52 protein-coding genes and 1 riboswitch (1 of these 53 only partly in view) are annotated in these 56,244 nt (G+C 68.5%); of the genes, 28 read left to right on the top strand and 24 right to left on the bottom strand.

The features are described 5' to 3' along the window. The 11 genes from AC1DMQ_RS24015 to AC1DMQ_RS23965 form a co-directional block, all read left to right on the top strand. A protein-coding gene (locus AC1DMQ_RS24015; RefSeq protein WP_477036052.1) for an aldehyde dehydrogenase (NADP(+)) crosses the window boundary here: on the top strand, positions 1-134 show its final stretch. 1,393 nt of this gene lie to the left of the window's left edge; only the last 134 of its 1,527 coding nucleotides appear in the window; its start codon lies beyond the left edge, outside the window; its stop codon occupies positions 132-134. Positions 135-445: 311 nt separating this feature from the next. Beyond that, positions 446-1,552, top strand: coding sequence for an ABC transporter ATP-binding protein (locus AC1DMQ_RS24010; protein ID WP_477036051.1), 1,107 nt, complete (start codon positions 446-448; stop codon positions 1,550-1,552). Beyond that, complete coding sequence (locus tag AC1DMQ_RS24005; RefSeq protein ID WP_477036050.1) at positions 1,549-2,430, top strand: carbohydrate ABC transporter permease; 882 nt, start codon at positions 1,549-1,551, stop codon at positions 2,428-2,430. Before AC1DMQ_RS24010 ends, AC1DMQ_RS24005 begins: the two co-directional genes overlap by 4 nt. Further along, a complete protein-coding gene (locus AC1DMQ_RS24000) occupies positions 2,427-3,275 on the top strand; it encodes a carbohydrate ABC transporter permease (RefSeq protein ID WP_477036049.1) in 849 nt (282 codons plus the stop codon). Before AC1DMQ_RS24005 ends, AC1DMQ_RS24000 begins: the two co-directional genes overlap by 4 nt. Further along, positions 3,272-4,582 carry an extracellular solute-binding protein gene (locus AC1DMQ_RS23995; protein WP_477036048.1) on the top strand — a complete coding sequence of 437 codons (1,311 nt, stop codon included), beginning with the start codon at positions 3,272-3,274 and terminating at the stop codon, positions 4,580-4,582. Before AC1DMQ_RS24000 ends, AC1DMQ_RS23995 begins: the two co-directional genes overlap by 4 nt. Positions 4,583-4,597: 15 nt before the next feature. Next, positions 4,598-6,109, top strand: a complete 1,512-nt coding sequence (gene arfA, locus AC1DMQ_RS23990) for an arabinosylfuranosidase ArfA (RefSeq protein WP_477036047.1) — start codon at positions 4,598-4,600, stop codon at positions 6,107-6,109. Between the two features lie 421 nt (positions 6,110-6,530). Beyond that, positions 6,531-9,254: a TonB-dependent receptor gene (locus AC1DMQ_RS23985; RefSeq protein WP_477036046.1), complete on the top strand. Its 2,724-nt coding sequence runs from the start codon at positions 6,531-6,533 to the stop codon at positions 9,252-9,254. Between the two features lie 61 nt (positions 9,255-9,315). Beyond that, a complete protein-coding gene (locus tag AC1DMQ_RS23980) occupies positions 9,316-10,332 on the top strand; it encodes an arabinan endo-1,5-alpha-L-arabinosidase (RefSeq protein ID WP_477036045.1) in 1,017 nt (338 codons plus the stop codon). Positions 10,333-10,495: 163 nt separating this feature from the next. Beyond that, positions 10,496-11,650, top strand: coding sequence for an aldose epimerase family protein (locus AC1DMQ_RS23975; RefSeq protein ID WP_477036044.1), 1,155 nt, complete (start codon positions 10,496-10,498; stop codon positions 11,648-11,650). Positions 11,651-11,721: 71 nt separating this feature from the next. Next, positions 11,722-12,201 (top strand): GNAT family N-acetyltransferase, encoded by a 480-nt coding sequence (locus tag AC1DMQ_RS23970; RefSeq protein ID WP_477036043.1) that lies wholly within the window; start codon positions 11,722-11,724, stop codon positions 12,199-12,201. 77 nt (positions 12,202-12,278) lie between these two features. After that, positions 12,279-13,517: an acetyl-CoA C-acetyltransferase gene (locus AC1DMQ_RS23965; RefSeq protein ID WP_477036042.1), complete on the top strand. Its 1,239-nt coding sequence runs from the start codon at positions 12,279-12,281 to the stop codon at positions 13,515-13,517. A gap of 6 nt (positions 13,518-13,523) precedes the next feature. On the opposite strand, the gene AC1DMQ_RS23960 is transcribed toward AC1DMQ_RS23965, so the two are convergent. Continuing rightward, on the bottom strand, positions 13,524-13,991 hold the full coding sequence (locus tag AC1DMQ_RS23960; protein WP_477036041.1) for a MarR family winged helix-turn-helix transcriptional regulator: 468 nt from the start codon (positions 13,989-13,991) through the stop codon (positions 13,524-13,526). A gap of 147 nt (positions 13,992-14,138) precedes the next feature. Between AC1DMQ_RS23960 and AC1DMQ_RS23955 the strand changes: the two genes are divergently transcribed. Further along, positions 14,139-14,531, top strand: coding sequence for an Ohr family peroxiredoxin (locus tag AC1DMQ_RS23955; protein ID WP_477036040.1), 393 nt, complete (start codon positions 14,139-14,141; stop codon positions 14,529-14,531). A 147-nt stretch (positions 14,532-14,678) separates the two neighbouring features. Here the strand turns inward: AC1DMQ_RS23955 and AC1DMQ_RS23950 are convergent, their stop codons facing one another. The 7 genes from AC1DMQ_RS23950 to AC1DMQ_RS23920 all read right to left on the bottom strand — a co-directional run bounded on the left by AC1DMQ_RS23950 (position 14,679) and on the right by AC1DMQ_RS23920 (position 21,468). Beyond that, on the bottom strand, positions 14,679-15,092 hold the full coding sequence (locus tag AC1DMQ_RS23950; protein WP_477036039.1) for a DUF1801 domain-containing protein: 414 nt from the start codon (positions 15,090-15,092) through the stop codon (positions 14,679-14,681). Between the two features lie 25 nt (positions 15,093-15,117). Then, positions 15,118-15,525, bottom strand: a complete 408-nt coding sequence (locus AC1DMQ_RS23945; RefSeq protein ID WP_477036038.1) for a DUF1801 domain-containing protein — start codon at positions 15,523-15,525, stop codon at positions 15,118-15,120. A 10-nt stretch (positions 15,526-15,535) separates the two neighbouring features. Next, positions 15,536-15,751 carry a hypothetical protein gene (locus AC1DMQ_RS23940; RefSeq protein ID WP_477036037.1) on the bottom strand — a complete coding sequence of 72 codons (216 nt, stop codon included), beginning with the start codon at positions 15,749-15,751 and terminating at the stop codon, positions 15,536-15,538. Positions 15,752-15,796: 45 nt separating this feature from the next. After that, positions 15,797-16,228, bottom strand: coding sequence for an SRPBCC family protein (locus AC1DMQ_RS23935; protein ID WP_477036036.1), 432 nt, complete (start codon positions 16,226-16,228; stop codon positions 15,797-15,799). Beyond that, on the bottom strand, positions 16,225-16,548 hold the full coding sequence (locus AC1DMQ_RS23930; RefSeq protein WP_477036035.1) for an ArsR/SmtB family transcription factor: 324 nt from the start codon (positions 16,546-16,548) through the stop codon (positions 16,225-16,227). The genes AC1DMQ_RS23935 and AC1DMQ_RS23930 overlap by 4 nt, the downstream gene beginning before the upstream one ends. 686 nt (positions 16,549-17,234) lie before the next feature. Further along, the gene (locus AC1DMQ_RS23925) at positions 17,235-18,776 is read right to left on the bottom strand and encodes a tryptophan halogenase family protein (RefSeq protein ID WP_477036034.1); all 1,542 of its coding nucleotides are present in this window, start codon (positions 18,774-18,776) and stop codon (positions 17,235-17,237) included. Positions 18,777-19,059: 283 nt separating this feature from the next. Further along, positions 19,060-21,468: a TonB-dependent receptor gene (locus tag AC1DMQ_RS23920; protein WP_477036033.1), complete on the bottom strand. Its 2,409-nt coding sequence runs from the start codon at positions 21,466-21,468 to the stop codon at positions 19,060-19,062. Positions 21,469-21,680: 212 nt separating this feature from the next. Between AC1DMQ_RS23920 and AC1DMQ_RS23915 the strand changes: the two genes are divergently transcribed. Continuing rightward, a complete protein-coding gene (locus AC1DMQ_RS23915; protein ID WP_477036032.1) occupies positions 21,681-23,930 on the top strand; it encodes a beta-glucosidase in 2,250 nt (749 codons plus the stop codon). A gap of 39 nt (positions 23,931-23,969) precedes the next feature. Here AC1DMQ_RS23915 and AC1DMQ_RS23910 read toward each other — a convergent pair whose 3' ends face one another. Then, positions 23,970-25,022, bottom strand: a complete 1,053-nt coding sequence (locus AC1DMQ_RS23910; RefSeq protein WP_477036031.1) for a LacI family DNA-binding transcriptional regulator — start codon at positions 25,020-25,022, stop codon at positions 23,970-23,972. Between the two features lie 152 nt (positions 25,023-25,174). Here AC1DMQ_RS23910 and AC1DMQ_RS23905 point away from each other — a divergent pair, with 152 nt between their 5' ends. Further along, the gene (locus tag AC1DMQ_RS23905) at positions 25,175-26,752 is read left to right on the top strand and encodes an aldehyde dehydrogenase (NADP(+)) (protein WP_477036030.1); all 1,578 of its coding nucleotides are present in this window, start codon (positions 25,175-25,177) and stop codon (positions 26,750-26,752) included. Between the two features lie 153 nt (positions 26,753-26,905). Here the strand turns inward: AC1DMQ_RS23905 and AC1DMQ_RS23900 are convergent, their stop codons facing one another. The 5 genes from AC1DMQ_RS23900 to AC1DMQ_RS23880 all read right to left on the bottom strand — a co-directional run bounded on the left by AC1DMQ_RS23900 (position 26,906) and on the right by AC1DMQ_RS23880 (position 34,026). Continuing rightward, on the bottom strand, positions 26,906-30,484 hold the full coding sequence (locus AC1DMQ_RS23900) for a hydantoinase B/oxoprolinase family protein (protein ID WP_477036029.1): 3,579 nt from the start codon (positions 30,482-30,484) through the stop codon (positions 26,906-26,908). Between the two features lie 165 nt (positions 30,485-30,649). Continuing rightward, positions 30,650-31,276 carry a hypothetical protein gene (locus tag AC1DMQ_RS23895; protein ID WP_477036028.1) on the bottom strand — a complete coding sequence of 209 codons (627 nt, stop codon included), beginning with the start codon at positions 31,274-31,276 and terminating at the stop codon, positions 30,650-30,652. A 59-nt stretch (positions 31,277-31,335) separates the two neighbouring features. Then, positions 31,336-31,905: a TMEM165/GDT1 family protein gene (locus tag AC1DMQ_RS23890; protein ID WP_477036027.1), complete on the bottom strand. Its 570-nt coding sequence runs from the start codon at positions 31,903-31,905 to the stop codon at positions 31,336-31,338. Positions 31,906-31,968: 63 nt separating this feature from the next. Then, positions 31,969-32,103, bottom strand: a riboswitch (yybP-ykoY riboswitch). A gap of 86 nt (positions 32,104-32,189) precedes the next feature. Then, entirely contained in the window at positions 32,190-32,927 is a 738-nt protein-coding gene (locus AC1DMQ_RS23885) for a DUF2793 domain-containing protein (protein ID WP_477036026.1), read from the bottom strand. A 91-nt stretch (positions 32,928-33,018) separates the two neighbouring features. Next, positions 33,019-34,026 (bottom strand): NAD(P)H-dependent flavin oxidoreductase, encoded by a 1,008-nt coding sequence (locus AC1DMQ_RS23880; protein ID WP_477036025.1) that lies wholly within the window; start codon positions 34,024-34,026, stop codon positions 33,019-33,021. Positions 34,027-34,246: 220 nt separating this feature from the next. Here AC1DMQ_RS23880 and AC1DMQ_RS23875 point away from each other — a divergent pair, with 220 nt between their 5' ends. The 4 genes from AC1DMQ_RS23875 (at position 34,247) to AC1DMQ_RS23860 (ending at position 40,717) form a co-directional block, all read left to right on the top strand. Next, positions 34,247-35,644, top strand: a complete 1,398-nt coding sequence (locus AC1DMQ_RS23875; RefSeq protein WP_477036057.1) for a methylmalonyl-CoA mutase family protein — start codon at positions 34,247-34,249, stop codon at positions 35,642-35,644. Continuing rightward, a complete protein-coding gene (gene scpA, locus AC1DMQ_RS23870) occupies positions 35,641-37,794 on the top strand; it encodes a methylmalonyl-CoA mutase (protein ID WP_477036024.1) in 2,154 nt (717 codons plus the stop codon). Before AC1DMQ_RS23875 ends, scpA begins: the two co-directional genes overlap by 4 nt. Before the next feature lie 1,319 nt (positions 37,795-39,113). Next, complete coding sequence (locus AC1DMQ_RS23865; protein ID WP_477036023.1) at positions 39,114-40,049, top strand: DUF4238 domain-containing protein; 936 nt, start codon at positions 39,114-39,116, stop codon at positions 40,047-40,049. 212 nt (positions 40,050-40,261) lie between these two features. After that, entirely contained in the window at positions 40,262-40,717 is a 456-nt protein-coding gene (locus tag AC1DMQ_RS23860) for a hypothetical protein (RefSeq protein ID WP_477036022.1), read from the top strand. A 116-nt stretch (positions 40,718-40,833) separates the two neighbouring features. On the opposite strand, the gene AC1DMQ_RS23855 is transcribed toward AC1DMQ_RS23860, so the two are convergent. After that, the gene (locus tag AC1DMQ_RS23855; protein WP_477036021.1) at positions 40,834-41,832 is read right to left on the bottom strand and encodes an alpha/beta fold hydrolase; all 999 of its coding nucleotides are present in this window, start codon (positions 41,830-41,832) and stop codon (positions 40,834-40,836) included. Between the two features lie 110 nt (positions 41,833-41,942). Between AC1DMQ_RS23855 and AC1DMQ_RS23850 the strand changes: the two genes are divergently transcribed. Next, positions 41,943-42,482 carry a TetR/AcrR family transcriptional regulator gene (locus AC1DMQ_RS23850; protein ID WP_477036020.1) on the top strand — a complete coding sequence of 180 codons (540 nt, stop codon included), beginning with the start codon at positions 41,943-41,945 and terminating at the stop codon, positions 42,480-42,482. Here the strand turns inward: AC1DMQ_RS23850 and AC1DMQ_RS23845 are convergent. Together AC1DMQ_RS23845 and AC1DMQ_RS23840 are read right to left on the bottom strand one after the other, a co-directional pair. Beyond that, positions 42,479-42,943, bottom strand: coding sequence for a DUF4112 domain-containing protein (locus AC1DMQ_RS23845; protein WP_477036019.1), 465 nt, complete (start codon positions 42,941-42,943; stop codon positions 42,479-42,481). The two genes, AC1DMQ_RS23850 and AC1DMQ_RS23845, sit on opposite strands and share 4 nt — an antisense overlap. A 34-nt stretch (positions 42,944-42,977) precedes the next feature. Continuing rightward, complete coding sequence (locus AC1DMQ_RS23840; protein ID WP_477036018.1) at positions 42,978-43,484, bottom strand: DUF4112 domain-containing protein; 507 nt, start codon at positions 43,482-43,484, stop codon at positions 42,978-42,980. 160 nt (positions 43,485-43,644) lie between these two features. Between AC1DMQ_RS23840 and AC1DMQ_RS23835 the strand changes: the two genes are divergently transcribed. Together AC1DMQ_RS23835 and meaB are read left to right on the top strand one after the other, a co-directional pair. Beyond that, positions 43,645-43,962, top strand: a complete 318-nt coding sequence (locus AC1DMQ_RS23835; RefSeq protein ID WP_477036017.1) for a heavy metal-binding domain-containing protein — start codon at positions 43,645-43,647, stop codon at positions 43,960-43,962. A 9-nt stretch (positions 43,963-43,971) separates the two neighbouring features. Further along, the gene (gene meaB / locus AC1DMQ_RS23830; protein ID WP_477036016.1) at positions 43,972-44,955 is read left to right on the top strand and encodes a methylmalonyl Co-A mutase-associated GTPase MeaB; all 984 of its coding nucleotides are present in this window, start codon (positions 43,972-43,974) and stop codon (positions 44,953-44,955) included. Here the strand turns inward: meaB and AC1DMQ_RS23825 are convergent, their stop codons facing one another. From AC1DMQ_RS23825 to rlmJ, 3 genes are all read right to left on the bottom strand, one after another. After that, the gene (locus tag AC1DMQ_RS23825; protein WP_477036015.1) at positions 44,956-45,621 is read right to left on the bottom strand and encodes a hypothetical protein; all 666 of its coding nucleotides are present in this window, start codon (positions 45,619-45,621) and stop codon (positions 44,956-44,958) included. Positions 45,622-45,705: 84 nt separating this feature from the next. Further along, positions 45,706-46,983 (bottom strand): chromate efflux transporter, encoded by a 1,278-nt coding sequence (gene chrA / locus AC1DMQ_RS23820; protein WP_477036014.1) that lies wholly within the window; start codon positions 46,981-46,983, stop codon positions 45,706-45,708. Continuing rightward, positions 46,980-47,801 (bottom strand): 23S rRNA (adenine(2030)-N(6))-methyltransferase RlmJ, encoded by an 822-nt coding sequence (gene rlmJ / locus AC1DMQ_RS23815; protein ID WP_477036013.1) that lies wholly within the window; start codon positions 47,799-47,801, stop codon positions 46,980-46,982. The genes chrA and rlmJ overlap by 4 nt, the downstream gene beginning before the upstream one ends. A 142-nt stretch (positions 47,802-47,943) precedes the next feature. Between rlmJ and AC1DMQ_RS23810 the strand changes: the two genes are divergently transcribed. Together AC1DMQ_RS23810 and AC1DMQ_RS23805 are read left to right on the top strand one after the other, a co-directional pair. Beyond that, positions 47,944-48,954: a DNA topoisomerase IB gene (locus AC1DMQ_RS23810; RefSeq protein WP_477036012.1), complete on the top strand. Its 1,011-nt coding sequence runs from the start codon at positions 47,944-47,946 to the stop codon at positions 48,952-48,954. Positions 48,955-49,008: 54 nt separating this feature from the next. Next, on the top strand, positions 49,009-49,866 hold the full coding sequence (locus tag AC1DMQ_RS23805) for a hypothetical protein (protein ID WP_477036011.1): 858 nt from the start codon (positions 49,009-49,011) through the stop codon (positions 49,864-49,866). Positions 49,867-49,876: 10 nt separating this feature from the next. On the opposite strand, the gene AC1DMQ_RS23800 is transcribed toward AC1DMQ_RS23805, so the two are convergent. Together AC1DMQ_RS23800 and AC1DMQ_RS23795 are read right to left on the bottom strand one after the other, a co-directional pair. Next, entirely contained in the window at positions 49,877-51,130 is a 1,254-nt protein-coding gene (locus tag AC1DMQ_RS23800) for an RNA polymerase sigma factor (protein ID WP_477036010.1), read from the bottom strand. After that, positions 51,127-51,528, bottom strand: a complete 402-nt coding sequence (locus AC1DMQ_RS23795; RefSeq protein ID WP_477036009.1) for a YciI family protein — start codon at positions 51,526-51,528, stop codon at positions 51,127-51,129. The genes AC1DMQ_RS23800 and AC1DMQ_RS23795 overlap by 4 nt, the downstream gene beginning before the upstream one ends. 181 nt (positions 51,529-51,709) lie before the next feature. Between AC1DMQ_RS23795 and AC1DMQ_RS23790 the strand changes: the two genes are divergently transcribed. From AC1DMQ_RS23790 to AC1DMQ_RS23780, 3 genes are read left to right on the top strand one after another with little or no spacing between them, the layout of a single operon-like run. Beyond that, positions 51,710-52,309, top strand: a complete 600-nt coding sequence (locus AC1DMQ_RS23790; RefSeq protein WP_477036008.1) for a DUF2975 domain-containing protein — start codon at positions 51,710-51,712, stop codon at positions 52,307-52,309. Then, entirely contained in the window at positions 52,309-52,569 is a 261-nt protein-coding gene (locus AC1DMQ_RS23785) for a helix-turn-helix domain-containing protein (RefSeq protein WP_477036007.1), read from the top strand. Before AC1DMQ_RS23790 ends, AC1DMQ_RS23785 begins: the two co-directional genes overlap by 1 nt. Before the next feature lie 24 nt (positions 52,570-52,593). Continuing rightward, entirely contained in the window at positions 52,594-53,445 is an 852-nt protein-coding gene (locus AC1DMQ_RS23780; protein WP_477036006.1) for an alpha/beta fold hydrolase, read from the top strand. Between the two features lie 3 nt (positions 53,446-53,448). On the opposite strand, the gene AC1DMQ_RS23775 is transcribed toward AC1DMQ_RS23780, so the two are convergent. Both AC1DMQ_RS23775 and AC1DMQ_RS23770 read right to left on the bottom strand, forming a co-directional pair. Beyond that, positions 53,449-53,763, bottom strand: a complete 315-nt coding sequence (locus AC1DMQ_RS23775; RefSeq protein WP_477036005.1) for a hypothetical protein — start codon at positions 53,761-53,763, stop codon at positions 53,449-53,451. A gap of 1 nt (position 53,764) precedes the next feature. Then, on the bottom strand, positions 53,765-54,748 hold the full coding sequence (locus AC1DMQ_RS23770) for a helix-turn-helix transcriptional regulator (RefSeq protein WP_477036004.1): 984 nt from the start codon (positions 54,746-54,748) through the stop codon (positions 53,765-53,767). Between the two features lie 93 nt (positions 54,749-54,841). Here AC1DMQ_RS23770 and AC1DMQ_RS23765 point away from each other — a divergent pair, with 93 nt between their 5' ends. Both AC1DMQ_RS23765 and AC1DMQ_RS23760 read left to right on the top strand, forming a co-directional pair. Further along, positions 54,842-55,204, top strand: a complete 363-nt coding sequence (locus AC1DMQ_RS23765; RefSeq protein ID WP_477036003.1) for a hypothetical protein — start codon at positions 54,842-54,844, stop codon at positions 55,202-55,204. Positions 55,205-55,489: 285 nt separating this feature from the next. Further along, positions 55,490-56,244 (top strand): flagellin (locus AC1DMQ_RS23760; protein WP_477036002.1); only part of this gene is annotated, 755 nt, incomplete at its 3' end.

Here is a 56,244-nt window from a genome sequence, read left to right as displayed (position 1 = left end):
CGGTCGGCACCCGCGCCATGGAGCGCTTCCTGCGCCCGGTCTGCTACCAGGACATCCCCGACACCCTGCTGCCGCCGGCCCTGAAGGCGGACAATCCGCTGGGCGTGCGTCGCGCCGTGGACGGCGTGCTGTAAGGAACGGCCCCAAGCTCGTCATCCCCCGCCCCGCCGGGGGATGACGGCTTTATAGTCCGACAATTACAGCTTCCCTTCCGTAACCTCTCCACCGCGGAACCGGGCGTGCGGCCAATCATCATACTTTTGATCTTGCGCCCTCCAGGATTCATCGTTATCCCGCTTTTGTCTGAGTAAATAACTCAGACAATAACCAGCCCCCAATCAAAGGCGGGCGGAAGCAAGAGCGCTCTGGCGCCGTGACCGGGAGGAGACGACGGCTTCACGCCACCCTTCCGTCACGCGTCGCGAGCCGACTGGGGAGTGGATGCGTGGCGCGTGTGCGGCTTGACCATCTGAGCAAGAGCTTCGGTTCCGTCGCCGTGCTCGACGACATTTGCCTCGACATCGCCTCCGGCGAGTTCATCGCCTTCCTCGGTCCGTCGGGCTGCGGCAAGTCCACCCTGCTGCGGATGATCGCTGGGTTGGAGACGGTGGAGACCGGCGAGATCCACATCGGCGAACGCCGGGTCGACGCCCTGGCGCCGGGCGACCGCGGCGTGGCGATGGTGTTCCAGCACTACGCCCTCTACCCGCACATGACGATCTTCGAGAACATGGCGTTCGGCCTGCGTAACGCGAAGGTCCCGAAAGCCGAGATCGAGACCCGCGTGGCCGAGGCGGCGCGCATCCTGGAGATCGAGCGCTTCCTGCAGTCCAAGCCCGGCCAGCTGTCGGGCGGCCAGCGCCAGCGCGTCGCCATCGGCCGGGCCATCGTCAAGAAACCCGACCTGTTCCTGTTCGACGAGCCGCTCTCGAACCTCGACGCGGCCCTTCGCATGCGCACCCGGCTGGAGCTGGCCCAGCTGCGCCGCCGGGTCGAGGCGACGATGATCCTGGTCACCCACGACCAGGTCGAAGCCATGACCCTGGCCGACCGCATCGTCGTCATGAGCGACCGCAGGATCCAGCAGGTCGGCACGCCGATGGAGATCTACGCCCGGCCCGCCAACCGCTTCGTGGCCACCTTCGTCGGCGCGCCGCCGATGAGCTTCCTGGACGTGACGCTGGGCGAAGGCGCCGGCGGCGTGGCCCGCGCCACCCTGCCGGGCGGCGCGACCGTCGACACCGAAGTCCCGCTCGCCGCCCTGCCCGCCAGCGCCGCCTGGCGCCTGGGCGTGCGCGCCGAGGCCGTGAAGGTGGTCGCGCCGGGCGCGGGCCTGGTCGACGCCAAGGTCGAGTTCGTCGAGCGCCTGGGCGACCGCACCCTGGTCTATCTGCGCCTGGCCGACGGGGCGGCGATCACCGCGGAGGACGCCGGGACCAGCCGCGCGGCCATGGGCGACGCGGTCGGCCTGGCCCTGGACGGCGCCGTGCACCTGTTCGACGCCGACGACCGCGCCCACTACGCCCCCCCGCCCATTGGGGCTGTCGCATGACCGCCGCCTCGCCTCGCAAGGGCACCTGGGTCAACAGCCTGTTCGTGACGCCGTACCTGCTGGTCTATCTCACGCTGCTGCTCTACCCGCTGCTGGCCGGGGTGTGGCTGAGCCTGCACAAGGCCGACCTGTTCGGCGGCGAGGCGTTCGTCGGGCTCGAGAACTTCGGCCGGCTGCTGCGCGACGGCGTCTTCCTGCAGGCGGTGCGCAACACCTTCTGGTTCGTGCTGCTGACCGTGCCGCCGCTGGCGGTGATCGCCCTGGCCCTGGCCATCGCCCTGAACCGTCCCACCCGGGCGGCGGCCTTCTTCCGGGGCGTGTTCTTCAGTTCCTCGGTGCTGTCGGTGACCATCGTCACCCTGATCTGGCGGCTGGTGCTGATCCCCGATGGCGGACTGATCGCCAACATCCTGCACGCGGTCGGTCAGCCGCCGATCCCGCTGCTCAGCCATCCCGACCTGGTGCTGCCGGCCATCGCCCTGACCACCGTCTGGTGGTGCCTGGGCCTGCCGATGATGCTGTACCTGGCCGCCCTGCAGCAGGTTCCCGCCGAGCTCTACGAAGCCGCCGCCCTGGACAAGGCCAGCCCCTGGAAGGCCCTGACTCGCATCACCCTGCCCTCGATCCGCCGGACCCTGGTGCTGGTGGTGATCATCCAGTGCGTGCTGCAGTTCCAACTGTTCGGCCAGGCCCAGTTGCTGACCCAGGGCGGTCCCAGCGGCTCCTCGCGGCCGATCGTGCTGTTCATCTACGAGGTCGGTTTCCGGCGCTGGGACATCGGCTACGCGGCCGCCGCCTCGGAGATCCTGTTCGGCCTGATCCTGGTCGCCACCGTGCTGCAGTACGTGACCACGCGCGAGAAGGAGGCGGTCCGATGAGCGCTCTGGACCGCGCCGCCGGGCGCAATCCGTGGATCAACCGCCTGGGCTGGGCCGCATTGACCCTGGCCGCCCTGGTCATGATCATGCCCTTGATGTGGACCGTGGGCCTGTCGCTGAAGTCGAACGGCGAGCTGCTGCGCGACACCGCCTCGGTGTTCCGCGGCCCCTACACGTTGGAGAATTACGGCTCGATCCTGGCCCGGGCGGCGGTGTTCCGCTGGCTGGCCAACAGCCTGCTGGTCTCGCTGTGCACCACGGCCGGCGTGCTGGCCCTGTCGTCCCTGGCCGGCTACGGCTTCGCGCGGCTGGAGTTCCCGGGCCGCAAGTGGCTGTTCGCCCTGGTGCTGTTCGGCCTGGCCGTGCCCGAGCAGTCGGTGATCATCACCCGCCACCAGCTGTTCAGCGCCCTGCACCTGCACAACACCTATCCCGGCCTGATCCTGCCCGGCCTGGCCGCGCCGTTCGGGGTGTTCCTGATGACCCAGTACTTCAAGGCCATCCCGGTCGAGCTGGACGAGGCGGCGATGCTGGACGGGGCCTCGCGCCGCCAGGTGTTCTGGAAGGTGCTGCTGCCCCTGACCCTGCCCGCCCAGGCGACCCTGGGCATCTTCACCTTCCTGTCGTCGTGGAACGACTACTGGTGGCCGCTGATCTCGGCGACGCGGTCCGAGATGTTCACCCTGACGGTGGGCGTGGCCAGCTCGCAGATCAACTTCGCCCAGACCAGCGGCCTGGGCTTCCTGATGGCTCAGGCGGTGTTCGCCAGCGCGCCGATCCTGGTCGTCTACGTGTTCTTCCAGAAGTACATCGTGCGGGCGGTGTCGGGAGCGGCCGTGCGATGAGCCGCCCCCTGCGAGCCCTCGCCCTGGCCGCCGTCGCCCTGGTCCTGACCAGTTGCGCCAAGAAGCCGGACGTCACCCAGATCACCGTCCAGCGGATCTTCGGCGAGTGCCGCTCGGCCGGGGCCGGCGCGCGCAATCCCGACGGCGAGTGCGAGATCATCACCGGCCTGCTGGACCAGTTCCAGCGCGAGAACCCGGACATCCGGCTGAAGGTCAACATCGCCGCCTGGCCCGGCTACGACCAGCTGTCGGCCCAGTTCGCGGCGGGCGATCCGCCCGACCTGGTGACCATGCACATGTCGGCGATCTCGGACTACCAGTCGCGCGGCCTGATCGAGCCGATGGGACCAGGGCTGGAGAGCGTCGGCGTCGATCCCGCCGCCTTCACCCGCGCCGCCCGCGAGGGGGTGACCAAGCAGGGCCAGGTCTGGGGCCTGCCCTTCGACAACTGGGCGCCGCTCTGGCACATCAACATGAACCAGTTCAGCCAGGCGGGACTGGTCAAGGACGGCCAGCCGGTCCTGCCCACCAGCGCCGACGAGCTGCTGGCCCAGGCCCGCCAGTTCAAGGCCGCCACCGGCAAGCCCTACCTGGTCCAGGCCATGGCCAACGAGACGGCCAGCTACACCCGCAACCTCTACACCTACCTGATGACCCAGGATGCGGTGTTCTTCACCGATCCCAAGCACATCAAGCTGACGACGCCGGAAGCCCACCGCATCGTCGCCCTGTTCAAGACTCTGCACGACGAGAACCTGTCGACCCGCGACCAGGACTATCCCGCCGCCACCAGCGGCTTCATGAACGGCGACGGCGGGGTCTATCTGGTCGGCACCTGGATGATCGGGACCTTCGAGGCCGAAGCGCACACGCCCGGCCGGCCGCTGTCGGGCGGCTACGCCGTCGTGCCCTATCCCCGGATCTTCGGGACCAAGGACGCCGCCTATGTCGACGGCCACGCCTGGGTCGTACCGCACCGCGAGCGGACGGCCGAGCAGCGCGCGGCGGTCTATCGCCTCGTTAAGTTCCTGGCCGACCACGACTACGACTGGTCGCGCACCGGACACCTGCCGGCCATGCAGGCGGTGATCGACAGCCCGCGCTTCAAGGCCCTGCCCCACCGCCAGGCCATCGCACCGCTGGCCACGATCGGCCAGACCCTGCCGCCGGAGGTCGAGCGCCAGTTCGCGATCCAGGACATCATCGGCGACGAGATGGCCAACGGCATCACCGGCCGCAAACCGATCGACACCGCCCTCGCCGACGCCGAGCGCCGCGTCAACGACCTGCTGTTCCACCTTCTCTAGCTGCACGAGCTCGCCATGCTGACCGCCAAGATCATCGCCGACGCCGACTTCGTGGTGGCCCCGCTGGACCGCCGGATCTTCGGCACCTTCGTCGAGCACATGGGCCGTTGCGTCTATGGCGGCATCTACGAGCCCGGCCACGCCACCGCCACGCCGGAAGGCTTCCGCCAGGACGTGCTGGACCTGACCAAGGAATTGGGCGTGACCATCGTCCGCTATCCGGGCGGCAACTTCCTGTCGGGCTACAACTGGGAAGACGGCGTCGGCCCCAAGGAGGACCGCCCCGTCCGCCTGGACCTGGCCTGGCACTCGACCGAGACCAACCAGTTCGGCACCAACGAGTTCATCACCTGGTGCCGCAAGGCGGACCTCGAGCCGATGTTCGCGGTCAATGTCGGCACGCGCGGCGCGGACGAGGCCCGCCATTTCCTCGAATACTGCAACCACCCGGGCGGCACCCACTATTCGGACCTGCGCCGCGCCCACGGCTACGAACAGCCGCACGACATCAAGTTCTGGTGCATCGGCAACGAGATGGACGGTCCCTGGCAGATCTGCGCCAAGACCTCGGCCGAGTACGGGCGCATCGCCCAGGAGACCGGCAAGGTGATGAAGTGGGTCGACCCCACCATCGAGCTGACCGCCTGCGGCTCGTCCCAGCGCGCCATGCCCACCTACGGCAAGTGGGAATACGAGGTGCTGGACCAGTGCTTCGATCAGGTCGACTACATCTCGCTTCACCATTATTGCCGCAACGACGCCGACGACATCCACGAGTTCCTGGCCACGATCGACGACCTGGACCACTTCATCCGCGAGGTCGCCGCGATCGCCGACGCCGTGGCGGCCAAGCGCCGCTCCAAGAAGCGGATCATGCTGTCGCTGGACGAATGGAACGTCTGGTACAAGGCCAGCGGCCCCGACGACCTGAAGAAGCCCGGCTGGCCCGAAGCCCCCCCGCTGATCGAGGAAGTCTATAATCACGAGGACGCCCTGGTGGTGGGCGGCTGCCTGATCGTGATGTTGAACAACGCCGACCGGGTGAAGGCCGGCTGCCTGGCCCAGCTGGTCAACGTGATCGGCCCGATCATGACCGAGACCGGCGGCCCGGCCTGGCGCCAGACCATCTTCCACCCGTTCGCCGACTGCACGCGCCACGGCCGCGGCGAGGTGCTGAAGCTGAAGGTCGAGACCGGCACGTTCCCGACCAAGGCCCACGGCGAGGTGCCCAACCTGCTGGCCGCGATCGTGCGCGATCCGCGGACCGGGGCGACGACCCTGTTCGCCCTGAACCGCAGCGTCACCGACGACATGCAGCTGTCGGTCGACCTGCGCGGCGTGGCCGACAACCTGGTGATCCAGGCGTCGACCCAACTTCACGATCCAGACCTGAAGAAGACCAACACCAAGGCCGCGCCCGACGCTGTTTCACCGGTCGCCAACCCGACCGCCAAGCTGGAAGGCGGCCGCCTGACGGCGACGCTGAAGCGCCAATCCTGGAACGTCGTCAGCCTCGCCCGGGACTGACCGTCGACGATGACGACAACGGCGGCGGCGGCGCGGGATCGCCACCGTCGCCATCGACCGTCCCAAGGCGTGGTCATACGAATCTCTCATATTTGTCTGACCAAGATTCGAGCGGTCCAGGTGCCGAACCTGCCTCGGCGAACGAACCTATTCCGCGTTGCGAACCACCCGTGCGCCTACCGTGCCGTTAGGTGACAGGCCTCATAATTCGCTGAATCTATTCAATCTATTGCCATACCCAGCGCCCTGGACGAGGCGCACGCCGAGGCGCGCCATTCCGCACGCGCGAACGAACATCGTTCATATTTCGATGGTCACATTAGTAATACTCTTGCGAATGGATTATTTGTCAGACAAGATAATCAGCATCGAGAAGCTTCCCGCGCAGACGGGGAGACGATGAGACTTGGGAGGGAAATCCATGACTACCGGCGCCCAAAAGCCGATCCGATCCGCCGCGCGCCTCGCGCAGCGGGCCCTGCTGATTTCGGCCGCTTCGGCCATGACCTTGCTGGCCGCCGCGCCGGCCCTGGCCCAGACCGCCGCGCCCCAGGACGCAGAGACGGTCGACGAAGTGGTCGTCACCGGCCAGCGCCAGGCCGCCCAGAGCGCCCAGCAGATCAAGAAGAACAACGACCTGGTGGTCGACTCCATCGTCGCCGAGGACGTGGGCAAGTTGCCCGACAACAACGTCGCCGACGCCCTGGCCCGCGTCACCGGCATCCAGGTCCGCCGCGACTCCGGCGAGGCCAATTCGGTGCTGATCCGCGGCCTGCCCAACCTGGTGACCCTGCAGAACGGCCGCGAGGTGTTCACCACCACCGGCCGCTACATCGCCCTGGCCGACGTGCCGGCCAACATGCTGCAGCGGGTCGACGTCTATAAGAGCGCCGCGGCCGACCAGATCGAAGGCGGCATCGCCGGCGCGATCGACATCCGCACCCGCCGGCCGTTCGACTTCTCCGGCGCCCAGTTCAACGCCTTCGGCCATGCTGCCTATTCGGACAAGGCCAAGAAGTGGAATCCCGACTTCGGGGCCACCGCCTCGAACCGCTGGGAGACCAACGCCGGCGAGTTCGGCGCCCTGCTGGGCGTGTCGTTCGTCGAGCGCGACTACCACGAGGAGCGCGCCTTCAACGTCCGCTCCGATGATCACACCGGCTCGTTCAGCCCGGCTCACCCGCTGCCGCCCGGCATCACCTCGATCAACGGCCCGTTCGTGATGGGCTACATCCCGATCGCCGGCGATCGCAAGCGCAAGGCGGCCAACTTCGCCCTGCAATGGCGGCCGGACGACACCAGCGAGCTGTATTTCGAAGGCTTCGTCACCGACTACAAGAACGTGTTCGAACTGGACTTCCTGGTCGGCCTGCCCTGGCTGGGCGACGGCAACCTGTCGGCCACGGTGTTCCCCGGCACCAATCAGCTGAAGACGCTGACCAACCACAACGTCTTCACGATCATGTCGACCCAGGCCAACGACCAGCACTCCAACACCAACCAGTTCTCGGCCGGCGGCTACAAGGAATGGGGCGACGTGAAGGTGTCGACCGACCTGTCGGTCACCAACTCGTTCTTCAAGTACGAGAACCCGATCATGGACGCCTCGACCATCGTGCCCTTGGTCAGGGTCGACACCAGCGCCGGCGGCACCGCTCAGCTGAACTACAATAGCCCAGGCTACGACATCACCAACCCGGCCGGCTATACGATCGAGAACTGGTTCGACAACTACGGCAAGCAGACCGGCACCTCGGTCGATTGGCGCGCCGACGTCGTCTACACCGCCCCGTCCGACGAGTTCATCCGCGAGATCAGCGCCGGCGTCCGCTATGCCGACCGCAGCGCCGAATCCAACCAGTCGTACGGCGGCGCGGCGTATCCGTTCACCCACACGTCCGTCAGCACCCTGCCCGGCCTGAACGGCATCTCCGAGGCCATGGCGGACGGCGGACCCGACTACATCACCACCCAGTGGTACACGCCCAGCGCCTCATACCTGCTGAACAACACCGACAAGGTGCGGGCTCAGACGGCGCTGCTCTACGATCGCAACGCCACCACGGCGGCCGAATTCGCGCTGCGCAACGATCCGGTCACCGGCAAGCGCCGCATCGACCCCGGCATGTTCTTCTCCGACGTCGAGAAGACCCTTGCCGGCTACGTGCAGTCGAAGATCGGCGGCGACCTGGGCAGCGTGCCGTGGAGCGGCGTGGTCGGCCTCCGGCTGGTGCGCACTGAACAGACCTTGGGCGGCAACAATGTCGACACCGCCACCTCCGTGCTCAGGTACACGCCGACCGAAAAGAAGAACTCGTCGGTCGACCTGCTGCCCAGCGCGAACCTGAGGTTCAACCTGCGGCCGGACCTGATCGGTCGCCTCTCGCTGGGCCGCACGGTCACCCGCCCCGACTTCGCACAGCTCAATCCGGGCGTCTCGCTGTCGACCGTGGTCTCCAACACGACCTTCCTGTCGGGCTCGGGGGGCAATCCCGCTCTGAAGCCGGTGACGTCCGACAGCCTCGACACGTCGCTGGAGTGGTACTTCGCCGCTGACGGCTTCCTGACGCTGGCCTACTTCCACCGCAACATCGACGGCTATGTCGAGACCACCTCGGCCAACGAGGTGATCAACGGCACCACCTACATCATGACCCGCCCCAGCAACTCGGGGAAAGACAAGCTGGACGGCGTCGAGCTGGGCTACCAGCAGTTCTACGACTTCCTGCCCGGCCTGTTCAGCGGCCTGGGCCTGCAGGCCAACGCCACCTTCATGGAGGGCTCGATGAAGAACGCCGTCACCGGCGTGAAGACCGAGTTCCGAGGCCTGTCGAAGTTCTCCTACAACCTGGCCGTCCTCTACGAGAAGGGCCCGATTTCGGGCCGCGTGGCCTACAACTGGCGCAAGCACTTCCTCGACACGCCCAACTTCGAGAACAGCGGCTTCGACCTGATCGCCGACGACACCGCCCAGATGGACGCAAGCCTGTCCTACAAGGTCGGCGACAAGCTCACCTTCACCCTGGAAGGCGTCAATCTGCTCGACACCGAGTTCAAGGACTACTTCACCGACAAGCACCTGTATCCGCGCGACACCCGTCGCTACGACCGTCAGGTCCTGATCGGCTTCCGCTGGAAGATGTAAGACCCGCGCGCGCCCGGTTCCCCTGGAGCCGGGCGCGTCCGCCTTCGCGTCGGAGTTCGTGATGCTGACCCGCAGACATGCCCTGGCCGGAGCCTTGAGCGCAGCGGTCCCCGTTGTCGGCCCAACGGCCGCTCAAGCCGCCGCCGGCCTCAACGACCGGATGACCGGCGACCTGTCGCCCGTCCACGACCCCTGCATCATCAAGCAGGGCGCGACCTACCACCTGTTCTGCACCAGCCAGGCCAATCAGAAGCCCGGCCTGATCCACTGGCGCACCTCGCCGGACTTGACGGCCTGGACCTTGGTCGGCGCCGTCATGCCCGCCCTGCCCGACTGGGCGCAGAAGGAAGTGCCCGGCACGCGCGGCGCATGGGCGCCGGACATCAGCCTGATCAACGGCCGCTATCACCTTTATTACGCGCTCTCGACCTTCGGGAAGAACCGCTCGGTCATCGCCCTGCAGACCACCGCGACCCTGGACCGCTCCGACCCGGCCTTCGGCTGGCGCGACGACGGCGTGGTGCTGGCCTCCAAGCCCGGCGACGACTTCAACGCCATCGACGCCAACATCGTCACCACCCCGGACGGGCGCGTCTGGATGAGCTTCGGCAGCTTCTGGTCGGGCCTCAAGCTGGTCGAGATCGATCCCGCGACCGGCAAGCCCAAACCGGGCGCCCCGCTGGCGGCCATCGCCGCCCGGCCTCACCCAGACGCCATCGAGGCGCCCTGCATCATCGAGCGCGACGGCTGGTTCTACCTGTTCGCCTCGTTCGACTTCTGCTGCCGCGGCGCCGACAGCACCTACTACACGGTGGTCGGCCGCTCGAAGGCGGTGGCCGGCCCCTATGTCGACCGCAACGGCAAGGCGATGATGATGAAGGGCGGCGGGCTGATCGTGCTGCACGCCGACCTGGATCCGGCCAAGCGCTTCAAGGGCCCCGGCCACGTGGCCGTGCTGCGCGACGCGGGCCGCGACTACATCGTCTACCACGCCTATGACGCCAGGAAGGGCGGTGTCCCGACCCTGCGCATCCAGCCCCTGGCCTGGAGCGCCGACGGCTGGCCCGTGGCCGTCTGAACCCTTTTCCCCACCTGAGTTCTGCCCCGCCTGCGCCGTTCCGGACCCGCTCCGGGACGGCGGCTTTCTTTCCGCTCAGGCTTGATTGCATCGGCGGGATTTGTCGGAGTATATGGCAACCAAGCGCCTCCAGAGCCGCTGCGTCATTGGAACGAGGAACCTCATGAAGACTTCAGGCCGCAAGCTGACCGGCGCCCTTCTGGCCGCTACCGCCATGGCCCTTCCGGCGGGAGCCTTCGCGGCCGACTACGCCCGCGCCTCGTTCGGCAAGACGCCCGACGGCGTCGAGGTCGAAGCCATAACCCTGACAAACGGCAAGGGCGTCAGCGCCACGGTGATCACCTACGGCGCCACCCTGCAGTCGCTGATCGCGCCCGGCCGCGACGGGACCAAGGCCGACATCGCCCTGGGCTTCAAGGACGCCGAGGCCTACGCCAAGAACGCCAGCTATTTCGGGGCTTCGGTCGGCCGGTTCGCCAACCGCATCGGCAAGGGCAAGTTCACGCTGGACGGCAAGACCTACCAACTGGCTCTGAACAACAACGGCGTCGCCGCCCTGCACGGCGGGGTGAAGGGTTTCGACAAGCAGGTCTGGAAGGTCAGCGACATCAAGCGCGGCCCGGTCGCCTCGGTCACCTTCACCTATGTCAGCCCCGACGGCGAGGAAGGCTATCCCGGCACGCTCACCGCCACGGCCACCTACGCGCTGGACGAGGCGAACCAGCTGACGGTCGTCTACGGCGCGACCACCGACAAGCCGACCATCGTCAACCTGACCAACCACGCGCTGTTCAACGTGGCCGGCGAGGGTTCGCCCGACGGCGCGATGGGCAACGTCCTGACCCTGGCCTCGGACGGCTACACCCCGGTCGACGCCGAACTGATCCCGACCGGCCAGATCACTCCGGTGGCCGGCACGCCGTTCGACTTCCGCAAGCCCACCGTCGTGGCCGAGCGCCTGCGCGACGCCCGCGATCCGCAGATCGTCGTCGGCCGCGGCTACGACCACAACATGGTGCTGACCGGCAAGGCGGGCGGCGCCCCGCGCCTGGCCGCGCGCCTGGCCGATCCCAAGAGCGGCCGGGTCATGGAGATCCTCAGCGACCAGCCGGGCATCCAGTTCTACACCGGCAACTTCATCGACGGCACGATGGTGGGCAAGAGCGGCAAGATCTATCGCCAGGGCGACGGCATCGCCCTGGAGCCGCAGCACTTCCCCGACGCCCCCAACAAGCCGGCCTTCGCGCCGGTGCGGCTGGATCCGGGCCAGAAGTACAGCAACACCATGGTGTTCAGGCTGACGACGGACGGGAAATAGCCCCCTCTCGCGGAGAACAACGACCTTCCGGGTCATTGCGGAAGGCGGTGGGAGTCTGTTTCCCTCTGGGCATGCCCGCCGCCTTCTCCATCCACTCCGCCCGCACCGCCGACGACCTGGCCGCGGTCGTCGCGCTGTTCGAGGACTATGTCGCCAGCCTGACCGTCGACCTGGGCTACCAGGACTTCAGCGGCGAGCTGGCCGGTTTGCCGGGCAAGTACGCGCCGCCGAAGGGCGAGCTGTTGCTGGCGCGGGACGCGGAGGGCCGGCCACTGGGCTGCGCGGGCCTGCGCCCGATCCCGCCCGATGGCCGCTGCGAGATGAAGCGCCTCTACCTATTGCCCGCCGCGCGAGGCCTTGGCCTGGGCAAGGCCATGACCGAGGCGGTGATCCAGGCGGCCCGCGCCCTCGGCTATGAAGAACTGCGGCTGGATACCCTGCCCAGCATGACCACCGCCATGGCGCTCTACGACGCCATGGGCTTCGAGCGCACCGGCCCCTACTACGCCCCGACGCCCGACGGCACGGTGTTCATGCGGCTGAAGCTCTAGCGAAAAAGACGCTAGACTGACCCAAGGGCGCCGGCGTTCTCCTCGGTTCAGACAATCGTTCTGGGAGGAACGCCGCCATGCCCGAAGCCCTGATCATCGACGCCTGCCGCACGCCGCGCGGCATCGGCAAGGTCGGCAAGGGCGCCCTGGCCGACTTCCATCCCCAGCACCTGGCCGCCACGGTGCTGAAGGCCCTGGCCGAGCGCAACAACCTGAACACCGCCGAGGTCGACGACATCATCTGGGGCACAAGCACCCAGCGCGGCAAGCAGGGCGGGGATCTCGGCCGGATGGCGGCGCTGGACGCCGGCTACGACACCAAGGCCAGCGGCATGACCCTGGACCGGTTCTGCGGCTCGGGCATCACCACGGTGAACCTGGCGGCCGCCTCGATCATGTCCGGCATGGAGGACCTGGTCATCGCCGGCGGCACCGAGATGATGTCCTACACCGCCGCCACCGCCGACCGCACCTCACCCGGCCTGCTGGACAGCGGCAACCTGCGCCTGCGGGCCAGGCATCCGCAGAGCCACCAGGGCGTCTGCGCCGACGCCATCGCCACGTTGGAGGGCATCCCGCGCCAGGCCCTGGACGAGCTGGCCCTGGTCAGCCAGCAGCGCGCCGACCGGGCGATCCGCGAGGGCCGCTTCGACCGCGCCCTGGTTCCGGTCTTTCACGACGACGGGGCGCTGGCCCTGGACCGCGAGGAGTTCCCCCGCCCCGAGACCACCCTGGAAGGCCTGGCCGGCCTGAAGGCCTCGTTCGGCGCCATCGCCGGCGTGCCGATCGACGAAGCGGGCACCACGCTGGGCGGGCTGATCAACCAGGTCTATCCGGACTTGAAGATCGAGCACGTGCACCACGCCGGCAACTCGTCGGGCGTGGTCGACGGCGCGGCGGCGGTGCTGCTGGCCTCGCCGGCCTACGTGGCCAAGCACGGGCTGAAGCCTCGCGCCCGCATCGTGGCCATGGCCAACATGGGCGACAGCCCGACCCTGATGCTCAACGCCCCTGTCCCCGCCGCCCGCAAGGTGCTGGCCAAGGCCGGCCTCACCGTCGACGACATCGACCTGTGGGAGATCAACGAAGCCTTCGCCGTGGTGGCCGAGAAGTTCATCCGCGACCTGGGCCTCGACCGCGACAAGGTCAACGTGAACGGCGGGGCCATGGCCCTGGGCCACCCGATCGGCGCCACCGGCTCGATCCTGATCGGCACGATCCTGGACGAGCTGGAGCGTCGCGACCTCAAGCGCGGCCTGGTGACCATGTGCGCGGCCGGCGGCATGGCCCCGGCCGTGATCATCGAGCGGATCTAGCCGACCTTACCCTTTGGTCGCGCTCAACAGGCTGTCGCGCAGCCGGGCCACGGACGCCTGCACCACGGGGAACTCCGCCTCGCTCAGTCCCGTGGCGTCCATCAGCGCCGCGCCGGGATCGGCGTCGACCAGCTTGCGGCCGGCCGGCGTCAGGTGCAGCCGCACCTGGCGTTCGTCGGCCGGATCGCGCCGGCGCTCGACATAGCCCAGCGCCTCCATCTTCTTGAGGATCGGCGTCAGGGTGTTGGATTCCAGGAACAGCTTCTCGCCCAAGGCGCCGACCGTCTGGTCGTCCTCGTCGGCCAGCGCCACCAGCGCGATGTACTGGGTGTAGGTCAGGCCCAGCGCGTCGAGCAGCGGCTTGTAGGCCCGGCCGAACGCCAGGTTCGCCGAATAGACAGCGAAGCACAGGAACTTCGGAAGCTTGGGGTCGTCGCCATCGGTTGGCCGCGGGGTCGGGGGGGTGTGGGTCATCTGCATATCCAGGGGCGTCAGGGCCTCATCCATATAAATCGTATCCGATTAAATCGGAAGGGCTTGACTCGATATGAGGCGACAACTAATTAGATCGCATCCGATTGAAACGGATGCGATCAACCTCTCTCGAACAAGGAATTCCCCATGACCGCCAAGGTTCTCTTCACCGGCAAGACCCACACCACGGCCGGCCGCGATGGCGCCGCCCGCAGCGCCGACGGCTTCCTGGACGTCAAGCTGCCCCAGCCCCACCCTGCCGCCGAGAACCTGTTCGGCGCGGCCTGGTCGGCCTGCTATCTCGGCGCCATCCAGTTGGCCGCCGGTCAGCAAAAGGTCGCTCTGGTCGACCCTTCCGTCGACGCCGAGATCGACCTGGCCAACGAGGCCGGCGCCTTCTTCCTGCAAGCCCGTCTGAACGTCAGCCTGCCGGGCGTCGATCGCGACGTCGCCCAAGGCCTGATCGAAGCCGCCCACGCGATCTGCCCCTATTCGAAGGCGGTCCACGGCAACATCGACGTCGTCACCACCCTGGCCTGATCTCAAAAGCACCTGTCATCCCGGACAAGCGCGCAGCGCGCCGATCCGGGACCGACGCCTGAGCTCAGCGCTTCAGGGCGGTCCCGGGTCTTCGGCTCGCTTCGCGAGCCTGCGCCCGGGATGACAGCTTGAGAGATGTTCGTTGTCTCAGGCGCGCTTCTTCGCCGCCTTCGGCTTCGAGGCGTTCAGCGCCACGGCGGCGCGGATCAGCGCCTTGAACGCCGCCTCATCGATCGCCTCGCCCTGGCGGAAATCGATGGCGCGCCGCGTGGCGCCCTCAAGGCTCGAATTGAACAGACCCTTGGGGTCTTCCACCGACGCGCCCTTGGCGAAGGTGGTCTTCACGGCGGCCTTGTAGGTTTCGCCGGTGCAGACGATCCCGTCGTGCGACCACACCGGAATGCCCCACTTCCACTCCTCGACCACGTCGGGGTCGGCCTCATGGATCAGCCTGCGGATCTTGGCCAGCGTCTCGCCGCGCCAGTCGTCCAGCGCCGCGATCGCCTTGTCGATCAGCTCGGAAGGAGGTCCTTCCAGCGGTCCGCCCATCTGCTTTTTCATGGCTTCCTCACCTCTCGCCGGCCGCCTACATGCGCTCGCCGGGCAATTGACTGGCCTGCTTCACCCAGCCGATGAACTGCGCCTCGTCGAACGGCTCGTCCTCGTGGATGTGGAAATAGCGTACATCCTTCTGCTTGGAGCCGACCGGCGGCAGGGGATCCAGCGCCGCGCCGCGGAAGAAGGCCACCTTGATATATTTGGCGAAGACGTGGACCCCGAGGAACCAGGTCTTCTCTTCCATGCCATAGAGCGGCGAGTTCCATTTGACCGCCTTGAGCACGCCCGGAACGGCGCCCGAGATGAGCGCGTCCAGCTTGCGACCGACCTCGCTCTTCCAGCCAGGCATGGCCGCGATATAGGCCTGGACCGGCGCGTCGCCGTGGTCCTTGGGGACCTGAGGGTTGCCGCCCGACAGCAGTTTCGGCTCGGCCATGGCGTTCCTCCTATCCGTCCGCGCGGCGCCCGTTCCGCCCCTTGGCGACGTAGGGCAGCACGAACATGTACAGACCGGTGACCAGGAGCAAGATCAGCGGAACCAGCGCGAACAGGCCGACCCACGCCGGGGGCTGCCCCTGGCTCATGACGATCATGTAGCTGATGACGCCCAGCGTGAAGGCGATGGAAAGCCAGCGGTGGGTCTGGCGGATGATCTTGTTCAAGGAAACCTCCTTTGACGAGGTGACGACGCGGACAGGGCGGCGGCCCTAGTCCAGCCGTTCCAGCAGTTGATCCAGGTTGCCGAGGAACTGCTTCCAGCCGGCATGGGCGCCGCCGTAAGCCTGCTTCTGATTGGGATTGAACCCGGCCTGCTCCACGCGCAGGTGCGTGCCCGCGCTGGTCGGCGTCAGGGTGAAGGTCACCACGCTCTGCAGGGCGTAGGCCGGGTCCGAATGCTCGTGGTTCCAGGTGTAGGACAGGGTCCTGTTCGGCTCGACGGCCAGGACCTCGCAGTCCAGCACGCCGCCCCACTCGCCGCGAAGCTGGAAGCCGTGGCCCACCTGGGGCTTGAAGTCGTTCTTCATCAGCCACTCCTCCATCAGGTGCGGCTGGGTCAGCGCGCGCCAGAGCTTTTCGGGGGGATGCGCGATGTCTCGTTCGACGACGACGGTGCGCGTCTCGGTCGCGGTGTTGGTCATTGGTCCATCCTGTTGAGCAGGTCTTCGAGATTGTCGAACCGGGTCTCCCAGAACCCGGCCATGCGGCTTGTCCAGTCGACCAACGGGGCCAGGGCGTTCAGCTGGGCGCTGTAGTGCGTCTGGCGGCCCTCGTGGCGATCGCTCACCAGCCCGGCCTGTTTCAGCACCCCAAGGTGCTTGGAGACCGCAGGCTGGGAAACGCCCGCCAGCGCGGTCAGGGCCCCGACCGTCTGTTCGCCGTCGCGACACAGCCGCTCGAAGATCCCTCGTCGGGTGGGATCGGCGAGCGTCCTGAAAAGCACGTCGTGAGCGTCGGTCATGGGAACTGATAACCCGTTGGCTATGGGTTACTCATAACTGGCGAGTTATGCGTTCGTCAAGCAGCGAGTGCGGGCACGGGGATCGAGGGCCCTCAATCCCCGTGCCAGGCGCCCCCAAACCTGAAACCTTTCAACGCTCTATAGAATAATCAGCGTCACAAGCACCGCCGCGTTCAAACCGCCCGCATACTTGTCCTTGCCCTGTCGTAGGGGAGGACGTCCGGCCGGCGACCTCGACGTGCGGCAGGGGCGGTCGAGCGGGAAGCGCTCGCCGATGGTCTTCAGTGACGCTTCGCATCGTCAGGTCAGGTTCCCTGCAACACGGGACGAAGCCCTGGCGGCGAAGGATCGGCGAACGCACCAGGCGCGGGCTGAAATCGCCCGCGCGGTCCGGACGGGGTACGTCGCCCTTCCGCCCGCCGGGGGCCTCCATCGGAGCGGGTTAAAAATCCGCGATCCGAAGGCTTCTGGAAGACGGCCGCGCGGAGCGCCCGTGACGTGTCGAAACGGTATTCTCCAAACCTACTCTTCCGGGCGCGCCCCGGACGCTCCGCCGCCTCCCCAGCCCTCAGCGGGTTTCCGCGTGAGATCGCACCCGCTTGCCCCCACCTGACCGCTTCGCGGTCTGTCCGCCCCCATGGGGGGCGGAGGACACGCACTCACGCTCCGTAGGGGGCAAGTACCGGTCAGCCGCGAGCGTAATACGCCTCGACCAACTGCCGATGCGGCGGCAGGTGCTTGAGCGCCTCCTGCGCCGCCTCGGCCACCTTGGCGAAGCTCTGCCTGGCGACCGCGGCCTCGTCATAGCGCCCCTCGACCGGCGCGAAGTCGGTGGCCGCGTTCATGCCGTAGAGGATGTACTGGTAGCTGGACGGCAGGAAGGTCTCCAGATCGACCAGGAAGTCGAACCGCGACACCGGCCGGTGCTTCCACTGGGCCAGCAGGTCGCGCAGGGCCTCGGGGCAGGTGGCCGGATCGGCGTTGTCGCGCCAGTAGGGCTCGTCGCGCTTGGTCAGGCAATAGTGCAGCTTGAGGAACGTGACGATCCGCTCGAAGCGGCCGGCCATCAGGCGGTTGAAGTTGCGGGCCCCGGCGTCCATCGCGGCGCGCTCACGCAGCGGGAAGACCTCGGCGATCATCACGGCGGCGGCCTCGATCAGCATGATGCCGGTCGATTCCAGCGGCTCGAAGAAGCCCGCCGACAGACCCACGGCCACGCAATTGCCGATCCACTGGCGCTCGCGATAGCCGGTCTGGAACTTCAGCAGGCGGGCGTTGAGGCCGTCGCCGGCCTTGCCGACATAGCCGCGCAGCACCTGCTCGGCCCGGTCTTCGTCCGTATGTCGGCTGGAGAACACGTAGCCGACGCCCCGGCGGCTATCCAGGCCGATGTCCCAGGTCCAGCCGGCCTCGTGGGCGGTGGCCAGGGTGTAGGGATTGATCGGCGCGTCGGGCGTCTCGTACGGGACCTGGATCGCCAGGGCCCGATCGTTGAACAGCACGTCGTCGACCCGCTTGAACGGCGCGCCCAGGGCCTCGCCGATCAGCAGGGCGCGGAAGCCCGAACAGTCGACGAACAGGTCGCCCTCGATCGTCCCCAGCTCGCCGGCCTGGATCGAGGCGATGTCGCCGCGCATGTCGCGGGTCACCCCGTCGACCTTGCCTTTCAGGTGCGTGACGCCCGCCTCGACCGCCACGCCGCGCAGGAAGTCGGCGAAGCGCGCGGCGTCGAAATGGTAGGCGTAGTTCATCGGTCCCTGGAAATCGGGATCCTCCAGGCGCTTGGGCGCCAGCCCCTGACCGATGATCGCCCCTTGCGTCGTCACCGCATCGGCGAACGGCAAGGAGCCGCCCGCCTGGTGGTCCAACAGCCAGTAAGGCGACATATCGCGGCCATTGGGGCGGAGCGGCAGGTTGAACGGGTGAAAGTATTCGGAAGATTTCCCATTTTCCGAACGCTGTTCCCAATTCACGAACCGGACGCCCTGCTTGAAGGTCGCCGAACTCTCGCGCAGGAACCGCGCCTCGCTGACGCCAAGCTCGGCCAGGGTGGACCGGATCGTCGGAAATGTGCCCTCCCCGACCCCGATGGTGGCGATGTCGGGAGCCTCGATCAGGGTGATCCGCGCGCCGTCGGGCCGATCGGCGCCCAGGCGCTTGGCCAGATAGGCGGCGGTCAGCCATCCGGCCGTGCCGCCGCCGACGATGACGATGCGGTTCCCGGTCATGAGCACGGTTCCTTGGAGACGCCTCGGGACTCTGACGAAAGCCCGAGTCGGCCGCCGAATGTCGGCGCGGAGAAGAAAAAGCCTGGGTGACGGTCAGGAGAGCCGTCACCCAGGGAGCGCAGTCTGGGAGGCAATACGCTCAAAGAAGGGCGGAGCGACAAGCCGGGGGCGACATGCCGCTCCTGAAACGCGACCGTCCTGGGCCGGACGGCGGATCGCGCTTCAAGCACTCGAAACTGGACCTCCCCGCCCGGCGGACCGGACGGGGAGGCTTGGACCTGACCTAGAACTTCGTCCGCAGACGGAAGCCCCAGGTGCGCGGCGGCTGATAGACCGACGACCAGACCACCGGATAGTTGCCCTGGCCGGCCGTGCCGGCGCCGGTCCTGATGTTCTTGTCCTCGAGGTTCTGGACGAAGGCCTCGACCGACCACGGATCGGTCGGCGGCTCGTAGCGCACGCTCAGATCGGTCCGGGTATAGCTCCCCTGCTGATCGGGGGCGCCCTGGTTGAAGTAGGACAGCCACGACTTGCTTTCGAAGTGCGTGCTGATCCGCGGGATGATCCGCGCACCGCTCGACAGCTCGAAGTCGTGCTCGTAGGCGATGTTGCCGGAGAAGTGCGGGGCGTGCGGAAGCTCGTTGCCCTTCACGTCGACGGCGTTGGCCAGGTTGCCGCCGTAGAGGCGCCCGTCGACCGACAGCAGGGTGTCCATCTTGGTGTCCTGGGCGGTCGCCGAGATCTGCAGACGGTCGTTGGCGGTCAGGTTGGCCGTCAGCTCGGCCTCGATGCCCATGGCCTTGGCGCCCTCGGCGTTGTCGGTCACGACCGAGGACGAGATGGTGTTGCCCTGGGCGTCCTTCACGGTGACGACCTGGTTGACCTGGTAGCCCTTGAAGTCGGCGTAGTAGGCCGCGAGGTTCAGGGTGGCCCGGCCGTCCAGGAAGCGGATCTTCGACCCGACTTCGTAGTTGGTCAGGGTTTCCGGGTCGGCCAGGCGGCCGCCGTCCAGGATGTTGCCCGACTTGAAGCCCGTGCTGACGCTGGCGTAGACGAGGATGTCGTCGGTCACGTCGGCGTCGGCGCGCGCCAGCCAGGTGAACTTGTCCCAGCTGCCCTTCACGTCGTTGTTGCTGATGTCGTAGCCGGGGCCCAGCAGGGCCAGCAGCTCGGTCGCCGAGGCGCCGCGGTCGCGGCCGAAGATGCCGGTGTCGCAACGCGACGGGACGCCGCCGCCGGGAAGGGCGGCTTCGGCGGCCAGACAGGCGGAGTAGCCCTTGAACGTGACGTTCCGGCCGCCCTGGTCCTGCTTGGTGTCGTCGGTGTAGCGCAGGCCGGCGGTCAGGCGGACGCGATCGTTCATGTGCCAGACGGCCTGACCGAACGCGGCCTTGGACTCGATGGTCCGCTTGGCCTGGATGAAGCTGCCCGACCAGTTCATCGGACCGTCGCGATAGCCGTCACGCTGGTCGATGTCGAAGCGGATCGAGTTGTCTTCGTGGCTGTAGTAGCCGCCGACGATCCAGTCGACGGTCTGCTGGCCTTGCGACTTCAGCTGGACTTCGTGGCTCCAGGCGTCGTTGCGCGACCAGGTGGTGCGGTTCTCACCGAAACCGCCGCGGGGGAACAGGAAGCCATTGGCGTCGGTGGTGCCGTCGATCCGCAGCAGGCCGGCGTCGGCGTCGCTGACGGCGCTGCCGCCCACGCGTTGCCAGCCGGTGATGTAGGTCAGCCCGACATTGTCGTTGATGGAGTAGTCCATCGTGCTGCGCACGCCGTACGAGAAGCGGTCGCTGTCCGGGGCGGTGTCGATCAGGGCCGACCAGTGCTTCTGGCCGGCGCGCGGCGTCTGCGCCAGGGCGATCACCGGCGCGCCGGTGTCCTGGTAGCCCTCGACGTTGACGTTCCAGGTGAACTTGTCGTTCGGCTGCCACAGGGCGCTCAGGCGAGCCGAGCGCTGGTCCTGGGCGTAGTACTTCTTGCCCTGGGTGACGAAGGCCGACGGATGGATCCCCGCCACTTCCGGCGGACGCTGGAAGTCGACATAGCCGTCGTGACGCTCGGTGATCGCGGCCAGGCGCAGGGCGAACGTGTCGGAAACCGGCATGTTGACCGAGACGCGCGCGCCGAGGCGGTTGTACGAGCCGGCCACGACTTCGGCGCTGCCGTAGTAGTCGCTCAGCGTCGGCTTGGCGGTGCGCAGGCTGACCGCGCCGACCGTGGCGTTGCGGCCGAACAGCGTGCCTTGCGGGCCACGCGCCACTTCGACCGCGTCCATGTCGTACATCAGCACGGCCGCGCCTTGGGCGCGGGGCGAGTAGATGCCGTCGACATAGATGGCGACTTCCGGGTCGGCCACTTCGGTAAAGGCGGTGTCGTTGCCGATGCCGCGCATGGTGATCAGGATCGCGCCCTGGTCGCCTTGCTGGTTGATGGCCATCGACGGCACGAACTTGGCCAGATCGGTGACGTCCTTGACCTGGTTGCGGTCGAGCGCGCCCTGGCCGAACGCGCTGATGGCGATCGGGGTGTCCTGCAGGTTGGTCTCGCGCTTGGTGGCGGTGACCGTGATCTCTTCGAGCTGGTTGTTGTCGGCGGCCGGAGCCGGGGCCGTCTGAGCGTGGACGGCGGTCGCGGCGATCATGGCCGCCACGGCCGACGAGCCAGCCAATAGGGTTCTGCGGAGCTTCATCTTCATCCCTCCCTGCGCGCGATCCTTTGTGGTCGCGACTTGCGTCTTGTGAATAGCTACAGTACGACAACGTTGTCAATCACGTATGTATTTACGACTTAGTTGAAACTCTCGTTTCGTTCGTCGTGAATAGCTAAAACTAGTCGCCGACCGGCAAGATTTGACAAAGAACGCCGCGCGTATAGCTTAAGACGTAAATGGGAGGAAAAAGAATGAAGCGACAGCAGATGCAGGGCCTGATGATGGCTCTGATGCTGACCACGGCGTTGCCGACAGCAGCCGCTCACGCCCAGGCCGCGGCCGCTAGCGCCTCGAAACCTTGGATGAACACCAAGCTGAGCGCCGATCAGCGCGCCGACCTGATCGTTGCGCAAATGACGCAGGACGAGAAATTGACCCTGGTGTTCGGCTATTTCGGTTCGAACCAGGACAAACCCAAGTTCACCCCGCACGCCGAGGCCCGCATGGGCTCGGCCGGCTACATCCCGGGAATCGCCCGTCTGGGCGTGCCCCCGCAGTGGGAAACCGACGCCGGCGTCGGCGTCGCCACCCAACGCGAGTCGAGCGATCCCTATCTGGAGCGCACCTCCCTGCCCTCGGGCATCGCCACGGCCGCGACCTGGAACCCCGAGCTGGCCTTCAAGGGCGGCGCGATGATCGGTTCGGAGGCCCGCTCCTCGGGCTTCAACGTCCAGCTGGCCGGCGGCGTCAACCTGGCCCGCGACCCGCGCAACGGTCGCAACTTCGAATACGGCGGCGAGGATCCGCTGCTGGCCGGCGTCATGGTCGGGGCCCAGATCAAGGGCATCCAGTCCAACAACATCATCTCGACCATCAAACACTGGGCGCTGAACGGCCAGGAGACGAACCGCATGACGGTCAGCTCCAACATCGGCGACGCCGCCGCCCGCCAGTCGGACTTCCTGGCCTTCGAGTTCGCCATCGAGCAGTCGAACCCGGGCTCGGTGATGTGCGCCTACAACCGCATCAACAGCACCTACGCCTGCGAGAACGACTATCTGCTGAACCAGGTGCTCAAGAAGGACTGGGCCTACAAGGGCTACGTGATGTCCGACTGGGGCGGCACGCACTCGACCGCCAAGGCGGCCAATGCCGGCCTGGACCAGGAGTCGGCCTACACCTTCGACAAGCAGCCCTTCTTCGGCGCGCCGCTGAAGGCCGCCCTGGCCGACGGCTCGGTGTCGCAGGCGCGCCTCGACGACATGGCCAAGCGCATCACCCGCTCGATGTTCGCCCACGGCCTGTTCGACCACCCGGTGGTCAAGGGCCCGATCGACTTCGCCGCCCACGCCAAGGTCACCCAGGCCGACGCGGAAGAAGCCATCGTCCTGCTGAAGAACGACGGCGGTCTGCTGCCCATCGCCAAGAGCGCCAAGAAGATCGTCGTGATCGGCTCGCACTCCGACGTCGGCGTGCTGTCGGGCGGCGGCTCCTCGCAGGTGTTCCCGATCGGCGGCATGGCGGTGAAGGGCCTGGGCCCCAAGGGCTTCCCCGGCCCGATCGTCTTCCACCCCTCCTCGCCGCTGAAGGCGCTGCAGGCCAAGAACCCCGGCGCGGCCTTCACCTATGACGACGGCTCCGATCCGGCCGCCGCCGCCAAGGCCGCCGCCGGCGCCGACCTGGTGATCGTCTTCGCCCACCAGTGGGCCGCCGAGTCGCAGGACTACTCCCTGACCCTGGCCGACAACCAGGACGCCCTGATCGACGCCGTCGCCGCCGCCAATCCCAAGACCGCCGTGGTCCTGGAAACCGGCGGCCCGGTGCTGATGCCCTGGCTGACCAAGGTCAGCGCCGTGGTCGAGGCCTGGTACGCCGGCACCAGCGGCGGCGAGGCCATCGCCCGCGTCCTGACCGGCGAGGTCAATCCGTCCGGCCGCCTGCCGATCACCTTCCCGCAAAGCGCCGAGCAGCTGCCGCGCCCGGTGATCGATGGCGACCCGTCCCAACCGGAAGCGTTCTTCGACGCCAACTACGACATCGAGGGCGCGGCCGTCGGCTACAAGTGGTTCGACCAGAAGGGCCACGCCCCGCTGTTCGCCTTCGGCCACGGCCTGTCCTACTCGACCTTCGGCTACAGCGACCTGAAGACCTCGACGGCCGGCGACACGCTGACCGCCAGCTTCAAGGTGACCAACACCGGCAAGACCGCCGGCAAGGACGTGCCCCAGGTCTATGTCGGGCCAAAGGGCGGTTCGGGCTGGGAAGCGCCGCGTCGTCTGGGCGGCTTCAAGAAGGTCGACCTGGCGCCCGGCGCCAGCACCACGGTCAGCATCTCGGTCGATCCGCGCCTGCTGGCGACCTTCGACTCCAAGGCCAAGGCCTGGACCATCGCCGCCGGCGCCTACGAGGTGTCGCTGGGCGCTTCGTCCCGCGACCTGGGCGCCAAGGCCGACGTGACCCTGGCGGCCAAGACGCTGCCAGTGTCGTACGACGGCAAGTAGTCGGCTGGGGACAGGCGCATGCGCCTGTCCCCAATCCCGCTATTTCGGCGCCGGCCCGGTCGAGGCCCGCACCATCAGTTCGAACGGCACCAGGGTGTTGCCGGCGATCTGCTTGTCTCCCGCCGCGCTGGCCACGATCAGCATGTCGGCGGCCTTCTCGGCCATCTTGGCCACGGGCTGGCGCACGGCCGTCAGGGACGGCACGCTCAGCCGCACGCCGATCGTATCGTCATAGCTGAGGATCGACAGGTCGCCCGGCACCGCCAGGCCCCGCGCCTGGGCGACGCTGACCGCGCCCAGCGCCATCTGGTCGTTCGACGCCATGATCGCGGTCGGCGGCTCGGGCAGGTCCAGCAGCGCCTCGGCCCCGGCCACCCCGGCCTCGAACGTGAAGTCGCCCTTGTAGATCCGTTCGTCCGGCACGGGCAGCCCGGCCGCCTCCATGGTCGCCTGGAAGGTCTCGACCCGCAGGATCGACGACGAGAACTTGTAGTCGCCGGCGATCATGCCGATGCGCGTATGACCCAGGCCCAGCAGGTGCTTGGTCGCCTGCCGCGCCGCGGCCCGGTCGTCCATGTAGACCCGCGGCCCCTGCCCGCGCACCGGCGTGTTCAGGCGCACGAAGGGAATGTTGCGCTTCTTCAGCGCGCCCAGCACCACCGGGTTCTCGCAGTTGGGCGGCGTCAGGATCACGCCGTCGGGCTGCAGCGACGACAGCACCGCGGTGATCTGCTTCTCCAACTGGTCCGACTCGCGGTCGACCAGTTCGAACATCAGGTGGTAGCCCGACTGCTCGCAGCGCAGCATGGCGCCGTACAGCATCTGGTCGATCCACTCGTTGCCGCGCTCGCTGCGCCAGTTGTCCAGCGTCAGGCGGCGATCGTTGAAGGCGACCAGCAGGTAGGAGCGCGACCCGGCCATGGTCCGCGCGGCCTTGCTGGGGCTGTAGCCCAGCTTTTCCACGGCCGCGAGCACGCGCGCTTTCAGGTCCGGCGTGACGTTGGGCTCGTCGTTGAGCACCCGCGACACCGTCTTGACCGACACGCGCGCCTTTTCGGCGACATGGATGATCGTGGCCGGCCGCTTCGCCATGCAGAATCCGTTTCCCCCCAGGGTTCGAGCGACCGTAACCGGCGTGAAACATTCTGTCTGCCCCCGTGCCGCTTGACGTCTATGGGAGCGGTATCATTTAAGACCCTGCATTGATCTCAGAGACCCATCTCGAAAGAACGAGGGAACGCGCCTTGACCATCACCGGTGAACTTCTGATCGACGGCGGCGCACGCCACGGCGCCGGCGGCTCGATCCTCGCGGTCGACCCCAGCACGGGCGGCGCGTTGGACGTCACCTTCGGCGGCGCGACCAAGGCCGACCTCGACGAAGCCTGCGCCCTCGCGGCGGCGGCCTTCGGTCCCTACCGCGCCACCTCGCCCGAGCAGCGCGCCGTGTTCCTGGAAACCGTCGCCGCCAAGATCGAGGCGATCGGCGATGACCTGATCGTCCGCGCCATGGCCGAGACCGGCCTGCCCCGCGCCCGTCTGGAAGGCGAACGCGGTCGCACCGCCGGCCAACTGCGGATGTTCGCCGGCGTGCTGCGCGACGGCGGCTGGCTGGACGCCCGCATCGACCCGGCACAGCCGGACCGCAAGCCCCTGCCCCGCGTCGATCTGCGCCTGCGCAACGTGCCGCTGGGCCCGGTGGCCGTGTTCGGCGCGTCGAACTTCCCGCTGGCCTTCTCGGTGGCCGGCGGCGACACCGCCTCGGCCCTGGCGGCCGGTTGCCCGGTGGTGGTCAAGGCTCACCCGGCCCACCCCGGCACCTCGGAACTGGTCGGCCGCGCCGTCCAGGCGGCGGTCAAGGAATGCGGCCTGCCGTCGGGCGTGTTCGCCATGCTGCACGACAGCGGCATCGAGATCTCGCAAGGCCTCGTGGCCGACGCCCGTATCAAGGCCGCCGGCTTCACCGGTTCGCGCCGCGCCGGCCTGGCCCTGCTGGCCATCGCCCAGGGCCGTCCCGAGCCGATCCCGTTCTATGCCGAGATGAGCAGCATCAACCCGGTGCTGCTCCTGCCGAACGCCCTGAAGGCGCGCGGCGCGGCCATCGCGCCGGAGTTCGTCGCCGCCCTGACCCAGGGCGCCGGCCAATTCTGCACCAACCCCGGCCTGATCCTGGGCATCGACGGCCCCGAGCTGGACGCCTTCCTGGCGGCCACCGCCGAGGTCATCGCCAAGGCCCCGGCCGGCCAGATGCTGACCCCCGGCATCTGCAAGGCCTTCGCCGGCGGCGTGAAGTCCCTGGCCGAGACCGCGGGCGTCACCGAAGTGGCCCAAGGCCTGGAAGGCGGCCACGGCCAGGGCCGCGCGACCCTGTTCTCGGTGGACGCCCCCACCTTCCTGACCACCCCGCACCTGCAGGACGAAGTGTTCGGCGCCGCCTCGCTGGTGGTCCGCGCCAAGGACCTGGCCCAGTTGACCCAGGTGATCGCCGCCCTGGAAGGCCAACTGACCATCGCCGTGCACATGGACGAGGCCGACACCGACCTGGCCCGCGCCCTGCTGCCGGCCCTGGAGCTGAAGGCCGGCCGTATCCTGATCAACGGCTTCGGCACCGGCGTCGAGGTCGGCCACGCCATGGTCCACGGCGGCCCGTTCCCCTCGACCTCGGACAGCCGCTCGACCTCGGTCGGCTCGCTGGCCATCTTCCGCTTCCTGCGCCCCGTCTCGTACCAGAATCTGCCAGCCGCCCTGCTGCCGGCGGAACTGCAGGACGCCAACCCGCTGGGGATTGCGCGTCGCGTGGATGGGAAGGTCGTGCTGGCCTAGTTCACCACCTGTCGTTCCAAGCCCTCCCCCTATGGGGGAGGTGTCGGCGAAGCCGACGGTGGGGGGAGTGATCGGCCCACGGCCGCACCCCGGATCGACGATCCGAAAACTCCCCCCACCGGCCTTCGGCCGCCTCCCCCACAGGGGGAGGATTTAGCCATAGCCCCCGCCGCCCGGCGTCTCGATCACGATTGAATCCCCCGTCAGGACCTCCACCGCGTCCGTCGCGCCCAGCACCTGCACCGAACCGTCCGCCCGCTCGACCCGCGCCGCGCCCAGCATCCCTTCACCACCACCCGCCAGCCCGAACGGCGCCACGCGCCTCCGGTTGGAAAGCAAGGTCGCCGTCATCGGCTCCCTGAACCCGATCTTCCGCACCACCCCGTCACCGCCGCGATGCGCGCCCGCCCCGCCCGAACCCCGCCGGATCGAGAATGCCTCGACCAGCACCGGATAGCGGCTCTCCAGCACCTCCGGATCGGTCAGGCGGCTGTTGGTCATGTGGGTCTGCACCGCGTCGGCGCCGTCGAAATCGGGCCCCGCCCCCGCCCCGCCGCAGATGGTCTCGTAGTACTGCCGCCGGTCGTCGCCGAAGGTGAAGTTGTTCATCGTGCCCTGCGCCGCGGCCATCACGCCCAGCGCGCCATAGAGGCTGTCGACCACCACCTGGCTGGTCTCGACATTGCCCGCCACCACCGCCGCCGGATAGCGCGGCCGCAGCATCGAACCCTCGGGGATCACTAGTTCGACCGGCCGCAGGCAGCCGTCGTTCATCGGAATCTCGTCGTCGACCAGGGTGCGGAACACGTACAGCGCCGCCGCCCGGCAGATCGAGGCCGGGGCGTTGAAATTGGTCGGGACCTGGTCGCTGGTGCCGGTGAAGTCGACCCGCGCCGTGCGGGCAGCGCAATCGACGGTGATCGCCACCTTCACCACCGAGCCATCGTCCAGCTCATAGGCGAACGCGCCGTCCGCCAGGGTCGCCAAGACGCGCCGCACCGCCTCCTCGGCGTTGTCCTGCACATGGGCCATGTAGGCCTCGACCACGTCCTGGCCGAATTCGGCGACGAGGCCGGTAAGCGACTCCGCCCCGCGCGCGCAGGCCGCCACCTGGGCCTTGAGGTCGCCAATGTTCTGGTCGGGATTGCGGGCCGGCCACGCGCCCGACGCCAGCAGGGCTCGCACCTCGGTCTCGCGGAACCGCCCGCCCTCGACCAGCAGGAAGTTCTCGATCAGCACCCCCTCCTCCTCGACGGTGCGGCTGTTGGGCGGCATCGAGCCGGGGGTGATGCCGCCGATGTCGCCCTGGTGGCCGCGCGCCGCGACATAGAAGGTCAGCAGACCTGCCGTATCGAACACCGGCATGACCACCGTGACGTCCGGCAGGTGGGTGCCGCCGTTGTACGGGGCGTTGAGCATGTAGACGTCGCCGGGCTTCAGGCCCCGGCCGTCGTGCAGCCGCCCGTCGCGGATCGCCCGCACGCTATCGCCCATCGAGCCCAGGTGAACGGGCATGTGCGGGGCGTTGGCGATCAGATCGCCGTCGCGGCTGAAAAGCGCGCAGGAGAAGTCCAGCCGCTCCTTGATGTTGACCGAATAGGCGGTGTTCTGCAGGGCGAAGCCCATCTCCTCGGCCACCGCCATGAACAGGTTGTTGAACACCTCCAGCATCACCGGATCGGCCTTGGTGCCGGCCGCCTGGCGCGGCGCCAGGGCCGCGACACGGTCGATGATCAGGTTCAGGTGGCGATCGACCGTGGCCCGCCAGCCCGGCTCGATGACGGTGGTGCCGGTGTCCTCGCGGACGATGGCCGGCCCAGCCACCTCGCCGCCGATAGGCAAGGCGGCGCGGTCTAAGACGGGCGTGGCGTGCTCCGCCCCGGCCATGCGGGTGGGTACGACCGCCAGGGGATCGGGCTTGGAGTCCGCGCCGAAGCCCAGATCGGGCGCTTCGCCGGCGTCGGCATGGCCGATGGCCTCGACGGCCAGGGCTTCGACGACCAGCGCCGTGCTCGGCGAGACGAAGCCGAAACGGCGTTGATGCAGGGTTTCAAAGGCCTCGCGAACGGCGGACGCATCGCCCAACGGCACGCGCAGCGGCGTGTCGGTCCCAGCGTACTTGACCAGCAGGCTGGCGATCGTCTCGACACGGATCAACGGCACATTCTGCGCCCGTAGCGCCGCCTCCGCCTCGCCGGCCAGGACCTCCGCGCGGGCCGCCAGGTCATCGGCCGCCTCGGCCAGCGGCCGCTCCACCGTCGCCTCGCGCAGGGTGCGCAGATCGGCCAGGCCCATGCCGTAGGCGCTGAGCACCCCGGCGAACGGGTGGATCATCACCTCGGTCATGCCCAGGGCGTCGGCCACCAAGCAGGCGTGCTGGCCGCCCGCTCCGCCGAAACAGGCCAGGACGTACTTGGTGACGTCGTAGCCGCGCTGGATCGAGATCTGCCGCACGGCCTTGGCCATGTTCTCGACGGCGATGGTCACGAAGCCCTCGGCGATCTCCACGGGCGTCATGGTCTTGCCGGTCGCGGCGAGAATCTCGGCCGTTAAGGTTTCAAACTTGGCCACGACCACATCGCGGTCCAGCGGCTGGTCGGCGTTGGGCCCGAACACCGCCGGGAAGAAATCCGGCGACAACTTGCCCAGCATGACGTTGCAATCGGTCACCGTCAGCGGTCCGCCGCGCCGGTAGCAGGCTGGCCCCGGGTTGGCGCCGGCCGAGGCCGGACCGACGCGGAACCGCGCTCCGTCGAAAGAACAGATCGAGCCGCCGCCGGCCGCCACGGTGTGGATGTTCATCATCGGCGCGCGCATCCGCACTCCGGCCACCACGGTCTCGTAGGCCCGCTCGTACTCGCCCGCGAAGTGGCAGACGTCGGTCGAGGTGCCGCCCATGTCGAAGCCGATCACCCGCTCGAACCCGGCTTGGGCGGCGGTCTTGGCCATGCCCACCACCCCGCCGGCCGGACCGGACAGGATGGCGTCCTTGCCTCGGAAGGCGTGGGCGTCGGTCAGGCCGCCGTTGGATTGCATGAACAGCAGCCGCGTCTCGCGCCCCAGGGCGTTCGCCACCTTCTCGACATAGCGGCGCAGGATCGGCGACAGGTAGGCGTCGACCACCGTCGTGTCGCCGCGCCCGACCAGCTTCATCAGCGGGCTGACCTCGTGACTGACCGACACCTGGGTGAAGCCGACCTCGCGAGCGATCGTCGCGACGCGGACCTCGTGATCGGTGAAACGGAAGCCGTGCAGCAGCACGACGGCCACGGCCCGGAAACCGGCGTCGAAGGCATCCTGAAGACCCGCGCGGGCCGCCGCCTCGTCGAGCGGACGCAGCACCGCGCCCTCGACGGCGATCCGCTCGTCGATCTCGACCACGCGGGTGTAGAGCGCCTCGGGCTTGACGATGTGACGGTCGAACAGCTTGGGCCGGGCCTGGTAACCGATGCGCAGGGCGTCGGCGTGTCCCTGGGTGATCGCCAGGACTGTCGGCTCGCCGGCCCGTTCGAGCAGGGCGTTCGTGGCGACCGTGGTGCCCATCTTGACCGCGTCGATCCCGGCCTCGCCCTCGAGCAGCGCCCGCACGCCGGCCACGGCCGCGTCGTCGTATTGCTCGGGATTTTCGGAAAGCAGCTTGTGGGTCAGCAGCGACCCGTCCGGACGCCGCGCGACGATGTCGGTGAAGGTGCCGCCGCGGTCGATCCAGAACTCCCAGCCGCGGTCGGTCATGTCTCGAAGGCTCCCAACAGTGGGACCCCTTTTGAGGCTGAGGCCCGCCCGCATCAAGGGCGGACGGGCCTCGTCACGTCAAAGCACGTGGAACAGGTACAGCAGCAGGATGATCGGCAGCGGGATGCCCAGCAGCCAGAGGAAAATGCCCTTCATCGAAGCCTCCTAGACGCTGGGGGTGATCACGACGCGGGCGCGCCGATGCCAGACGGGATGGCGGGCGCCGAGGCGACCGCCGGCCACGGCGCCGATCGCGCCCAGCACCATGGTCGCCACGCCCCACCAGGCCAGGCTGGCGGTGACGTCGCCGGCCTGCTCGGCCGCGGCCTTGGCGTCGGCGTCGCTGACCCGGTCGTCCGGACCCGAGACCTCGTCGGCCGCCGTGGCGTAGGCCGTGGCTGCCGTGTCGCCGCCTTGCAGAAGACCGCCGACGCTGCTGCCCAGGCCCGCGAAGGCCAGGACGAAGGCCACGCCCCAGACCGCCAGGCCCTGGAACAGGCCCCGGTGATGGTCCGGATACTTGGCGGCGCGGGCGGCGATAAACGCGCCGACCTGCAGCGCCACGGCGTTGGAGAACGCCACCCACAGGCCGCCGCCGATCGTCAGGGCCTTGGCGTCGCCGCTGTCCATGGTCCAGGGGTTGGCGGCGGTCGCGCCGATGGCCAGGCCCAGCATGTTGAGCAGGGCTCCCAGCGCGATGGCCACCGCCACGCCCGCGATGACCGCGCCCCACGAGATCAGCGGGTGCGCATAGACGTCTTCGTGAAATTCCGATGGCGATAGGTCGCTCATCTTCCCATCCTCCCACAGTTCAGATGCGGGAGAACGGAGAGACGGGGATTTCGGTTGCGTTAGGCGCGGAAGGCCTCGATCCCGGCCCAGATCCCAAGACCCAGGAAGATCAGCGCCGCGCCGGTCCGCACGTACTTCAGCGGCACGATCTTGGTCGCCGCCTCGCCCAGGTACACGGCCGGGATATTGGCGGCCATCATGCCAAGCGTGGTGCCGGCCGCGACCCAAAGCACGTCGTGGAAGCGCGCGCCCAGAGCCACCGTGGCGATCTGGGTCTTGTCGCCCATCTCGACCAGGAAGAAGGCGATGGTGGTGGTCAGGAACACGCCGTAGCGACCCGCGCCGCCGGGCATGTCGTCGTCGGCCTTGTCGGGGATCAGGGCCCAGGCGGCCATGGCGACGAACGAGACCGCGATGGCCCACTTGAACCAGGCGCCGTCGAACAGGCCCGAGACCAGCGAACCGGCCAGGGCCGCCAGGGCGTGGTTGGCCAGGGTGGCGACCAGGATGCCGAGAATGATCGGCACGGGCTTCTTGAAGCGCGTCGCCAGGATGATGGCCAGCAGCTGGGTCTTGTCGCCGATCTCGGCGATAGCGACCACGAGGGCCGAAACGAGCAGGGGTTCCATGGATCTAAAAACACCGTCCGGGCCGAGCGCACGCCAATAGCATCGGAGACCCCGCCCAGCCCGGAACGGAAACCGACGCCATTGGTCTCGCCGCGGAAGCCGGTGGCTTCCTTCACCCGCGCCATATCCCGAAGGATAAGTGTGTTGACGACGGGCCCCGCTGATAGGCGCGGGCGGCTACTCCCCAAAGGTGGCGGGTTGGTAGCGGCGTTGGTCCTGGAGGTCAAGGCGATGAAAGGTCGCGATGCGGCTGGGGACAGGCGCATGCGCCTGTCCCCGTCCTCCTAGACCGCCGCCGGTCCGTCGAACCGCATCACGTGCATCGACACCCGCACCTTGCCGCCGGTGAAGCTGCCGCCCGCGGCCGTGATCACCACCGGCGTGTCGGCGTAATAGGCCGTCGGGCCGATCACCCCGACGTTGCTGGCGTTCTTGGCAACGCCCAGCGACGAGCCGAACTTGCCCGCCTCGCCGGCCACGCCGCAGCTGTACGAGGTCGCCCCCGTGATCGCGACGCTGGTGCGGGTCGAGACGCCCAGCACGACGGCGCGGCTGGGGATCGCCACGCTGGTGGCGACCGAAGCGCCCGACAGGGTCACCTCTTGTTCGAGGATCTCGAACCGGGTGGAGGCGAAGAACGGCGAGCGGGCGGCGGTCAGGTTCTTGAAGGTCGAGGACAGCGGGGTCCAGTTCTCGCCGTCGTGGATCAGGGCCAGGCCCTCGTCGATGATCCAGGCCAGCCAGCCGGCCCTCGGCGTCAGGTCTTGCCAGACGCCGTCAACATAGTGGGCCAGCAGGCCGGCGGCCTTGTCGAACCAGGCGGCGCCGGTCGCGCCGGAGGGCAGGATGTGCATCGCCCCGTCGGACGGCGAGGCCGGCAGGGTGGCGACCGTACGGCTATGGACCGCCAGTTGGACGAGGCCGTCCAGCTTGCCGAGGGCCTCGTTGACGGTGATGTGCTTTTGGGCCTGGCCGGCGGCCACGAAGGGCAGCGACAGGCGAGGCGTCGTGTCGTTGGACATGGGAGCTCCTGGAGGGTTTCAACGCCTCCAGTTTCCCCCCGCCGGGAGTCCCGGAGGACCGACGGCTGTCGATCCCCCTGCCCGTCCCCGCCTACTGGGCCGCGAAAGCCAGGCGGTTTCCCGAAGTCAACGCCGTCTTGGCCGCCAGCTCCGCCTTGGCGTTCTCGTACTGCTCCGCGAACTTGGCGACCAGTTCGCCGGCGGTCAGCACCGCGTCGATGGCGCCGACGCCCTGGCCCGAACCCCAGATGTCGCGCCAGGCCTTGGCCTCCTGGTTGCCGCCCGAGCCGAAGTTCATGGCCGAAGGGTCGCTGACCGGCAGGTTGGCGGGGTCCAGCCCCGCCCGCTCGATCGACTGGCGCAGGTAGTTGCCGTGCACGCCGGTGAACAGGTTGGAATAGACGATGTCGTTGGCCGAGGCCTCGACGATGGTGTCCTTGTAGCCCTGGGGCGCGTTGGCTTCCTGGGTCGCGATGAAGGCCGAGCCGATATAGGCCAGGTCCGCGCCCATGGCCTGGGCGGCCAGGATCGAGCGGCCCGAGGCGATCGAACCCGACAGCGCCACCGGCCCGTCGAACCACTGGCGGATCTCCTGGACCAGGGCGAACGGCGACAGGGTGCCGGCGTGGCCGCCCGCGCCGGCGGCCACCGGGATCAGGCCGTCCGCGCCCTTCTCGATGGCCTTGTGGGCGTGCTTGTCGTTGATCACGTCGTGCAGGGTGATGCCGCCGTACGAGTGGATCGCGCCGTTCAGGTCCTCGCGAGCCCCCAGCGAGGTGATCACCACCGGCACCTTGTGCTTGACGCACATGGCGATGTCCTCCTCGAGCCGGTTGTTGCTCTTGTGGACGATCTGGTTGACCGCGAACGGGGCCGAGGGGGCGTCGGGATTGGCCCGGTCATAGGCCGCAAGCTCCTCGGTGATCCGCGCCAGCCACTCGTCCAGCTGCGAGATCGGCCGCGCGTTCAGGGCCGGAAACGAGCCGACCACGCCGGCCTTGCACTGCGCGATGACCAGGTCGGGATTGCTGATGATGAACAGCGGAGACGCGATGACGGGCAGGCGCAGGCGGTCGCGCAGGATCGGCGGCAAGGCCATGAGGGACGTCTCCTTTGGGGCGACCGCTCCGGGCCGCTCATGTAAACAGCGTTAGCTTAAACGGTCGTTCGGGCCGTGCGCAAGCGCTTGACCTACCCTAGGGCACAGGCGCATCTGCTGGCCAAAACAAGAAAATGCTGCGGTGCAGGAGACAGACGTCGTGAATCACCCGCCCACCCCGCTGGCCGAGGATTTTGGCGCCCCGGATCGGTCCAAGTGGATGGCCCTGGTCGAGAAGACCCTCAAGGGCCAAACGTTCGACGACGCCCTGATCACCCGGACTCCCGACGGCATCGCCATCCGTCCGCTGTACACCGCGGAAGATGGGGTGGCCGTGGCGCGCGACCTGCGGGCCCGCGACGCCGAGCGTCCCTGGGACCTGCGCATGCGCGCCGCCCACCCCGATCCCCGCCAGGCCGCCGCCGAGATCATGAAGGACCTGGAAGGCGGCGCGGCGTCGGTTTTGCTGGCCCTCGACCCCGCCGGCGTAAACGGCGTCGCCGTGGGCTCGACGCAGGACCTGGCCCAGGCGTTGAGCGGCGTGCTGCTGGACCTGGCCCCCGTCGCCCTGGACGCCGGCTTCCTGGGACCCAAGGCCGCCGACTGGCTGGGCGGCCTGGCCAAGGCCGCGCCCAACGCGCCGATGGCCTTCCACATGGATCCACTGACCGCCTTCGCCCAGGCCGGCGTCAGTCCCGGGCCGATCGAAGGCCACCTGATCTCGGCCGCGACGGTCGGGGCGCGGCTGTCCCAGACCTACGCCAAGGCCAGCCTGATGCTGGCCACCGGCCGCGCGGCGCATGACGCCGGCGGCTCCAACACCGAGGAGCTGGCGGTGATGGCCGCCTGCGCCCTGGCCTACGCCAAGGCCCTGGTCCGCGCGGGCCTGTCGATGGAAGAGGCCTTCTCGCGCATCACCCTGGGCGTCAGCCTGGACGCGGAATACTTCACCGGCGTGGCCAAGGTCCGAGCCGCCCGGGCCTTGTGGGCGCGGATCACCGACGCCTGCGGCGTGTCGGTTCCGGCCGTGATCGAGGCCCGGTCCTCGCAGCGCATGCTGACCCGGGCCGACGCCTGGACCAATCTGCTGCGCCTGACCTCCGCGGGCTTCGCCGGCGCGGTCGGCGGGGCCGACGCCATCGTGCTGGGCGCCTTCACCGACGCGATCGGCCTGCCCACCGCCTTCGGCCGCCGCCAGGCCCGCAACACCCAGCTGGTGCTGATGGAGGAGAGTCATCTGGGCCGCGTCGCCGACCCGGCCGGCGGGTCCTGGTACCTGGACAGCCTGACCGACCAGTTGGCCCGCGCCGCCTGGGGCGGCTTCCAGGCCATCGAGGCGGCCGGCGGGATCGTCAAGGCGCTGGAGAGCGGCCTGATCACCGACATCGTCGCCGCCACCCGGGCGGCGCAGGAAGCCGCCTTCGCCGACAAGAGCCGCAAGATCCTGGGCGTCACCGCCTTCCCCAACGCCGACGACAAGCCGGTCGAGGTGGCCACGCCCAAGACCGATGACTTCGCCGTCGATCCGCCCAGCGCCCGCGTGCCAGGACCGGACTCCCGCTGCCCGCCCCTGACGCCCATCCGGTTCTCGGCCGCCTTCGAGGGAGCGCAAGCATGAGCCAGTTCCCCGACTTCACGAACGTCGCGTTCGAGACCGGCCCGACCGCCGCCGCCCCCGAGGGCGCGGCTTGGGTCACGCCCGAGGGCGTCGACGTGGCCCCGGCCTTCACCGCCGACGACACGGCGGACCTGGACTTCACCGACGGCTATCCCGGCGTCGCGCCCTATCTGCGCGGCCCCTACCCGACCATGTACGTCACCAACCCGTGGACGGTGCGGCAGTACGCGGGCTTCTCGACCGCCGAGGACAGCAACGCCTTCTATCGCCGGAACCTGGCGGCCGGCCAAATGGGCCTGTCCGTGGCCTTCGATCTGGCCACCCACCGCGGCTACGACAGCGACCATGAACGGGTGAAGGGCGACGTCGGCATGGCCGGCGTGGCCATCGACTCGATCCTCGACATGCGCACCCTCTTCAGCGGCATCCCGCTCGACAAGATGAGCGTGTCGATGACCATGAACGGCGCGGTGCTGCCGATCCTGGCGCTCTACATCGTCGCCGCCGAGGAACAGGGCGTCAGCCCCGACAAGCTGTCCGGGACCATCCAGAACGACATCCTCAAGGAGTTCATGGTCCGCAACACCTACATCTATCCGCCCGCCCCCTCGATGCGGATCATCTCGGACATCTTCGCCTTCACCTCCGAGAAGATGCCGAAGTTCAACTCGATCTCGATCAGCGGCTACCACATGCAGGAGGCCGGGGCGTCGGCCGACCTGGAGCTGGCCTACACCCTGGCCGACGGCGTCGAATATGCCCGGGCCGGCGTGGCGGCGGGCATGAGCATCGACACCTTCGCGCCCCGCTTGTCGTTCTTCTGGGCGATCGGCATGAACTACTTCATGGAAGTGGCCAAGATGCGCGCCGCCCGGCTGCTGTGGGCCCGGCTGATGAAGCGCGAGTTCGATCCCAAGGACGATCGGTCGCTCAGCCTGCGCACCCACAGCCAGACCTCGGGCTGGTCGCTGGCGGCCCAGGACGTGTTCAACAACGTCTCGCGGACCTGCGTCGAGGCGATGGCGGCCGTCAACGGCCAGACCCAGAGCCTGCACACCAACGCCCTGGACGAGGCCCTGGCCCTGCCCACCGATTTCTCGGCCCGCATCGCCCGCAACACCCAGCTGTTCCTGCAGATGGAGAGCGGCACGACCCGCGTCGCCGACCCGTGGGGCGGCTCCTACTATGTCGAGCGCCTGACCCACGACCTGGCGGTCAAGGCCCTGGCCCACATCGAGGAAGTCCAGGCCGTGGGCGGCATGGCCAAGGCCATCGAGCAGGGCATCCCCAAGCTGCGCATCGAGGAAGCCGCCGCCAAGACCCAGGCCCGCATCGACGCCAATCGCCAGAGCGTGGTCGGGGTCAATCGCTACAAGCCCGAGGTCGTCGACGAGATCCCGATGCTGAAGGTCGACAACACTTCGGTGCGCAACCAGCAGCTGGAGAAGCTGGCCCGGCTGAAGGCCGAGCGCGATCCGGCCAGGACCGCCGCCGCACTCAAGGCGCTGGAGGACGGAGCGCGAGGGACCGAGAACCTGCTGGCCCTGGCCGTCGACGCGGCCCGGGCCCACGCCACGGTCGGCGAGATCAGCCTGGCCATGGAGAACGTCTTCGGCCGCCACCGCGCCACCATCCAGTCGATCCAGGGGGTCTACATGAAGGAAGCCGGCAGCGACCCGGCCGCCGCCCGGGCCAAGGCGATGGTCGAGGCCTTCGAACAGGCCGACGGCCGCCGCCCGCGCATCCTGGTCGCCAAGATGGGCCAGGACGGTCACGACCGCGGCCAGAAGGTGATCGCCACCGCCTTCGCCGACCTGGGCTTCGACGTCGACATCGGCCCGCTGTTCCAGACCCCGGCCGAGGCCGCCAGGCAGGCGGTCGAGAACGACGTCCACATCGTCGGCGCCTCGTCCCTGGCGGCGGGCCACCTGACCCTGGCCCCCGAACTGAAGGCCGAACTGGCCAGGCAGGGACGCGGCGACATCATGATGGTGGTCGGCGGCGTGATCCCGCCCCAGGACTTCCAGGCCCTGCGCGACGCCGGCGCCGCGGCGATCTTCCCGCCCGGCACGGTGATCGCCGAGGCGGTGATCGAGCTGCTGGACAAGCTGAACAAGCAGCTGGGCTACACCCAGGGCGAGGCGGCGTAGGGGCTGCCTGACAGCGGACAGCGGCTCACGCCCTTGCCCCCTACGGACCGCTTCGCGGTCGTCTTCCCCCATAGGGGGGAAGAGGAGCGTGAGCGCGGCGTCCTCCGCCCCCTCGCCGCGACAGACCGCGCAGCGGTCAGGTGGGGGCAAGTGGGTGTGATCCCACGCGGAAACCCGCTGAGCTTGATGGGAAGGGTGCGAAGCGCCCGGGCCTTGCCCGGATGATTTGCAGTTGTGAATACCGTTTCGACGAAGTCAGACGCTTCGCGCGGCCGTTATCCGGAAGCCTTCGGATCGCGGATTTTTAACCCGCTCCGATGGAGGCCCCCGACGGGCGGAGCATTGGCTTGCTCCGGACCGCATGGGCGATTTCAGCCCACGCCTGCCGCGTCCGCCGATCCTCCGCCGCCTGGGTTTCGTCCCGACTAAGGGGAACCTGCCCAGGACCGTCGCGAAGGCTGTCACCGAAGACCACCGACAAACGCTTCCCGCTCGACCACCCCCGAAAGCCGCATCGGTCGCCGTACGTGCGCCCTCCCCGTGCTCTCAGGTGCAAGCAGGATACGGGCGGTTCGGAAGGGTGAGGACCAAATCGGGTCGAGAAAGTTCAAGGCATTGAAAACGCTCAACTCTGTTCGCTATCCGCCGAGCATGGCGGTCAGCGCCTAGAGCGACGACACCAGTGTTATGTGCCCGCCAGCCCCAGCAAAACGTCACAACTAGCCGCCTCCGACAGCACGCGCTCGACGGTCGGCGTTCGACTGGTGGGAAGCGACAAACGGTAAATCTGAACGACCTTAACCGCCAGATTGGACACTTTTATCTGTCGCTGGACTTCCGCATCGACCTGTTCTGGATCAGCGAGGGCCGCGCTTAGCTGCTGATTTGCGAGAGCCTCGCGAAACGCCCAATTCTGCTTGCTGGATGCGACCTTTTTCACAGCGCCCGGCCACGGATATTCCTTCCAGGCATCGGGTGACCGGGTTTCTCCGGAGAGAGTCCCCATAATCCGATAGTAGCCAACGCACTTGGCCAGCGGATGTGCGGGAGGCGCTTCAGCAGTCTGAGCGTGGGCGACAGCGCTCGCCGCGGCGCAGGCAATTGCGACTAGCGCCCCAAACGTCCTCATCGCCCGTCCCTCGATTTGTTTGATCCGGCGTGCCGCAATTTGGAGTGGAAGTCCACAAGGCAGCGCTTGGTCGGCGGATTCCCCAAAAGCGGAATTTTCCACGCCCCAAGGGGGTGGATGTCGGAAGTTATGGCTCTGGTCCGGCCTGCTTCAAATGGCGCTTCCCAGGCACGCGTGTAACGATGGCCGCATGGCTCGGGGACACCGCAAACAGCACTACGTCGCGCAAAGCTATCTGTTGGCTTGGGCCGACCCCAACGTGCCAAGCCATCACGACCCTTACGTCTGGTCCTTCCCCGCCGAAGGAGGCGACGCAAAGAAGAAGGCCCCCAAGAAAATCTTTCACGAAATCGATATGTACACACGCCCCGTTGGGCCAGACGGCCGCGACGTGACTATCGAGCAGGGGCTGAACAAGCTGGAAGGCGCCTTTGCCCAGGTGCGCCGGCACAAGCTGGACCAGCGCAAAGCCCTGGAGACTGACGACGAACTGGCGATCCTGGCGTTCGCGGCAGCGCAGTATTTCCGAACCCCAGCCATGCGCGAACATATCCGTGGGCAATGGTCGCCGGTCATCAGTTCTATGGAGCGGATGAAGGCCAGCTTTGAGCGGATGACCCCGGAGCAACGGAGGGTTGCCACGAGCATATCCTCCCCCGGTGAGGGCCCATCGATGACTGAGGAGGATGTACGGCAGCTTGTCGCTTTCCCGCTACAGCACAGCCTGATGTCGAATATCCGAACGGTCCTGCCCCATCTCACGCAGTTCGACCTAGCGTTCCTATGCACGAGCGAGGTGGACCCGTTTATTACCTCGGACAATCCCTGTGTTTGGTTTGACCCCGCTGGTCATAAGCGACCACCACTCCATCGCGGCCCAGCACTTATGTATCCAACGCTCGAAATCACTATGCCCTTGAGCCCGACCTGTCTGTTGCTGCTGAACAAGAAGGGAGTAAGCGGATATTTTGAGATTCCGGCTATCCATGTCGGCGAATTGAACCGTCGTACTCGCGCGCACGCGGAGAACTATTTCGTCTCGCGGACGAATGCCTCTGACCCGTTCTGGTATATTCGGGGCGAGCCACCGCAGGATAACGAGATAGGCCCGTCGATCCTCTACTAGGCCAGTTGGACGACGCTCAGACCGAAGTCCAACTTGGGCCGATCTGAGCCGGCCGTCTTCATGCCGAAGACGGACATGGCCATGACCTAGGCGGCCACATCCCCCAAACCCTGCACCAGCTCTTGACCACATCTCCCACAAGACCCCGACCGAGGACGCACCGGCGCGGCGCGTGATGAGGCCTTCCGACCTCAACCGCCAAGGCGCCGCCCATGCTTCCGCCCCTCGCCCGCGAGACGACCAGCTTCTCCCGCATCGTCTCCGCGATCGTCTTCGCCTTCGCCTTTCCCGCCGTGGTCCTGTCGCAGACGATGATCTGGACCGACGACGCCACGGCGCTCGCCCAGCGCGCCGCCACGGCCGCCTCGGCGGCGATCACCGCCCTGCCGTTCGGCGCGGTGCTGGGCTGGCCCTACGTGTTCTGCGCCGCCTGCGCCTGGGCCTGCCTGCATCAGTTCGGACGCCATCACCGCAGCCTCGCCAGCTTGATCGGCGCCGTCACCGGCGCGGCGGTGGCGGTGAAGCTGACCGGCTGGCACGGCGCCGACGCCGCGCTGCTGTGGCCGCTGAGCGCCGTGCTGGGCCTGCTCACCGGCCTGGGCGTGTGGATGATCGCCTATGGCCGCCGACAGCCCGCTCGGGCGCCGCGCGGGACGTCTCCGGCATGAGCCAGATCGCCCGCGCCGGCCTGCTGACGGCGGCGTGGTGGATCAGCTGTCGCCTGGAGGCCGGCCTCCGCGACGAGCGGCCGGCCTCCGACGATCGACGCGGCGGCTGACCTCGCCTACGCCGTCCTGGCCACCTTGCGGCCCAGGAAGTCGACGATCAGCGCGCCGATCTCGGCGCTGTGGGTCTCCAGCGCGAAGTGGCCGGCGTCGAAGAAACGCACCTCGGCCTCGGGCTGGTCGCGCTTGAAGGCCTGGGCGCCGGGCGGCAGGAAGAAGATGTCGTTGCGGCCCCAGGCGGCCAGGATCGGCGGTTTGTGGTCGCGGAAATAGGCGTGCCAGGCCGGATACGAGGCGACGTTGGTGCGGTAGTCGCGGAACAGGTCCAGCTGGATGTCGTCTTGCCCCGGTCGCGCCAGATAGGCGGTGTCCAGTTCGTAGCCGTCCGGCGAGACCAGGCTGGCGTCGGCGCCGGCCAGGTACTGGGTGCGGGTCATCTCGGGCGTCAGCATGGCGCGCAGGGCCTCGCGGTTGGCCGGGGCCGGATCGGCCCAGTAGGCCCGCAGCGGCGCCCAGGCCGGGCTCAGTCCTTCTTCGTAGGCGTTGCCGTTCTGGGTGATGATCGCCGTGACGCGCTCGGGATGGGCGGCGGCCAGGCGGAAGCCCGTGGGCGCGCCGTAGTCGAAGACGTAGATCGCGTAGCGCGACAGGCCAAGGGCCTGGGTGAAGCCGTCCACCACCTTGGCCAGGTTGTCGAAGGTGTAGTCGAACTGGCCGCGCGGCGGAGCCTTGGTCTGGCCGAAACCCGGCAGGTCGGGGGCGATCACCCGGTAGCGGCCGGCCAGCTGCGGGATCAGGTCGCGGAACATGTGGCCGGAGGTCGGGAAGCCGTGCAGCAGCAGGATCACCGGCGCGTCCTTGGGACCGGCCTCGCGGTAGAACACGTCGACCTCGCCGACGACCTGCCGGCGATAGTGGATCTTGGCGGCTTGGACGATCCGCGCGGCGCCCGCGGCGGTGGCTGGATCGGCCACGGCGACGCCGGCCAATCCGGCGAGGGGCGCCAGCAGGGCAAGGCGGCGGCTGACGCCGCGGGGCGAGGTTTCGGCGACGGACATGATCGGCTCCTGGGTCCGAAAAGGTTGACGAAGCCGGTGGTCGCGCTCAAATACGACCGACCGGTCGGAAACACAAATACTACCGATCGGTCGGATGTAAAGAGGCGAAAATGAAAGCGACCTTGGGCGACATCGTGCTCGAAGCCCGCGAGCTGTTTCGGGAGCACGGCTATGACGGCGCCTCCATGCAGGACCTGGCCGAGCGCGTGGGCCTGAAGAAGGCCAGCCTCTACACGCGGTTCCCCAGCAAGGAGGCCCTGGTGCCCGAGGTGCTGACGGTGACCCTGGACGAGACCTTCGCCGGCCTGCCCCGTCCGGGCGGCGACTGGCGCGCCGACTATGCCGAGATCGTCGAACGCATCGCCGGCTCCCTGACGCAGACCAAGCGCTGCGTCGGGCTGCATCTGGCCTATGGGGTCTCTGGCGAGACGCCGGAGGCCAGGATCGCGGTCGAGGGGTTCTTCACCGGGCAGCGCGACCGCATCGCGGCGATCCTCGAGCCCGGCCTCGGCGTCGAGGAAGCCCAGGCCGTCGCCGCCGACACGCTGGCGCGGCTGGAGGGCGCGACCCTATGGCTAGCCACGACGGGCGACGCGCGTCCCATGCAGCGCGCCGTGAAGGCGCTGGTGAGCGCCCAGGCCGAGGCCTAGCGCCGCCCCTTCTTCACCCGCCGCTTCTTGCGGGTCTTGGCATCGATCTCGTCGGGCAGGCCGTGCCTGGACTCGATGTCCTTCTGCAGGGCCTTGGCGGCCATCAGGTGGCCCGGGAACAGGGTGTCGACGGCCCAGCCCAGCATCGGCACGGTGTCGGACAGGTTGTCGGCGGCCAGATAGGCGGCCATCCGCGCCAGGGTCGCTCCCGAAGCTCCGGCCTGCATGGCGTGGTAGAGCAGGATCCCGCCGGCCCCCAGGCCATAGGCCAGGCCCACGCCGGGCACCCAGGCCAGCACGCCGTCCAGGCCGATGCCGAACGGTCCGATGCCGATCAGCCGGTCGGAGAGCCGCTTGATGGTCTCGGCGTGACGCCAGGCCTGATGCGCCTTCTGGCGACGGCTGGTGGGTCCTTCGTCGACGACGTAGCCCTCGACGGTCTGCGCGGTGCGTTCGGTCATGTCAGCTCAACGCGCCTCCGCCAACTTGGTTGTGTCAGCCCAGGAAGACGACCCGGCGCTTTTCCTTGCCGGCCCGGATGCGCTCCAGCAGGTCGCGGTACTCCGCCGTGCCCTGCACGTCCTTGCGCGCACCTTCGAAATAGATCGTGTCGTCCATGTGGTTGGTCAGCATGTCGGCCGACCACTTGTGGCCGGTGAACAGCATGTCGGCCACCTTGCCCACGCCCGGCACGGCGCCGGCCACGGTGTCGACCAGGATGATGGCCATGATCTGGATGACGATCATCGGCGCCGAGCGCGCGCGGACGGCGTCCCAGACGATCAGCCCGCCGGCCCCCAGGCTGTAGAGCTCGCCCGCTCCCGGAATCCAGGTCAGCAGGCCGTCCAGGCCGATGCCCAGCGGACCCACGCCGACCACGTTGTCCGACAGCTTCTTCACCCGCGCCACGTTGTTGCGGATGTTGTGCAGGTCGAGATGCGATTTGGCGAAGATCACCCGGCGGCCCCCAGCAGCGGTACGGCTGCAATCTGCCTTAACCATGGGCGCGCAGGAAGTGGCCACGGCATAGTTTCGCGTGTCAGGCGAAAGCCGGGCGCAAATCGCTCGCGCTCCGAGGGAGCCCCTCGCGAAGCGGGCCGTTTGTGCTTAAGTTAACGGCGAGCGCCCGACGTGCTTGACGCGGCTGACGAGGACTCTGTCGATGCTGATCTCGACCACCCCCTTCATCGAAGGACGGCCGGTCCAGGACTACAAGGGCGCGATCTACGCCCAGTCGATCCTTGGCGCGAACGTGGTGCTCGACCTGACGGCCGCCATCCGCGACTTCATCGGCGGCCACTCCAAGTCCTACGAGCGGGTCCTGGCCCGGGCCCGCGAGGACGCCATGAAGAACCTGGTCAAGGAAGCCGAGAAGCTGGGCGCCAACGCGATCGTGGCCGTCGACCTCGACTACAACACCGTGGGCCCGCACGGCTCGATGATGATGGTTTCGGTTTCCGGGACCGCCGTCGTCCTCTAAGCGGGACGCGTGAGCCAACCCATCGACATCGCCGATCTAGAGACGCGCCTGGTCGCCGGCGACCGCGCCGCCCTGGCTCGCGCCATCACCCTGGTCGAGAGCCGTCGCCGCGATCACCAGAAGGCCGCCCGCGCCTTGCTCGAACGCCTGATGCCGCGCACCGGACAGGCCCAGCGGATCGGGATCACCGGCGTGCCGGGGGCCGGCAAGTCGACGACCATCGAGGCCTTCGGGACGATGCTGACCGCCGCCGGCCATCGCGTGGCGGTGCTGGCGGTCGATCCCTCCTCGGGCCGCCACGGCGGCTCGATCCTCGGCGACAAGACCCGCATGGAGCGGCTCAGCGTCGATCCCAACGCCTATATCCGCCCCTCGCCATCCGGCGGCGTGCTGGGCGGGGTGGCGCGCAAGACCCGCGAGGCCATGCTGCTGTGCGAGGCGGCCGGCTTCGACGTGATCCTGGTCGAGACCGTGGGGGTGGGCCAGTCCGAGACCGTGGTGTCGGACATGGTCGACATCTTCCTGGCCCTGCTGATCCCCGGCGGCGGCGACGAGCTGCAGGGCATCAAGAAGGGCCTGATCGAGCTGGCCGACCTGCTGGTGATCAACAAGGCCGACGCCGATTCCGCCAAGGCCGAGCGCTCGGCCCGCGACTATCGCAACGCCCTGCACATCCTGACGCCCACCTCGCCCGACTGGACGCCGCCCGTGCTGACCGCCTCGGGCCTGACCGGCGCGGGCCTCGACGTGTTGTGGACCCAGATCCGGCGCCACCGCGAGATCATGACCGCCAACGGCGCGCGCGGGGCGCGGCGGGCCGACCAGGACAGCCGCTGGATGTGGGCCATGGTCCAGGACCGGCTGGCCGAAGCCTTCCGCGAAGCGCCGGCCGTGGCGGCGATCACGGCCGACATCGAACAGGCCGTGCGGGCCGGAGACCTGCCCGCCTCGGCGGCGGCCGACCGGCTGCTGGCGGCGTTCGGGCTGGACTAGCTAGTCGGCGGCCAGCCGCTTGGCCTGGGCGACCCAGGCATCCCGCTCGGCGCGGCCCTTGAGGTCCAGCTTGGCGTTGAAGTCGGCCAGCTGTTCTGGTCCCCAGGCGGCGATCTCGGAAAACCGCGTGACGCCCAGGTCGGCCAGAGAGGCGGCCAGCTTGGGACCGATGCCGACCAGCTGGGTCAGGTCGTCGCCGGCGGACTTGGCGGTCTCGACCGCGGCCTCGACGACCGGCGCGCTGACGGCTTCCAGGGTTTCCTTCGTCTCGGCCGCCACGGTCTCGGCGGTGTCGAGCGTCTCCTGGACGGCCTCGGCGACGGCTTCGGTCGCGGCCGTCGCGGCGGCGGTGACGGGTTCGGGCGTCTCCAGCGCGACCGGCGCCAGGACCGGGGCCTCGGTGACCGGATCGATCACCGCCTCGACAGCCGGTTCGGGAGCCAGCTCGACGGGCTCGGGCGCGGAGATGGCCTTGGCCAGGGCCGGCGCCATCAGGGCCTCGACATTGACGGCCTCGCGCCAGCGCGCCGACCACCACCACCAGGTGGCGCCCGCCATGGCCGCGCCGCCGAACATCAGCCACAGCGGCGAGGCCGCGCCGGCCATCAGGTGCGGGCCCTTTTCAGGATCGATTTTGGGCATTTCGGGAAGGAACGACAGGGTCATGGCCGAGCTCCAACAACCGTTTTGTTGCAGTGCAGCATAACACGGTTTTCGAACCGACCGAGTCGTAAAATCGGGATCCGGGACTCAAATCAGACCGATCGCGCCCAAGCTTAGACCCGCCACGACCATGACTCCCACCACCGCCAGGATCGGCGCGCGCAGGGCGAACACCAGACCGCAGGCTAGCACCGTCAGGCCCGCCGCCGGCAGGTTGACGCTGGTCAGGTCCGGCAGCTCCGCCCGCAACGGTCCCCAGGCGTGGACCGCGCCCACCCGGAACAGCAGATGGACCGTGAACCACACCGCCAGATTGGCGATCACCCCGACGGCGGCGGCCGAAACCAGCGCCAGGGCGCGGGCCGGCCGAGGGCGCGAGCGCAGGCGCTCGAAGAACGGGCCGCCGGCGAAGATCCACAGGAACGACGGCGCGAAGGTGGTCCAGGCGGCCATCAGGCCTCCGGCCAGGGCCGCGATCCAGGCCCACTCCGGCGGCGCGCTCTGATAGGCGCCGACGAAGCCGACGAAGACCAGGACCAGCACCAGCGGCCCCGGCGTGGTCTCGGCCAGGCCCAGGCCGTCCAGCATCTGGCCCGGCGCCAGCCAGCCGAAGGCGCTGGCCGCTTGTCCGACATAGGCCAGGGCCGCATAGGCGCCGCCGAAGCTGACCACGGCCAGCAGGCTGAACACCCCGCCCATCCTGGCCAGGGTCGATCCGGGCGCGACGGCCAGGGCCAGCAGCACCGGCGCGAGCCAGACGGCTAGGCAAACCAGGGCCGTGCGCCAGGCGGGCCGCTGGGCCGTTTCGGGCGTCGCGGCCACGACCGGACCGCCGCCCAGCGCCCAGCCGACCGCGCCCGCCGCGAGGATGATCAGCGGGAAGGGCAGCGCGGTGAACGTCAGGGCCAGGAAGGCCAACCCGGCGGCCCACCATCCCGCGACGCCCTTGATCGCCCGCCCGCCCATGCGGAGCAGGGCCTGCAGCACCAGGGCGACCACCGCCGCCTTCAAGCCCAGCAGGGCCGGCCCCGCCCAGGCCGCGCGGCCATGCGCGACGTACAGCGCCGACAGGCCCAGCATCACGGCCAGGCCCGGCAGCACGAACAGCAGCCCCGCCGCGATGCCGCCGCGCACGCCGTGCAGCCGCCAGCCCAGCCAGGTGGCCAGTTGCTGGGCCTCGGGGCCGGGCAGCAGCATGCAGAAGCTCAGGGCGTGGGCGAAGCGCTCCTCGTCGACCCAGGCGCGCCGCTCGACCACCTCGCGGTGCAGCAGGGCGATCTGCCCCGCCGGACCGCCAAAGCCCAGGCAGCCGACCTTGAGCCAGACCCAGAACGCTTCCCGAAAGCTGGGCTGGCCCGACGTCACGCGCGCCAGATCCGCGCCTTGGCGCCGGCGTCGCCGAGGTTGTCGGCCAGCCAGGTCGTGACCTCGGCGATCGCGCCTTCGGTGGACTTGGGCGCCCCGACCATCACCATCGCGCAGCCGTTCATCTTCATCGGATCCGTCAACGGCCGGAGCCGGAGCTCGGCAGCTAGCGCGTCATTCGTGACGGTTTCCATCGCCCGCATGAAGGCGTCGAAGGTTTCCAGGTCCTTCAGCGGCATCCAGGCGGCGATCACCGCGTCCTTGTCCTTGGCCAGCACCGCCTTCGTCGTGGCGACAATCTGGGCGTAGTCGTCGCTGCGCTCGAACGGCGGGTCGATCAGCACGAACGTCCGTCCCCCCTTGCCGGCCCTAGCGACGGCCGTGGCGTAGCCGTCGTCCTTGACCGCCTGGGCGAAGGCGTAGGGCGCCAGGGTGCGGCGCAGGCTGTCGAAGTCGTCGGGCCGCAGCTCGCAGGCCGTGTAGCGGTCGGTCTTGCGCAGATGCCGGGCGATCAGCAACGGCGAGCCTGGATAGAGCGATCCCGCGCCGCCGCCGTTCAGCGCCTTCACCGCCGCCACCAGCGAGGCGAACACCGGCGGTGCGTCCGGCATCGCCAGCAGCCGCCCGATCCCCGCCGCCGCCTCGCCCGAGCGCTGGGCCATGTCGCCGCCCAGGTCGTAGGCCCCCGCCCCGGCGTGGGTGTCGATCACCGACAGCGGCGTCTCGTCGGCCGTCAGGGCCTTCAGCAGGGCCAGCAGGATCGCGTGCTTCTGCAGGTCGGCGAAATTACCGGCGTGGAAGGCGTGTCGGTAGTTCATGTCTGGCGCGTCGCTCCCGGAACCGGCGCTCCGTCTATCACGTTGCCGCAGATTAGGGTTGGGAGCGAACGATGGCCCAGGATTATTCGGCCCAGGACTATTTGGCGGCCCACCGCCGCCACCTCGTGGGACGGTGACCGCCGTGCCCCGCGACACGCTGGAAACCACACCCGCCGAACGCACTCTGCTGGCCTATGTCAACGACCAGGAGCAGGGCCTGCGTCGCATCGCCCACGGCAAGGGCTTCTCCTATGTCGACGAGGACGGCCGGACCGTGAAGGACGAGGCCACCCTGGCGCGGATCAAGGCCCTGGTCATCCCGCCGGCCTGGACCAGCGTCTGGATCTGCCCCGATCCCAACGGCCACATCCAGGCGGTGGGCCGCGACCAGAAGGGCCGCAAGCAGTATCGCTACCACCCCGACTGGCGGGCCGACCGCGACGCGCGCAAGTACGACCGCATGGCCGCCTTCGGTCGGGCGTTGCCGAAGCTGCGCAAGCGCGTGGCCGCCGACCTGTCGCGCCGTGGCCTGCCGCGCGAGAAGGTGCTGGCCGCCGTGGTCAGCCTGCTGGAGCTGACCCTGATCCGGGTCGGCAACGACGAATACGCCAAGACCAACAAGAGCTTCGGCCTGACCACCCTGCGCAAGCGCCACCTGACCCTGGCCGGCGGCGGGGCGATGTTCGAGTTCAAGGGCAAGAGCGGCAAGATGCACAGGACCGGCTTCCGCGACCGTCGCCTGGCGCGGATCGTCGCCGCCTGCCAGGAACTGCGCGGCCAGCGATTGTTCCAGTATCTCGACGAGGACGGTCAACGACGCGCCGTCGAAAGCGACGACGTCAACGACTACATCCGCGCCACGTGCGGCGACGACTTCTCGGCCAAGGACTTCCGCACCTGGGCCGGATCGCTGGCGGCGCTGGAAGCCCTGAGCCTCAGCCCCAAGCCGGAAACCAAGACCGAGGCCAAGCGTACGCTGAACACCTGCGTCAAGGCGGTGGCCGGCCTGCTGGGCAACACCCCGGCGGTCTGCCGCGCGGCCTATATCCACCCCAAGGTGTTGGAGGCCTTCGAGACCAGCCGCCTGCCCAAGCGGCGGGCCGCGTCGCCCAGGGCCAAGGAGCTGGCGCTGCTGAAGCTGGTGGCCGGCTGACCTTGCGAGGACGCCAACCTAGCGCCAAGCTTGGCTGGAGCTTCGGGGGAATCGATGTCTTTCCAACGTTTCGCGCCTTGGGCCTGCTTAGCAACCCTGATCGCCTGGCCCGCGGCCGCGGCGCCCCGCGCTTGCCCAGCCTCGCCTGAGTTGGCCCGGCTGGTCGCGGCCTCGTCCAGCATCGTCCAGGGGCGCCTCGGTCTTTCACCGGAGGTCCTGGCAAAAGCCATCGCGCATCCCGACTACATCACCGTGCCTTTGGAGGAAGCGACCTCGCTGAAGGGCCCCAGGCCGAACGCCGTCCAGATCTACCCCAAGGACGAGCCCTATCTTCCGTCGCCCGACACGCTGCGCGCCGCCATCGACACGCGAGCCTTGCTTTTCCTAACCCAAGCCGGTTCGCCGGCGAAATTCTATTTCGCCGGCCATTCCCCCAAGGCGCTAACGCCCGCCGCCCAGGCCGAACCCGGCGTGCGAACCGAGATCGCCCGCCAGGCCGCGTTGCTTCGCGTCACCCCCGCCCCGGCCGCCCACGATGCGGAAGTCCGCCGTCTGGTTTCGGAACTGGGCGGACTGCGCGGACGTCCCGGCGCCGACATCCGTCAGCGGGCGATCTTCGCGCGGCTGGAAGCGCTCGGCCCCGCCGGCGTTCCAGCGATCGTGGCCCACATGGAGGATCACCGCCCCTTGGCGGAGCCGGCGATCTCCCTGACAAATCACGCGACCAACGCTTTCGAGGGCGTGCGCCACTACGGACCGGAACAGGTCGTCGACGCGCTCGACGCCATTCTGAACCAGATCACCGGCCAGTCTTTCGGCGACATCGCCAATGGCGGAACCGAGGCGCGGCGCCGGGAGACCGTGAAGGGCTGGCGGGTCTACGCCGCCGACCTAGGATGCCCCGCGGGGTAGCGTTGCACGCCTAGGACCCCGCCAGCCGCGCGGCCCGCGCCAGCAGATACCGCTGCTCGGGCTCGCTGGCGGTCAGCGCGCCGGCCGCCCGGTAGGCGATGATCGCCGCCTCCCGATCCCCGGCCATCTCCAGCAGGTGGGCCCGCACGGCCGCCAGCCGGTGATGCCCGGCCAGGCGCTTGTCGTTCTCCAGCTCGACCAGTCGCCGCAGACCGACACGCGGCCCTTGCGCCATGGCCAGGGCCACGGCGTGGTTCAGCCGAACCATCGGATTGTCGGCCATCCGCTCCAGCAGGCCGTACAGCGCCAGGATCTGCGGCCAATCGGTGTCCTCGGCCCGGGCGGCCTCGTCGTGGACGGCGGCGATGGCGGCCTGGAGCTGGTAGGGCCCGACCGCGCCGCGCGACAGGCTGGCCTCGACCAGAGCCACGCCCTCGGCGATCGCCGCCGCGTCCCAGAGACCGCGATCCTGCTCGGCCAGCGGGATCAGTTCGCCGTCCGGGCCGGAGCGCGCCGGCCGGCGGGCGTCGGTCAGCAGCATCAGGGCCAGCAGGCCGGCGACCTCGCCATCGTTCGGCAGCAGGGCCCGGACGACGCGGGCCAGCCGGATCGCTTCCCCGGCCAGGTCGGCGCGCTGCAGGTCGGGTCCCGCGCTGGCGGCATAGCCTTCGTTGAAGATCAGATAGAGCACGTGCAGCACCGACCGCAGCCGCTCGACCCGCTCGGCGGCGTCGGGGGCTTCGAACGGCGCGCCCGAGGCCCGGACGCTCTGCTTGGCCCGGCTGATGCGCTGGGCCATCGTCGCCTCGGGCACCAGGAAGGCGGCGGCGATCTCGGCCGTGGTCAGGCCGCCGACCGCGCGCAGGGTCAGGGCGATGGCCGAGGATGAGGTCAGGGCCGGATGACAGCACATGAACAGCAGGCCCAGCGTGTCGTCGCGATCGGCCAGGGGATCCGCGTCGTCGGCCGGCGGCGACATGGCCTGGAAGTCGTCTTCCGCCGCCTTCGCCTCGCGCCGCCGCCGGGCGATCTCGCCGCGGATATGGTCGGTCATCCGGCGCGAGGCGACCTGCACCAGCCAGCCGGCCGGATTGGCCGGGACGCCGCTCTCGGGCCACTGCCGGGCGGCGGCCAGCAAGGCTTCCTGCACCGCGTCCTCGCCGGCGGCGAAGTCGCGGTAGCGGCGGACCACGGCCGACAGGACCCGCGGCGCCAGCCGGCGCAGCAGGTCTGTCGTCTCGCGATCCAGCGCCGCGAGGCTCACATCTCCTCGCCGCTGGCCCACATCACCCGCCGCACCTCGACGGGCAGGTTCAGCGGCCGGCCGTCCGGGCCAGGACCTTCCGACCAGCGCGAAGCGGCGTAGTAGGCCCGCTCGGCCGCATCGACATCGACGATGACGTAGCCGGCCAGGAACTCCTTGGTCTCCGGAAAGGGGCCATCGGTCACCTCCGGCGCCCCGCCCTGGCGCGCCCGCACGAACCGCGCATCCTCCGGCGCGGCCAAGGCATGGGTCACGACCATCTCGCCCGAGGTGGTGAACTCCTCCCGAAACAGGCGGAGATGCTCCATGTGCGCCTGGATTGCCTTCTGCGGCCACTGGTCCATGGACGGGACGTCGCCGCCGGCCACCGGGTACTGCATCATCAGGATGTACTTCATCGTCGGGGTCCCTTCGGTTTGGAGCGCCGTTCTCCCGGCGCTTTCGAGGGCAAGTCGAAGCCGTCGGGCCATTCTCGACATGGCCTCGCGGACTTTTCGAGCCCCATCGTCTCGATCGCAAAATATTATCGTTTGACAGAAAGAAGTTTCGGATTGAGTTTTGGCGTCACTGGAGGACGTCATGAGCATCGTCGTCAAACTCAAGCCGCGCGCCGAGACCCGGGCCGCCGCCGAGACCGCCGCCCAGCGTCGCGTGCGCCTGGGCAGTCGCGGACTGGCCTGGCTGTTCACGGGCCTGCTGACCCTGTCGACCGCCATCCTGGTCGCGGCCCTGGTCACCATGATCTTCTACAAGGGCGAGTTCGTCCGGATCGGCCCCGACAACTGCTACATCGGCGAAGGACCGCCCAACTCGGTGGCGTTCGGCTCGCTGCCCCTGCCCCACCGGCTGATCTACTGCCTGGTCGGCATCGTGCGCGCGACCCCGATCATCATGCTGTTCTGGAGCGTGCGGTCGCTGTTCAGCCTCTACGCCAAGGGCCGGGTGTTCGCGCGGGAGAACGGCCAGGCCTTCAGCCGCATCGGCGGCTGGCTGTGCGCCTACGCCCTGTCTCCCTTCGTCTGCCACCTGTTCCTCAGCGCCACCGGCTACGAGATCGACAAGAACTGGGCGCACATGGCCAGCGTCCAGGCCTTCGTGCTGGGCCTGCTGGTCTTCGTGATCGGCCAGGTCATGCAGGTGGGACGCGAGATCGAGGAAGACCGCGAGGCGTTCGTCTGATGCCGATCATCCTGCGTCTCGACGTCATGCTGGCCAGGCGCAAGGTGCGCTCCAACGTCCTGGCCCGCGCCATCGGCATCACCGAGGCCAACCTCTCGCTGCTGAAGTCCGGCAAGGTGAAGGGCATGAAGTTCGAGACCCTCGAGGCGATCTGCGCCTATCTCGACTGCCAGCCGGGCGACATCCTGGAATACGCGCCGGGCGACGCGACGGACCAGCTTCCCCAAGACCACGAGCAGGACACGCTCAAGCGCGCCTGACGGCGCTTCACCCAGGAGACATCGATGCGACTGTTTTCAACGCCCGTGGCGGCGATCGCCCTCGGCTGCCTGCTGCTAGGCGGGGCCCCGGCCCTGGCCGCGCCCAAGCTGATCCCCGTCGCCGGCGGCCAGGTCTCGTACGAAGCCTGCGGCGCGGGACCCAAGGCGATCGTCCTGCTCCATGACGGCATCCTCGACGGCTCGGCCTTCGACGCGACCTGGCCGCTGCTGTGCGCCAAGGCCAAGGTCGTGCGCTACGACCGCCGGGGCTACGGCGCCTCGCCGGCCGCGACCGCGCCCTACGACGCCGTCGCCGACCTCGACGCGGTGATGAAGGCGGCGGGAGTCGAGCACGCCGCCCTGGTCGGCTCATCGTCCGGCGGCGGCGTCGCGGTGGACTTCACCCTGGCCCATCCGCGAGCGGTGGACGGCTTGATCCTGGTCGGGGCGGCGGTGAACGGCTTCAAGCCCACCGAACACTTCATGAAGCGCACCCAGACCCTGGTGACGCTGCTGTCCCAGGGCCGCCTCGCCGACGCCGTCAAGGACCCCTACATCCTGACGCCCGGGGCCGAGGCCCAGCGCGCCTTCGTCGTGGCCGACCTCACCGCCCATCCGGGCAACTTCGGCGCGGCCCGCATGATCAAGGACGGGCCAGAGGTCATGGGCCGACTGGACGAGATCAAGGCGCCGACCCTGATCGTCACCGGAGAGGCCGACATCCCCGACGTCCACGCCCATGCCGGCGCCCTGGAGGCGCTGATCCCGGGCGCGAAGCGGATCGTCATGACCGGCGGCGGCCACTTCATCTATCTGGAGCGGCCCGAGGCCTTCACGGAGACGGTCATGGCCTTCGTGGAGCAGGCCGGGCGCTGACGGCTAGTCGCGGAAGGGGCTGGCCTCGCGCCACGCCCGCTCCTTCCGCGCCCCGACGCGAAACAGCAGCAGCCCGACCAACACCAGAACCGCGCACGCCGCATAGACGATCGTCGGGGCCAGCCCGCGCACCGGCCCAAGAAGCGCCGCGGCGACGGCGAGGACGATCGCCACGATCCCAGGCAGGGTCCAGGCTTGGCCGGCCTTGGCGCCCTGCAGGATCCAGGCGCGATAGGCGGCTATCAATCGCCGCCGGGAGGTTGGGTCCGCCGTCTTGATCCGCACCGCCAGCGCGTGGGCGTCGACACCGTTTTTCATATCAACCCGCTTCGTGCGCTTTCAGCGCCGCCCTCAGTTCGCCGAGCATCATCGCCTTCAAGCCGGGCGGCGAGAGGATCTCGACCGCGTCACCCCAGGTGAACAGGTGCCAGGCCAGTTCGCGCATGCCGCTGGCCCGGAAGGTGACCAGCACCGAGCCGCCCGCCTCCTGGGTCACGACCTGGTCGGGATGGAAGCGCCAGCGCAGGGCGTCCTCGGCGCGGCTGGGCCCGATGCGCAGTGACACGTCCTCGATATCGCCGTGATAGATGCCGAAGCTCTCATTGGCGAAGGCCAGCAGCGAGAAGTCGGCCGGGGGCGCGGCCGCCTCGTCCAGGGCCGTGACTTCGCGCATGCGATCCAGGCGGAAGGTGCGCGGTCGCGGATCCTTGCCCTCGGCCGCGACCAGATAGTTGCTGTGACCGAACAGGATGCCCAGCGGCGTCACCTTGCGGGTCCGGCCCGGCGCGCTGCCGCCCTCGTAGCGGAACGACAAGGCCTGCAGTCCCTTCACGGCCGCCCGTATGGCGCGCAGCACCCCCTCGTCCTCGAACGGGCGCGGACCGGGATGGACGGCGATCGTCTCGGCCTGGATCAGGGCCTCCAGGTCGGGCGCCACCTTGCGTCGCGCCGCCCCGCGCAAGGCCGACATCAGCTTGCGCTCCAGGGCGTAGAGCGCGGCGGAGCGGCCCTCGGCTCCGCCGGCGGCGTAGCTGTCGGCCGCGGTGCGCAAGGCGGCCAGCTCCTCGGCGGTCGGGGTCTGGAACAGGCTGTCCAGCCCGGAGGGGATGCGGAAACGCTTGGTCGGCGGATCGTCGATCGCCTCCATCTGCGGGAAGGCCGCCCAGACCGCGTCGCGCATCCGCTCGGCCGTGCGCCGCCCCACGTCCATGGCGCGGGCCATCTCGTCCAGTGTCATGCCCTCGGACGATCCGGCCAGCATCCGGGCCAGGTCCAGCAGTTTGGTCGCCTTGTCGTGTCGCATGCCGCACCTATACGACCGTTTTTGACGCAGAGCACCTTCAAAAGGGAGGCTGAAGAAACCCGCCGGGCAGAAGGCCCGATCTGGAGCCCTCTGATGAACCGCCTCCTCACCCAGCCTCGCCTTCTCGCCCAGGACTGGCACGTCGCCCCGGTCAACGCCGCCATGATCTCGGCCGTGCTCGACTTCGCCGACATCCATCGCGATCTCGGCGGCGGGCGCACCCTGATGCGGCTGAGCCCCGAGCGGGTGCTGCGGGCCGACATCATCCTGCTGCTCGGCCGCGACGCCGAACGCGCCGCCGATATCGGCCTGGTGTGGAACGATCGCGAGGATCAGATCGTCCGGATCATCGACGACGCGGCCCTGCGCGCCTCGCGGCAGACGGCCTGGGAAGAGGCTTTCGACCTTTTCGACGCCGACGACCGCGACGTGGCGCCGCAGCGGCTGTGCGCCTGAGGACAGACCGTCGGACGTTTGGCCGCAGGCGCGACCAGCCCCGCCAAACGCGCCGACGGCTTCCATCCTCTGTATCTATCGGCAATCCGACAATACTGCGTCAGATCGACACATACCTGTAATGTCGACAACATGACGCAGCATAATTTGCCTACCTTACAGTTCCCACTACGAGCAATATTCCGGGTTCACCCATTTTAAACGCCCCGACGACACCCTGGCGGCGAGCAAAATGCTCTCGGTAGTCAAAATGACGCCGGACAACCTTGAATAGGAAATAGTCGGATGCCGCTGAATAGCGTCAACACCAACTCGGGCGCGATGATCGCCCTGCAAAACCTGAACGCCACCAACAGCGAACTTCAGGTCACGCAACAACGCATCAACACCGGCAAGAAGATCGCCAACGCCAAGGACAACGGCGCGATCTGGGCGACCGCCAAGGTCCAGTCCTCGACCGCAGGCTCGCTGAACGCCGTGAAGGACTCGCTGCAACGCGGCCAGTCGACCATCGACGTGGCCCTGGCCGCCGGCGACACCGTCACCGACCTGCTCGGCAAGATGAAGGAAAAGGCCCTGGCCGCCTCCGACACCTCGCTGAACACCGCCTCGTTCGAAGCCCTGAAATCGGACTTCAACAGCCTGCGCGACCAGATCACCAAGGCTGTCACCAACGCCAAGTTCAACGGCGTCTCGATCGCCGACGGCTCGACGACCAAGCTGGCCTTCCTGGCCAACTCGGACGGTTCGCAGTTCACCGTGGCCTCCAAGACGATCTCGCTGGTCGGCCTGGGCCTGGCCTCGACGTCGACGTTCACGTCGGCCGCCGCCGCCAAGACGATGATCGACACCGTCAGCAAGGCGATGGGCACGGCCACCAACAAGCTGGCTTCGCTGGGCACCAGCTCGACCGGCCTGGACACCCACCTGACCTTCGTCGGCAAGCTGCAAGACAGCCTCGACGCCGGCGTGGGCAACCTGGTCGACGCCGACCTGGCCAAGGAAAGCGCCAAGCTGCAGTCGCTGCAAACCAAGCAGCA

The sequence above is a fragment of the Caulobacter sp. 05L422 genome (assembly GCF_056397765.1).
The sequence above is the reverse complement of the archived record's forward strand: the minus strand, read 5'-3'. Positions and strand labels throughout refer to the sequence as shown.

Bases quoted from the DNA above. Each gene is read 5' to 3' on its own strand.
- AC1DMQ_RS24005 (WP_477036050.1), top strand. From the start codon at position 1,549: ATGACCGCCGCCTCGCCTCGCAAGGGCACCTGGGTCAACAGCCTGTTC.
- AC1DMQ_RS24000 (WP_477036049.1), top strand. From the start codon at position 2,427: ATGAGCGCTCTGGACCGCGCCGCCGGGCGCAATCCGTGGATCAACCGC.
- AC1DMQ_RS23995 (WP_477036048.1), top strand. From the start codon at position 3,272: ATGAGCCGCCCCCTGCGAGCCCTCGCCCTGGCCGCCGTCGCCCTGGTC.
- arfA (WP_477036047.1), top strand. From the start codon at position 4,598: ATGCTGACCGCCAAGATCATCGCCGACGCCGACTTCGTGGTGGCCCCG.
- AC1DMQ_RS23985 (WP_477036046.1), top strand. From the start codon at position 6,531: ATGACTACCGGCGCCCAAAAGCCGATCCGATCCGCCGCGCGCCTCGCG.
- AC1DMQ_RS23980 (WP_477036045.1), top strand. From the start codon at position 9,316: ATGCTGACCCGCAGACATGCCCTGGCCGGAGCCTTGAGCGCAGCGGTC.
- AC1DMQ_RS23975 (WP_477036044.1), top strand. From the start codon at position 10,496: ATGAAGACTTCAGGCCGCAAGCTGACCGGCGCCCTTCTGGCCGCTACC.
- AC1DMQ_RS23970 (WP_477036043.1), top strand. From the start codon at position 11,722: ATGCCCGCCGCCTTCTCCATCCACTCCGCCCGCACCGCCGACGACCTG.
- AC1DMQ_RS23965 (WP_477036042.1), top strand. From the start codon at position 12,279: ATGCCCGAAGCCCTGATCATCGACGCCTGCCGCACGCCGCGCGGCATC.
- AC1DMQ_RS23960 (WP_477036041.1), bottom strand. From the start codon at position 13,991: ATGACCCACACCCCCCCGACCCCGCGGCCAACCGATGGCGACGACCCC.
- AC1DMQ_RS23955 (WP_477036040.1), top strand. From the start codon at position 14,139: ATGACCGCCAAGGTTCTCTTCACCGGCAAGACCCACACCACGGCCGGC.
- AC1DMQ_RS23950 (WP_477036039.1), bottom strand. From the start codon at position 15,092: ATGAAAAAGCAGATGGGCGGACCGCTGGAAGGACCTCCTTCCGAGCTG.
- AC1DMQ_RS23945 (WP_477036038.1), bottom strand. From the start codon at position 15,525: ATGGCCGAGCCGAAACTGCTGTCGGGCGGCAACCCTCAGGTCCCCAAG.
- AC1DMQ_RS23935 (WP_477036036.1), bottom strand. From the start codon at position 16,228: ATGACCAACACCGCGACCGAGACGCGCACCGTCGTCGTCGAACGAGAC.
- AC1DMQ_RS23930 (WP_477036035.1), bottom strand. From the start codon at position 16,548: ATGACCGACGCTCACGACGTGCTTTTCAGGACGCTCGCCGATCCCACC.
- AC1DMQ_RS23925 (WP_477036034.1), bottom strand. From the start codon at position 18,776: ATGACCGGGAACCGCATCGTCATCGTCGGCGGCGGCACGGCCGGATGG.
- AC1DMQ_RS23920 (WP_477036033.1), bottom strand. From the start codon at position 21,468: ATGAAGCTCCGCAGAACCCTATTGGCTGGCTCGTCGGCCGTGGCGGCC.
- AC1DMQ_RS23915 (WP_477036032.1), top strand. From the start codon at position 21,681: ATGAAGCGACAGCAGATGCAGGGCCTGATGATGGCTCTGATGCTGACC.
- AC1DMQ_RS23910 (WP_477036031.1), bottom strand. From the start codon at position 25,022: ATGGCGAAGCGGCCGGCCACGATCATCCATGTCGCCGAAAAGGCGCGC.
- AC1DMQ_RS23900 (WP_477036029.1), bottom strand. From the start codon at position 30,484: ATGACCGACCGCGGCTGGGAGTTCTGGATCGACCGCGGCGGCACCTTC.
- AC1DMQ_RS23895 (WP_477036028.1), bottom strand. From the start codon at position 31,276: ATGAGCGACCTATCGCCATCGGAATTTCACGAAGACGTCTATGCGCAC.
- AC1DMQ_RS23890 (WP_477036027.1), bottom strand. From the start codon at position 31,905: ATGGAACCCCTGCTCGTTTCGGCCCTCGTGGTCGCTATCGCCGAGATC.
- AC1DMQ_RS23885 (WP_477036026.1), bottom strand. From the start codon at position 32,927: ATGTCCAACGACACGACGCCTCGCCTGTCGCTGCCCTTCGTGGCCGCC.
- AC1DMQ_RS23880 (WP_477036025.1), bottom strand. From the start codon at position 34,026: ATGGCCTTGCCGCCGATCCTGCGCGACCGCCTGCGCCTGCCCGTCATC.
- AC1DMQ_RS23875 (WP_477036057.1), top strand. From the start codon at position 34,247: ATGGCCCTGGTCGAGAAGACCCTCAAGGGCCAAACGTTCGACGACGCC.
- scpA (WP_477036024.1), top strand. From the start codon at position 35,641: ATGAGCCAGTTCCCCGACTTCACGAACGTCGCGTTCGAGACCGGCCCG.
- AC1DMQ_RS23865 (WP_477036023.1), top strand. From the start codon at position 39,114: ATGGCTCGGGGACACCGCAAACAGCACTACGTCGCGCAAAGCTATCTG.
- AC1DMQ_RS23860 (WP_477036022.1), top strand. From the start codon at position 40,262: ATGCTTCCGCCCCTCGCCCGCGAGACGACCAGCTTCTCCCGCATCGTC.
- AC1DMQ_RS23855 (WP_477036021.1), bottom strand. From the start codon at position 41,832: ATGTCCGTCGCCGAAACCTCGCCCCGCGGCGTCAGCCGCCGCCTTGCC.
- AC1DMQ_RS23850 (WP_477036020.1), top strand. From the start codon at position 41,943: ATGAAAGCGACCTTGGGCGACATCGTGCTCGAAGCCCGCGAGCTGTTT.
- AC1DMQ_RS23845 (WP_477036019.1), bottom strand. From the start codon at position 42,943: ATGACCGAACGCACCGCGCAGACCGTCGAGGGCTACGTCGTCGACGAA.
- AC1DMQ_RS23840 (WP_477036018.1), bottom strand. From the start codon at position 43,484: ATGGTTAAGGCAGATTGCAGCCGTACCGCTGCTGGGGGCCGCCGGGTG.
- AC1DMQ_RS23835 (WP_477036017.1), top strand. From the start codon at position 43,645: ATGCTGATCTCGACCACCCCCTTCATCGAAGGACGGCCGGTCCAGGAC.
- AC1DMQ_RS23825 (WP_477036015.1), bottom strand. From the start codon at position 45,621: ATGACCCTGTCGTTCCTTCCCGAAATGCCCAAAATCGATCCTGAAAAG.
- rlmJ (WP_477036013.1), bottom strand. From the start codon at position 47,801: ATGAACTACCGACACGCCTTCCACGCCGGTAATTTCGCCGACCTGCAG.
- AC1DMQ_RS23805 (WP_477036011.1), top strand. From the start codon at position 49,009: ATGTCTTTCCAACGTTTCGCGCCTTGGGCCTGCTTAGCAACCCTGATC.
- AC1DMQ_RS23795 (WP_477036009.1), bottom strand. From the start codon at position 51,528: ATGAAGTACATCCTGATGATGCAGTACCCGGTGGCCGGCGGCGACGTC.
- AC1DMQ_RS23790 (WP_477036008.1), top strand. From the start codon at position 51,710: ATGAGCATCGTCGTCAAACTCAAGCCGCGCGCCGAGACCCGGGCCGCC.
- AC1DMQ_RS23785 (WP_477036007.1), top strand. From the start codon at position 52,309: ATGCCGATCATCCTGCGTCTCGACGTCATGCTGGCCAGGCGCAAGGTG.
- AC1DMQ_RS23780 (WP_477036006.1), top strand. From the start codon at position 52,594: ATGCGACTGTTTTCAACGCCCGTGGCGGCGATCGCCCTCGGCTGCCTG.
- AC1DMQ_RS23775 (WP_477036005.1), bottom strand. From the start codon at position 53,763: ATGAAAAACGGTGTCGACGCCCACGCGCTGGCGGTGCGGATCAAGACG.
- AC1DMQ_RS23770 (WP_477036004.1), bottom strand. From the start codon at position 54,748: ATGCGACACGACAAGGCGACCAAACTGCTGGACCTGGCCCGGATGCTG.
- AC1DMQ_RS23765 (WP_477036003.1), top strand. From the start codon at position 54,842: ATGAACCGCCTCCTCACCCAGCCTCGCCTTCTCGCCCAGGACTGGCAC.